We start from the raw sequence: 57,671 nt of genomic DNA on the forward strand, positions 1-57,671 counted from the left end.
TGCTCCCGAATACGATCCATATCCTGTCGCATTTGCTGATCCTGCATCATGGTTTGGTCTTGAAGCATTACCTGGCATCGTTCAGCTGCATTTTTCATATTGCCAAGCATCAAACCCATTTGTTCCCCCATACGATGCATCATCTCATATTGATTTCGATGCTGCTGATCTCTTGCACGCTCCATTAACCCCGCCATCTCTTGATTCATCGCTTGTATTCGCTGATTCATTTTGGTCATGTTTTGAGTCATTTCCTGCATTTGCTGGATGTTTTTCTGCATCTGCTGTTGCATTTGCTGCTGAGTTTGTTGGGCCATACTGCTACTGCTTAATAAGCCAATAACAAAGATCATTATAATAGGGCTTGTTATTATTTTCATATCATCCTCTTTGTTGTTTAGTTGTAATGAATGCATTCAATGTATTCTATGGTTAATTTAAAATTTGTAAGCCATTCATTCATTGCATTGTAATCACCTTGGTAAAGTGGTTGTAGGGTAATAGAGTGCAGACATTGTGTAAGCATTCCCCTTACATGTGTAACTCATGAAAACTTACAGCATCCCTTTTATTCTTTACCGAATTTTGGGCAGTTAAAAAATTATTTCGCTTAAGGAATACGGCTATGAAGTATCAAAAAAGAATCGGAGTCAACAGGAAAAGTATATCCGGGTTGAAATCAGACGATGAGGTTGGTGATGAACTCACAGAACAGAACGTGAATGATATTAATATCACCCCGAGTATAGTATGTTCCAATTGCGGTGCACTGTATGCCAACGGGGAATGGACTTGGAATGCCCTCCCGAATGATCATATAAAAGGGGTTTGTCCCTCCTGCAAGAGAATTGAGGACCATGATCCTGCAGCAAGTGTTATCATAAAAGGAACATATTTTGCCGGGCATAAAGATGAAATTAATCACCTTGTAAAAAATATTTCGAAATCTGAACTTTCAGACCATCCGCTTGAACGACTAATGGATATAAAGGATGGAGCTTCCGAAACAGAATTCACAACTACCGGAATTCATTTGGCAAGAAGGATCGGGTATGCCTTGCAGCTGGCCTACGATGGAGAGTTACGTTCAGTACAAAGTGATAATGATCACATCATTGTTTATTGGGAAAAAGACCTGTGATACACAAGCAAGTAGATAAAATCCCTACATCTATTTGATCACTAATATTACAAACTCTGTGGTGTATTCTGGCTACAATTCTTTTAACCATCAATAATGAGGGAAAATAAAATGAGCCTTACCATAAAAAATATCCTCTATCCAACCGATTTTTCCGACAATGCAAAGAATGCACTACCATTTGCTTTGGAATTAGCCAAAAAAACCGGGGCTATGGTACATATAATGCATTCCATTGAAGAACCCTACGACTTCGCCCCTATGGTTGAGGACATTAAAAAGAATGTGACCCGCAAAGTGAAGCAACTATACGAAGAGATGCTCGCAGACATCAAGAGTAAAAAGGAATATGAGAGCGTTAATATCAAAACCCATATTTTTGAAGGCCGTACAGTACACTCATTATTGTCAGTTATTGAGGATTATAAAATGGATCTGGTTGTAATGGGAACGCAAGGACGCAGTGCCTTGGAACGGCTTTTCTTTGGAAGTACCACCTCTGAAGTTGTACAACAGGCAATGGTGCCGGTACTGACCATTCCGGAAAAAGCCCGGCATTCCGAATTCAAGCATATCCTTTTCACCACAGATTATGGCCCAGAAGACCTAAAGGCACTCAAATTCACAACGGAATATGCAAAGTTGTATGATGCAGATATCAAGGTGATTCATGTAACTAAAAAATTAGACCAAAAAGCAGACTTACTATTCCGAGGCTTCAAAGACCTTGTTAGCAATGAGATCAAATACAAAAAAATGGAGTTTAAGCACATCGAATCTGAGGGGCTCCTGGAAGGAGTAACCAAAGAAGTCGAAAAAAAGGATGTCTCGATGATCGTCATGGTGCGCTATCAGCATATATTCTCCATTATAGGAAAGAAACATTCTAAAGAAATGAGCCAAAGTACAAAGGTGCCTCTGATGGTGCTGCCCGGAAAACCTGAATCATCTAAAGGTAATGTTATTATTTAGATCTTGAACCTGCACGCCATGAACAAAAAGGAAAAACAAATCCCGCATAAATTAACAAAACTGAAAATCGAGTTACCCTCTATGCCATCGCAGGAAACTCCCGGAATTTTGGAAGAGATAAGATGGCAAGATGACGGAGGCAATGTCAGTAACCCTATCCCTTTAAGTATCTATGAATATGACCTGCCCTTACAAACCGGGGATCTTTTCCGGGTTGTGAAGGGGGATCTCATCAGCGAAAACGACAAATACTATTACATTGCTGAAATAGAGATTATTTCATCCGCTCAATGAATCCCCTAATGAAAAGTGGCTCTGATACTATCGTGCGATCGACTCAGCAACTCAAAAGAATCTTACTTTTTGATCACTTTTTGAATAGACTTATAACCACTCTTTAGATCTTTCCAGATCACTTCAATATCTTTTTTAAGAGACTCAAAAACTCCCTCACCGGCATCTTCGAGAAGCTCCACTTTTTCCTCAAGTTTTGATCTCTTGTCCCTTAAATTATTGATCCTTTGATTCAAATTATCTTTTAAAGATGCTACTTTCTCATCTCTTTTCTTTTCCAACTCTTCCAGTTCACGATCCCATTTCTTCAGATTCTTAGTGAACTTGTCGATAAAAGCTTTTCTCTTTGCCGATCTTACTTTAGGGCGTTTAGTTGCTTTTTTCTTTGCTAATACTTGTTTACTCATCTCTTTCTCCATTTAGTATTATCTGATCTTTTAAACATTCATCCCAATATGCACGGATGTCTTTAGGAAGTGTACCCCGAATATCACTTAGCTCTCCTTCACTAACACGTTCGTATAATATCTTAAGAACCGCAGAAAAAGCCTCATTGGCCTGAATGTCTCCAGCCCCTTTCAGTACTTCATTTATTCGCTCCTCTAATTCAGCAACGTGAAACTTCTTTGGAAAACCACTGACGCTATATCCTTCTAAAAACATCCCTCTTATCAAAGTAGGAAGTTGAGCAGATAAGTGATGAACTTCTTCTATGGTGATCCTATCTCTGATGACATGCATTACTTCACGAAGTATATTCCAAGCTACATCTTTTCGCTTCTCCAGGCTCAACTCATTGGCTAGTCTGTTCACCCAATTGCTGGCATCCAATACATAACCATTAAACAAGTTTTTTGGCTGGGAGATTACTTCTGGTCTGGTTGCAGTTTTTTCAGTTTTAATTTCGGGGAGTAACTTCTCAAACCACTTTACTTCCTTTTCCATATAGATTCCCTTTAGGTTTTTCTTACAACAGAAAAAAGGGAATTGGAACATCATTTAAGACAGGCACAACCCTGATAACTATGAAGGATTATTCATTACAGAAGCACTTTTGTGTAAAACGTCAAACTTTTTCCCGAATTCGTGGCTTTTGCTTCTCCACATGGTTTTTGTTGATCATTTCTCCCAACAAACCGGTAGAGAAAAATTGTACCCCCACTACCATCAGCAGAATTCCTAAAAACAGCAATGGCCTGTCGCCTATTCCCCGCCCGTAGAAAAACTTTATAAATGCCATGTAAAAATTAATACCTCCCCCAATCAATAATAACAATACTCCTACAGTCCCAAAAAAGTGCATCGGTTTTTGTAAATAACGCTGTACAAATGTTATAGTGATCAGATCCAGAAAACCATTCATAAAGCGTGAAAAACCAAACTTTGTTTTTCCGTATTTGCGGGGATGATGCTTAACCACTTTCTCAGCAATCCGGGAATATCCTTCCCTTTTAGCAAGCATCGGGATATATCGATGTAACTCCCCGTACAAATAAATGTTCTCAACTACCTCGGCTCGGTAGGCCTTTAGCCCACAATTAAAATCGTGCAGGTTTATTCGGGCTACTTTGCGAGTTACATAATTAAAAAACTTAGACGGAATAGTTTTAGAGAGAGGGTCGTGACGCTCTTTCTTCCATCCGCTCACCAAATCATAACCATTTTGCAACATCTGTATCATTTCCGGAACTTCAGAAGGGTCATCCTGAAGATCGGCATCCATTGTTACCACATACTTTCCTTCTGAGGCTTCAAAACCGGCTTGCAAGGCCACACTTTTACCGTAATTGTGATGAAATGAAATTCCCCGGACAGTATCTTTTTTGTCACTAAGGGAAGTGATCACCCCCCATGAATTGTCTGTAGAACCATCATCCACAAAAATGATCTCGTAGCTGAAGTCAGCATTCAAAGCTTCATGGATCGCTTTTTCCAATTCCGGCAACGACTCTTCTTCATTATAAACCGGTATCACAATGCTTACATCGATATTTGTATGTAATTTTAGTTTTTGCAAAATGTATTCTTTTAAATATGTTCAGAATTGGTTTACTTTCACGGCATTAAAAACGTTCTAAAATACACTTTCTGCTTGCTATGAAAAAATTGTATTACTCAATGGGTGAAGTCAGTAAACTAACAGGACTGGAGCCGCATGTGCTGCGGAATTGGGAAAAAACGTATTCAGAATTAAGTCCCAAGAAAAACAGCGCCGGAAACCGGGTTTACAAAGAGCAGGAATTAGCGCTTATCTTTAGAATAAAGGAACTTTTGCACGAAAGAAAGTATAGTTCTGAAGGTGTTCAGGAAATACTGAGTGAAGGTGAAAAGAAAGCAGCCCCGGAATTAAGTGCTGAAGCCCGCAAAGATCTTTCCGAGATAAAAGTGTTTTTAAATGATCTGCTCGAACGACTATAGGTGAAAAATAAGCGATAGTCTACTGTTTACTTTTTGCTGCTCTCAGTACTAATATCAGTAGAAATTGAGTACACACCATTATCGCCATTCCCACCAAGTGAAGCACCTGAAGCACGCGGGGCATATCCAGATAATACAGGCCTAAGCCAATCATCACTTGCACGAAAACCAGTATTACATTCCACTGACCTAAAGTGAGTACTAACCCTTCAGCTTCATTCTTGATCAGGAGGTAATACAAAAACCCTCCTGCAAAAATAACCAGCCATGAAAAGCTTCGGTGTATTGGGAATATACTTCCTGCACTTTCCAGCCAAATACCTCTCGGCAATACTTCGGACGAATTCTTGATCACATCCACCGCCTCCCGCACTTGAGTTCCAAGTACAAGCTGAATCATAGATAATGCGAATAAAATTAACATTACCCATAATAGCTTCTTTCTGAACTGCTTTTCTATACTGACCTTCAGCAAGTCACTGGTAGCTTCAAAAGTGGCATAAAGCAACGTACTTATAATCACCATGGCCACCAGCATATGCGCAGTGATCATCCCGGCATGAAGACCGGTTTTTACAACTACTCCCCCAAGCCATCCCTGGAAAAGTACGAGCACAAATGCAGCAAATGAACTGTAAAAAACTGTTGGCTTTTCTTTGCGGTATTTGAAAGAAAGTACAAAAGTGGCAGTGATCAGCAATCCAATCAGTACCCCAACCAACCGGTTTACATACTCAATCCAGGTGTTATACACATTAAACTGACTTGCATCAAAACGAGCAGGTAAATCAGCTAAACTTGTGGGTGGTATCCACATACCGAAACATTTGGGCCAATCCGGACACCCCAAGCCGGCCCCGGCTGCTCTAACCAAACCTCCCAGTAAAATTAGAAATAAAGTAGCTGCTACTGTAGTGATTGCGGTTTTTTGGAAAGTGTTTAATTTCATTACAAAAGACTGTCAAATAAGAGGAATAATAATTAAATTTCGGCTTGCTTTAAGCAATGTTTTGACGCATCAAAGTTACATGAATTCAACCGAAGAAAACATACTCATCAAGCGAACTTTTACAGACGTAATAACCGACTATTATCAACTCACTAAACCGGGCATCACTATGTCTGTAGTGGTCAGTATGTTAGTCGGGTTTATATTAGGTAGTGGTGCTAACATCAATCTTTCGGTTCTCATTCACGCTTTGATTGGAACCTATTTAATTGCCGCAGGTACCGGAGCACATAACCAGTTTATGGAGCGCAAACTTGACGGTTTAATGAAGCGAACTTCCAAGCGCCCGTTGGCGGATCGGAGAATTGGTTCCAAAAACGGGATGATTTATTCACTGACGTTGATTTTTTCCGGATTATTTTATCTCATCCTTATGGTCAATCCTGTGGCCGGGACTGTTTCTTTCGTAACAATGTTGATTTACCTTGCCGCTTACACTCCGATGAAGCAGGTTTCTTCTATTAATATTGCCATTGGATCCATTCCGGGGGCATTACCTCCCGTGGGCGGATGGGCCGCCGCAACCGGTAACATTGCCGAACCCGGTATGTGGCTTTTGTTTGGAATTATGTTTTTATGGCAAGTCCCGCATGTGCTCTCCATAGCCTGGCTGTGTAAAGATGACTACTCCAGTGCCGGCTTTAAGATGCTCCCAAAAAATGATGATCAGGGATATAAAACAACCTTTTGGTCACTTCTTTGTGTGATGGGTATTTTCCCCGTAACCTTTGGCCTTTATCAACTCGAAATTTCCGGGATGATCTTTTTAGTGCTAGGAATCATCTTTGCATTGGGGTTTTTAGCTTACACTATTAAATTTGGGCTCGACCGAACCAAAGCCAATGCCAAACAGATGATGTTTGCTTCCATTGCCTATCTCCCGCTGGTTTGGGTTGCCGTGTTTTTAGACCGGTTTATTTCTTTTTAGTGAATGATGGTGGACCGGGGACGGATGACGGGCTTATTCTCATTCCCAACCTCCCGGTCCCTGTTATCTTGAGACAGCATCTATCTATTTATCGAACACAAACTTTATGCCGGCGGCAAAAGAAACCGGGTAGGTATTTTCATAATTGCTGTCCGTGTATTTAACCGATTCAAACTGCAGCCATGGGTATTGGGCGTTATCGATCGTATTAATAAGCTTTGTACATAGGGCCCGGTTGTTACTTGTGGAGAATGAAAAATGCAGTTTTTTATTCGATCTGCTCTTTGAATGCGTTTGATTTTCGATCAGGTTAATTAATGCCCTGGCATATGGACCTGATGGATCGGTAGCGATAAAATTATCAAAGACTGAAGGCTCCTCATCCTCTAGAAACAGAGCCACGAGAACGATGCCTGATTCACTGCCTTTTCCGATAAATGTCCGCGAAGTATGGGCAGTATATGTTTCCCCTACATATGCGGCCATATCTTTGAACAGTTCATAATGCTCCTGGTAGGTGTCCGGTTCCGCATCCACATCAGGAATGCTTTCTAAAGAAACTACAACTGCATCAAAACCTTCAATTTGACGGACGCCGTCAATTACTTTCTCAAATTCATCCATGGCGATCTTGAAATGTTGCTCGGTGTAATCAATTAAAAATATGGCCGGAAGATCTTTATTCGTGTCATATGCTGCCGGTAAGTAGATCTTCCCTTTTTCCATCTTCCCATTTGATGGAAAGGTAAATGTTTCTATCCTTGATGAAGCCTCAGTTTCGAAAGTAGCTGTAATGCTATTAACATCATGAGAAAAAGAAGCATTGAGTACCCCGGCCGCTAACATGATAAAGCCCATCGCATAGTTTAGCTTTGTTTTCATTTCTGTCTCGTTAGAATTGCAAAAACCATTTCAAGAGTCTTTCTCTCAAAATGACGACAGTGCAGGCATATCACCATTACTGTCCTTTTTAACTTTACTTCGAAGGCAAGTTGTTATTCAAATAAAGTAAAATGGATAAAACGGAGTTAATATCAAATTGCTATTCTTTTGAGTGCTTGGTTTAAGGCGGAGCCTCCGGTAGGCATCACGGAGCAGAGCACCGTGACGAGGGGAAACTTTTTTAATCTCATTCCCTCACTTCCCATGAATAGCATTATAATCCTTAATAACCGTTTTCAGGAATTCATCGCCCCGAAGGTCATGGTCTTTCACGCCTAAACGATCTTCTATTTTCTTGCGGGTTTTCTGAAGCATGAGGAACCAGTTGTCGTAGTCGTAGTGAGAGCGGGAATCGAGCACTTCTTTTATGATGCGGATGTCTTTGTCGGCCAGCTCAGCCACTTGTGGAAATACCGGTTTATAGGCATCCGCCACTTCGGCAAAGAGGGTATTATCCAGCTTCACATTCTTGCGCTCTTTGATCACGCAAGTCTTGCCCAGGATATCTCCTATTCGCTGTCCTTTACCGTTCATGATCACTGCTACAAAAGCAAGCACTCCGCTGGTCATGGTGATCTCCACCAGGCGAAACATCCATCGAACCAGATAACCGCTGAGCGTAGCCCGGGTTCCGTCCACCTTCACCACGCGAATACCTACAATCTTCTTACCAAGGCTGTATCCGTTTGAAATCAACTCCGAGATCAGGTGATACAACATCATTGGGAGCACCAGCACGATATATAATATCCATATATTATCCTGAATGGCGCTTTCCGGATTTGCCCCGATATCATTCACATATCCCCAGATCCATATCACCACCAAATAATACACCCCGATGAAAAAGCCATCCAGGAAAAAGGCAAGGATCCGTTCTCCCACCCCTGCCGGTTCATAGCTCAGTTTTACATGCTGACTGGTTTCAATTCCTACCATGTGATTGATGATTGTAAATTTTTGATTGATGAATGCACTCTGCGCCCAACAAATGACGCTCGTCCGACTAACCAATCTTAGATTATTAAATAAGTCATTCTATTTACTATCTTCTTTGCGAACAAAGCGAGCGTGAAGTTATGTCCATGCTCGATAAAACGAAAGTGGATTAATCCATCTGAATGAGAGAAGTAGCCTTTTTAAGAAAAAATGCGGATAAGTGGAAGAAATTCGAGCAGCTGCTGAAGAATAAATCGAATGACGATCCTGATCAACTTGCCGACTTATATATAGAACTCAGTGCCGATTTGGCTTATGCGCAAGCCAATTATCCGGGCAGTAAAACAGAGCAGTACCTAAATCAACTATCGGTAGCCGTTCATGATGAGATCTATCGATCAAAAAAAGAAGAAACGGGCCGCATTATCACCTTTTGGACACAGGAAATTCCCCGTCTTTTTGCTACCAAACAAAAGGAACTGTTGTACAGCTTCATTGTTTTCAGCCTAGCCATCGGTATTGGAATTCTTTCTTCCATAAATGATCCTTCTTTTGTGCGTTTCATCATGGGCGATGCTTACGTCAACATGACCATTAGCAACATTAATGAAGGTGATCCGCTGGCAGTGTATAAAAAAGCAGAAGAGATGGATATGTTCTTTGCTATCACCGTAAATAACGTACGTGTTTCATTTTATGCCTTTGTTAGCGGCTTGCTGACTTCCATCGGTGTGGGCGTGGTGCTGCTTAATAACGGAGTGATGGTTGGCGCATTCCTGCATTTCTTTGCCGAATACGGATTAATTGGTGAAGCCCTTCGGGTTATATTTATTCATGGCAGCTTAGAGCTCTCGGCCATCGTAATTGCCGGTGCTGCCGGATTTGTGGTAGGCAATGGATTTCTGTTTCCCGGCACATATTCCCGAAAAGATTCTTTCATCAAAGCCGGGAGAGAAGGATTAAAAATGATTGTGGGCCTAGTGCCCATCTTCATAGCTGCGGGATTTCTTGAATCCTTTGTAACGCGTTATACTAACATGCCGATTTGGTTGAGCTTATTCATAATTTTCAGTTCCTTAGCGTTTATTCTCTACTATTTTGTTTTACTACCAATGACCTTAAAAGAAAAATAATGAGCGATTTTAAACTTCAAAAATACCGGGATCTGGGTACAATACTAACCGATTCCTTTGTTTATATAAGAGTACACTATAAAAGTCTGGGAAAAGCCCTGTTGCTGTATGTTCTACCCTTTTACCTGATTTCCGGACTACTTGTGGGCAATGCCTACACCTCCTTCTTTTCGGTTATGATGGAGAATCCTGATGTTTCCGGTGAAACGCTTATCGGCGGAGATTTTATCCTGGGGTTTCTGCTGCTCGCACTGTCTTCAGGTGCCTTGCTGACTGTAGCCATGACACATGTGCAACTGGCTCAGAAACACGGGGAAGTATTAAACTCACAACTGATCGAGCATTTTGGACGTAATTTTATCACCCTGTTTGTCCTTTACATTCTCATCATCTTTGCTGTTATCTTCGGGTTCATCTTTTTTATCATTCCGGGCATTTATATAGCCATCAAATTCTTTGTGGCTCCGGCAATAGCTATTATTGAAGAAAAAAATCCCATTGAAGCTCTTCAGCGTTCCTGGGACCTTGTACAGGGCCATTGGTGGTTTACGTTTGCAACCTACCTGGTTATGAATCTTGTTACCTCCTTTATGTCTTATGTACTCATTATCCCGCTTACCATTATTTTTGGGTTTATCTCAGCTGCCGGAGCTGATTCCAATGAAATGATCGGGACCGGGATGGGTGTCTTCTATGGGCTATTGGTAGTGGTTGCATCACTTTTTTCCGTATTGATGTTGATTGCAATGTGCCTGCAATATTTCAACCTTATTGAAAGAAAAGAAGGCGTGAGCTTGCGCGCCCAAATTGAGGAATTGGGTTGAATTTAGCTGCCAATTATAAAATTATTTGTCAAACAGAGAGTATGTCAGCTGTTTAATATGAGATTATCCTGCAAAATATATCTTTCATTGAGCTTATTGCTGATTCTGGCACTGCCCATATCCTCCTTGGCACAGGATAACACTGCCCCTGAATTACCTGCAGACAGCAGTGATATCAACGTTCGGACGGTAGATACTGAAACCCTAAAAAACATAACGGATGAGCAGGTTTTTGAATACAATGAAGAATTAGCCCAGAACCCGGAATCGCTAATGAGCCGGGTTTATCAGTGGATTATTCAGGTTATTCGATACATTATGGACAATCGATGGGCTTCGGCATTACTCAGGTTTATCTTCTTTGGTATTTTCGCATTGGTACTGATTGCATTAATCAATCAAATACTGGGTGGAAATATGACCACGGCTTTTTCAAAAAAGAAGGCCAAAGAATCCGTATCACTGAATATTCAACAGTCGGAACTCAAAACAACGAATTATAACGAGCTATTAAACTCCGCCTTGTCTGAAAACCGTTTCCGGGATGCCGTTCGTATTCTATACCTAAAAGCCCTGCAAGAGCTCAATGAAACCGAATTGATCGTATGGAAACAGGACAAAACAAATCATGATTATCTCAGAGAATTAGGTACCCACCCTGTGAAATCCCCCTTTAACCGGCTCACTTATTATTATGAATATGTGGAATATGGGGATTTTCGTATTGATAAAAAGGGCTTTGAAAATATTCGGGACATTTATCGCCAATTTCAGGAACAAGCTGCTCAATCATGATCAAAAAAGAGCGCACATACTATATCATTCTTGGAGTTTTAGTCTCCGCATTTGTCCTGGTTCAAATATTAAAGCCCAAACCTTTAGACTGGACTGAGAGTTTTTCTGCCGAAGATAAAATTCCATATGGCGGGTATATCCTTCATGAACTGCTGCCTTATACCTTTCCCGGTCAGGATATTATTACCAATCAATCCCCGGTTTTTGAGTATGCGGATACTGCCAATCCCAAAAAAAACTGGATTTTCATAAACAGAACATTCAACATCGATCAATGGGAAACAGAAATCTTGCTATCTCAGGTAAAAAAAGGGGCGGATGTTTTTATAGCGGCCAGAAGTTTTGGGCAGGCATTAAGCGATAGCCTGAATCTTACTACCTCACTTAATAGTCCCTTTTTGGGGGGTGGAAATATTTTAGAAGATGATACTGTACACGTCAATTTCACAAACCCCCGTCTTAAAAGAGACACCGGATACCCTTATTACCGAAGTACCACCGAAACTTTTTTCTCAAATATTGACTCTACGCTTAAAGTCAGCACCCTTGGAATCAATGAACAGAAAAATAATAATTTTCTGCGCGTTCAATTGGGGGAAGGAAATCTTTATCTTCACTCCAATCCTACCCTGTTCACTAATTATTTTGTGCGGGATGAAACCGGTTCGGATTACGCCCTGACGGCCCTTTCCTACCTTCCAAATCAAACTACCATTTGGGATGAATATTACAAAGATGTGCGCTCTTCCGGAGGAAGCGTAGTTAAATATGTGGTTTCGGAAGAACATCTGAGCTGGGCTTGGTTCCTGGGTTTAAGCGGTGTGCTGTTGTTTATGATTTTCAGAGCCAAACGTTCTCAAAGGATTATTCCTGTTATTAAGCCTCCAAAAAATTCCAGCATTGAGTTTGCCAAAACTATTGGCAGCCTGTATCTGGAAAAAGGGGATCACAAGCTAATAGCTGACAAAAAAATCCGGTTTTTCTTTGACTATATTCGTACGAACCTGGGACTTGATACAGATAAAATTGATGGTCATTTGAAGAAAGATGTTTCCCTCAGGTCCGGGATTGAGGAAAGTGAAATCCATACCCTGTTTGATTTGATTGATATGGTATCAAGCCAGGAGAACATAAGCCGGAATGAGCTAAAATTATTAACTGAACGAATTGATCAATTCTATAACCTAAGTCAACGATGAGTACTGAAGAAAAAGATACAACGAATACGTCCTCTGAAAACGAAAACAAAGATGCGACTCCTTTTGAAAGCAGAACCGATCTTTCCGGAGTGGAAAGCCTGGTAAATAACATCCGCACAGAACTCGGAAAAATCATTGTGGGGCAGCACCGCATGGTAGATTTGCTGATTGCAGCCCTCCTCGCTGATGGACATGTCCTGATTGAAGGCGTTCCGGGAGTTGCCAAAACTTTGACCACCAAATTGCTGGCTCAAACCATAGATTCTGATTTTTCGCGTATCCAGTTCACTCCCGATTTGATGCCTGCGGATGTAATCGGCACCTCTGTCTTCAATCCAAAAACCACCGATTTTGAATTCAAGGAAGGGCCGGTTTTTTCTAATATTGTTCTCATCGATGAAATCAATCGCTCACCGGCAAAAACCCAGGCTGCATTGTTTGAAGTAATGGAAGAACGTCAAATCACCGTAGACGGAAAAACTTATTTTATGGATGCTCCCTTTATGGTTGTGGCTACTCAAAACCCCATTGAACATGAAGGCACCTACCGGCTTCCCGAAGCTCAATTAGACCGGTTCTTGTTCCGAATTGATGTACCCTATCCTTCGCTCGATGAAGAAATCGAAATTCTGGCGGGCAGTTATTCCCGCAAAAACAAGCTGGATATCAGTACGCTGGCAAAAGTGATCTCAGCTGAAGAGATAGCCAAACAACGGGATATTGTAGCTTCCATACACGTGGAGCCTGAGCTTATGAAATACATTGCAGAAGTCATTCAAAATACTCGGAACAGCAGCTCAGTTTCCATCGGAGCTTCACCGAGGGCTTCAGTATTTGTAATGAAAGCCGCACAAGCCTGGGCAGCCATGAACGGCCGTGATTTTATAACTCCGGAAGATGTGAAAGAAGTTATCAACCCTGTGCTGCGACACCGAATTACTCTCACCCCTGAAAAAGAAATGGAAGGGATGAAACCAGACCAGGTAATCCAGATTATTCTGGAAAAAGTGGAGGTGCCGCGGTAATTACCCGTTCAAAAATTTCCCCTCCCGGGAGGGGATTAAGTGGAGGGTCGAGGTTTAAAAAAGCAATTGATTTGAATCATACCTAACCCTCCCCTTTGTTTCCTCTCCCCGGAGAGGAAGACTCCTTAGATAATTTCTCAAAAACTATGAATCCAATCATCATTTTCAAACAAACATATCTCAGCAACCTGTTTTTTCAGGTATTATCGGGAGTGGTTCTCACTTTTTTGGTTGGGTATTTTGTACCTGTTGCAGGGGCTCTGGCTGAGATTCTTTTTTTTGGATTTGTGATTCTTTTTGGGATTGACCTTATTTTGCTCTTCAGTAAAAAGGATCCTCTCACCGGAAACCGCCTGGCTCCAAAACGGCTTTCCAACGGAGACAATAACACTATCCGGCTGCAAATTTCCAACCGCTATAATTTCCGGGTTGATACCGAAATTATTGATGAAATCCCCCATCAGTTTCAGATTAGGAATTTCAATATTTCTTCCGATTTTGATGCCAATGCCGATCAGGAGTTTACTTACGAATTGCGCCCCACTGAACGGGGTGAATATAACTTTGGAAATATCAATGTGTTCGTGGGCACCAAAATTGGATTCGTAAGAAGGAAAGTAAGTCTTCCTGCTGAAGAAACAGTTCCTGTTTATCCTTCTTTCATCCAAATGCGTAAATTTGAGATGTACGCCATTTCAAACCGCTTGACAGATGTTGGCATTAAAAAGATACGTCGCGTCGGCCACACCATGGAATTCGACCAAATTAAGGAATATGTGCGTGGAGATGATGTACGTTCCATAAACTGGAAAGCTACGGCCAGAACAAATGACCTGATGGTCAATCAATATCAGGATGAGCGATCCCAAAACGTAATTAACGTTATTGATATGGGGCGTGTAATGAAAATGCCTTTTGAGGGACTGCATCTTTTGGATTATGCCATTAATACCAGCCTGGTAATCTCAAATATTGCCTTAATTAAAGACGACAAAGCCGGATTGGTTACTTTTTCCAATGATGATTCTGTAGTCGTGAAACCGGAGAAAAAGCGCACACATATTCAGCGTATTCAAGAGGCATTGTATAACCTGAATACCAATTTTTTAGAATCAGATTATGAGCGACTGGTCATTTCTTTACGGAAACATGTGAATCAGCGCAGTTTGGTTTTACTCTATACTAATTTTGAGACTTTCTCCTCTATGGAACGGCAACTGCCTTATTTGCAGCGCATTGCTAAAGATCACCTGCTCGTCACTATCTTTTTTGAGAATACTGAAATGACCAAGCTCCTCCATGAAGAATCTAAAACCATTGGTCAGATCTACACCAAAACCATCGCCGAAAAGTTCACTTTTGAGAAAAAACAGATCGTGAAAGCACTAAACCAGCGGGGTATTCAAACCATTCTTACCCCACCTAAAGAGCTCTCCGTGAATGCCATTAACAAGTATTTGGAGCTGAAAGCACGAGGGTTGATTTAGAAGAAGCTTTCAACCGTCAGCTAATGACTAATAAATTGCCGGAAAACGCTCCGGATCTGCTTCTCTCATGATTTCATAAATCGCCTCAAAAATATCCTCGGCATTGGGCTTACTGAAGTAATCACCATCAGAGGCATAAGCCGGACGATGATCATGAGCCGTAACACATTTCGGCTCAGAATCCAGATGGAAGTATCCGTCTTGCTCTTCGAGTACTTTTTGCATGATATAAGCCGATGCCCCTCCGGGTACATCTTCGTCAACCACTAACAAACGATTTGTCTTCTCAAGTGATTTTCCAATTACATGATCCAGATCAAATGGAAGCAGTGTGCGAACGTCTATCAACTCCATAGAAATCCCTGCTTCGTTAAGTTGCGGAATAAGGCTTTCAATGATATTAAAAGTGGAACCGTATGAAACTACGGTAATATCGGTACCCTCTTCCACCACTTCGGGTTTACCAAGCGGCATAGTGAATTCACCAAGGTTAGTCGGAAGATTTTCTTTGAGCCGGTAACCGTTTAAAGGCTCAACAACTATAGCGGGGTCATCCCCCTGAAGCAAGGTATTATAGAAACCGGCCGCTTCTGTAAGATTTCGCGGTACACATAAATGCACCCCTCTCGCCCCGTTTATGATCATTCCCATCGGTGATCCAGAGTGCCAAATTCCTTCCAGTCGGTGTCCTCGCGTTCTAATAATCAAAGGGGCAGCCTGACCGCCTTTAGTTCTATATCTAAGGGTGGCCAAATCGTCAGAAATACCCTGGAAACAATAGAGCAGATAATCCAGATACTGGATTTCAGTAATTGGCCTTAAGCCGCGAATGGCCATCCCAATTCCCTGCCCTAAGATGGTTGCTTCCCGGATACCCGTGTCACTTACACGAATTTCACCGAATTTCTCTTGCATGCCTTCAAGGCCTTTGTTTACACCGCCCAGTTTACCTGAATCTTCACCAAAGACCAGTGTATTTGGATATTTTTCAAAAATAGAATCAAAATTTTCACGAATCACCAATCGACCATCTACCCTTTCCGGTTTGTCAGGATATTCCGGTTTTACTTCTTCTACTTTTAATGGGGATTTTGGAGTTTCACTGTACAAATGAGAATTATATCGCTCTTTATTTTCTTCCCGGGATTTTTTAACCCATTCAGCAAGTTTTTCCCTTGCATCTCCATTTTTCCCGGCTGTAACAGCTAAGGCACTTCGGGCTGCAGACAAAATATCTTTACGTATTGCGTTCGGATAGTTTTTCAATTTCCTGGCAAACTCACCTGCTTTTTCAACACCTGACTCATCCTTAAGCTTGTTAATCAGATCGATAACAGTAGCCTTTTCCTCTTTGATAGGATCCATGAATGCTTTCCATGCTGCTGTTTTGGCTTCAGTTACTTCATCCTGAGCCTCCTGTTCCAGCTCGTCAAGCTTTTTAGCCTTCGCAATATCGTTATCAATAATCCAGTGGCGAAGTTTTTCAAGGCAACAATATTCTTCTTCCCACTTCAGGCGCTCTTCCGATTTGTAGCGTTCATGAGATCCGGAAGTTGAATGTCCTTGAGGCTGGGTAACTTCCATTACATGAACCAATACGGGTACATGTTTCTCGCGAGCTATTTTAGCAGCCTTTTCATAGGTTTCAATGAGCCCTTGATAATCCCAGGCTTTTGCAGTCAAAATCTCATAGCCCGGTTTATCTTCCGTGCGTTGAAAACCGCTAAGCACTTCAGAAATACTCTCTTTAGTAGTTTGATATTTTTTTGAAACTGAAATCCCAAAACCGTCGTCCCATACTGACACTACCATGGGTATCTGTAAAACACCACCGGCATTTATAGATTCCCAAAATACCCCTTCCGAAGTACTGGCATCACCGATGGTTCCAAAAGCAATCTCATTTCCTTTATTAGAAAACTTCTTCCATTCTTTCCCTTTCAGTGCTTTTTCATTTCTGTACACTTTAGAGGCCTGAGCAAGCCCTAAAAGACGCGCCATTTGTCCGGCTGTCGGTGATATATCAGAAGCTGTATTCTTGGATTTTGTTTGATCGATCCAGTTTCCTTCTTCATCTATCAATCGAGTGCCAAAATGAGAATTCATTTGTCGACCGGCTGAACTTGGATCAGCTTCCACATCGGCGTGAGCATAAAGTTGAGCAAAAAGTTGCTGTGGAGTTACCTGCCCCAAAGCCAACATTAATGTTTGATCTCTATAATAGCCGGAGCGGAAATCTCCTTCCTGAAATTGTTTTGACAGTGCAATCTGTGGAATCTCCTTTCCATCTCCAAAAATTCCGAACTTGGCTTTTCCGGTCAGCACTTCTTTTCTGCCAATCAACGACATATGCCGGCTTACCCAACCCAACTTAAAATCTGCAAGGATTTCTTTCTTCTGAGCAGCGGTAAACTTGGTTTTTTTCGTCTTATTTTTTACTTGGGCCATTTTTTAAATTGTTGTTCTGAAATTTCAGGAAAGCGCCCTTACAAACGGGGCGATATAATACGGAAAAGCGCTTTTTTATGAAACAGTCTCCATCGCGCCTATCGTTCTTTTTCCTTTAAAAAGCGGAGGCCTTTGTGTTACCAAAAGCTTGGTTATTCAGTAAAACCACCTTTCGTCATTTTAATCGGATCCAGGGCTTTATCTAATTCTTTGTCAGATAAATCAGTCATCTCTTTGGCCACATCTTTAAGCGGTCGCCCATCGGCAAAGGCTTTTTTGGCAATTTTAGCAGCTAAATCATATCCAATAATTGGGTTTAAAGCTGTAACTAAAATTGGATTTCTGCCCACCATATCAGCAATGCGTTCTTTTTTTACACTTAATTTTGAAACAGAACGATCGGCTAGATTGCGGGCTGAATTGGCTAAAATATTGATAGATTCCAATAGATTGTGAGCTACTACAGGCAACATCACATTGAGTTCAAAATTACCGGCCTGCCCACCGATGGTTACCGTTGCATCGTTTCCGATCACCTGCGCACAAACCATAGTCAAAGATTCTTCTATCACCGGATTCACTTTTCCAGGCATAATAGAAGAGCCGGGTTGAAGTGCGGCTAACTCTACCTCTCCAATACCACTGTTAGGACCTGAATTCATCCACCTTAAGTCATTTCCTATTTTCATTAAGCCAACCGCAATAGTTTTAAGCTGTCCGCTTAGTTCAACGGGAGCATCCACGGTGGCTTGCGCTTCAAAATGATTTTCAGCTTCAGTAAATGATTGGCCCGTCAATTCAGATATTTTTGCGGCGAATTTTTTACCAAAATCTTTATGCGTATTAATTCCGGTTCCAACAGCCGTCCCTCCTTGTGGAAGCTCACTCACCCGCTCAAGAGCAGACTCAACCCGTTTAATTCCCAGTTCAACCTGGCGGGCATATCCGCCAAACTCTTGTTCTATGGTAACCGGCATGGCATCCATGAGATGCGTACGTCCCGTTTTTACCACATCTGAATATTCTTTTCCTTTTTCCAGGAAGGTTTTGTTGAGATGCTCAAGCGCCGGGATCAGGTCATTTTTTACGCCTTTAACAGCAGCTACGCGAATAGCAGTCGGGATTACATCATTTGAACTTTGTCCGTAATTGATGTGATCGTTCGGATGTATATCTACCTTCAGGTTTTTCTTAAGTTCATTGGCCCGATGAGCAATAACTTCATTGGCATTCATATTGGTGGAAGTACCCGATCCGGTCTGAAAAATATCTATCACAAATTCTTTGTCATGAAGTCCGTCTGCTACTTCCTGTGCTGCGGCTTGAATAGCTAAAGAGACCCCTTCATCCAAGAGCCCTAATTCTGTGTTTACAATAGCAGCCGTTTTCTTCACATATCCCAAAGCTTCAATAAACTCACGGCTGAATTTAATACCGCTTACCGGAAAGTTATCATGTGCACGTTGTGTTTGAGCTCCATATAAAGCATCTTTTGGAACCTTTACTTCACCCATAGAGTCTTTCTCGATACGAAATTCGCTCATCTTTTGTCGTTTAGTTTTTTTGTTGATAATTAATTAGCCCGTAAGTAACAGCAAACCTGTGCTGACCTTTAGGAGTAAGCCAATATTTTACTTCCAAGCCTTAAAAAGATAAGGAAAAACTATGTAGATGTTGTGAAATGAGTGTTAAAAATGGAGAGGTGAAATTAAAGCTCTTTAGAGTACATGCGATAGGTTTTATCGAGCTTTCCCCCGATTCGTTCAGCAACACGAATCATTTCAGTATTGGTTTCTAAAATCCAGCTTAACTCAGATATAGTTTTACCTTCATTTTCCAAGCCATTCTTTATCGATCGCTGATGCAGCAATGCATCTACTCCCTTTCCTTGATATTTCGGAATAACGCCCATTAAAGCTGTCCTGAGGCTTTTTAGTTTTCGCTTACCCCAAAGCAGCTTAAAAATCCCAAATGGAAATAATCTCCCATTCATGGTTTTTAGAATCTCATTAATATTTGGCAAACCAATAGAAAACCCAATCGGTTCTCCCTTAACTTCAGCCACATGGGCAAAGTCTGTGTCTATAATCATTTTCAGGTCTTTACCGGCGGCTTCAAATTCTTTTTCGGAAAGCGGTATGAATCCCCAGTTATCTTTCCATGCCTGATTAAATATCTCTCGAACAATCTTAATTTCAGAATCCATGTCGTTGAGATTGATCGGGCGTATTTCCAGATCCGGTATGCGGCGCTTTACAATCTTCTTGGCCATTTCCATCCTCTCTACCGCAACTGATTCCGTATCCACGATATAGGCATACATATCCATCTCTTTGGAAAAACCGGAATTTAATATCAGCTCATCATAATAAGGATAATTATAAGGCATCAATATATAAGGGTCTTTATCATACCCCTCAATTAAAACACCTATGGTATCCATCATGCTTGGGCTGGCCGGCCCTAAAACCTTGGTCATCCCCTTATCTTTTAACCAATCAGAAGCTACACGAAATAATAAGTTTGCCGTATGCTGATCATTTATACATTCAAAAAAACCAAAGTGACCGGTTTTAGTACCATGAAACTCGTTAAACCGATGATCTACAATTGCAGCAATGCGACCTACGTCCTTGCCGTCTTTTTCTGCCAAAAAAAGAGCTATTTCGGCGTTCTCAAAAAATGGATTTTTATCGGTGTTGATCAGCTTTTTCTGATCCATCCGCAACGGCGGCACCCAGTGTTCTTCTCCCTCATAAAACGAATATATGAAATTTACAAAGCGCTTCGTTTCTTCTTTTGTTGAAACGATGGTTACACTTGAACTATTCATATAACCTTGATGAAATTGGTTTTCATTCTATTTCAGAGTGACCGTTTCTGTCTATAACACCATGTTTCAGACCTACTTTTCGGAAAGCTTCCAAAATTTGATCCAAGTGCTCATCAGTGTGACTGGCCATATAGCTGGTTCTCAATAGCGACTGCCCCTGAGGTACCGCCGGAGGTACCACAGCATTTGCATACACTCCTTCTTCAAAAAGATCTTTCCAGAATTTAAAACAATCCATCATTTCACCAATCACTACCGGAATGATAGGGCTTTGGCTGCTCCAAACATTGAATCCTAACCCGCGTAATTCTTTACGCATGTAATTAGCAATTTCTTCCAATCTTTCCAGTCTCCACGGCTCTTCCTGCAAAATCTCGAGCGCCTTTAATACTGTTGCTACATTTGCAGGAGGCATGGAAGCACTAAAAATGTGGGCCGGAGAATTGTGACGGATGTATTCAATGACGGGTTTTTCCCCAACTAAAAATCCACCGAGAGAAGCGAATGATTTGGAAAAAGTTCCGCTGATTAAGTCAACTTCATCAGTTAATCCAAATACTGAAGCAGACCCTCGCCCCCCTTTACCCACTACTCCAACAGCATGAGCATCATCTAGGTAAAGACGAGCATTAAATTCTTTAGCTAATTTTACCAGTTCGGGCACATTTGCAAGCGTACCCGACATGGAGAAGACCCCATCCGTGATAATGATTTTACCGGCATCAGGATCAGCCCTTTCTAAAAGTTTGCGCAACTGATCCATATCGTTATGATGATATCGAACTGTTTTGGCATTTGAAACCAATGTACCTACTACTATACAAGCATGATTATCCTTATCAGAAAAAATAATATCATTTCTGCCGGCTATGGTTTGAATTGAACCTTCATTAGTTTGATAACCAGTGCTAAAAAGAACGCATCCTTCTTTACCCATGAATTTTGCGAGCTTGTCTTCGAGCTCCAGATGGCTGTCGAGGGTACCATTTAAATACCGGGAACCGGTACATCCCGTCCCATATTTAGTAAGTGCTTCTTGGGCAGCTTTTATTGTCCGTTGATCGTTGGTAAGTCCCAAATAATTATTGGAACCTGCCATAATAACTCTTTTCCCTTCAATTTCTACAACTGTTCCATCCGTTGCTTCAAGAGGCTTAAAGTACGGATATAGCCCCATAGCTTTGACTTCATCCGCTTTTGTAAAATTAAAAGCTTTGGAAAAAATGTCTGATTTTGTGGCGCTGGATTTTTGATCGGCCATTCGGTGATTCCTTAACAAAGATTCTAAATAAACATCAAAATATAGCCAGTATTAATTTTCAATCACATCCTGGGAAAGACAGTGTTAACTACCGGCTGTTGACATAGGTTCAAATTATCGTGTCAAAGATAATAAATATATTGGTCTGCTACTGAATTACATATCAATTTAATTCGCGTATTTGAGCATGCTCTTTAAGTACTTCAGACTTTACTGTGCTTATTTTCCAATAATCTGGCATAAGTTTCAAATAACATTTCAAAATGACCTTCCATTGTAACAATATCATTTCGAGCCGCAATTTTAGTAGCTTCAACCAATTTCTTTCTATCCCTGTGGACCAGTTTTAATACCGCTTTCTTAAATGATTCTGCATCTCCCGTATCATACGTTTCACCTATCTCCGGATTTGCGATATCAGCTGCACCACCCCTGCGTGGTACTACTACCGGCAAACCGCTGCATACTGCTTCAGCTACTACAATCCCATATGTTTCTGCTGCTGAACCATGCACAAAATAATCGGATGAAGCTATTAAATCGGCCAGTTGTTCGCGATTTTCCGTAAACCCCATCACTTTAACATTCTCAGATTTACCGGCTTTAAAATTCACATATTTATTGATGGGGCCATCTCCAAAAATCATCAAGCCCATAGGTTTTTCTTTTGCCGCTTCCCGAAAGCCATCAATCACTGTACCTAATCTTTTTTCCGGATGATGACGGCTGATAGCAATCATCAAATGTGCTTCTTCAGGGAGTCCAAAATCAGCTAAAAGTTTTGCCCGGAGTTTTTCGTCTCGTCTCTCAGGTGAAAAAAAATCCTTTTCAATTCCGAAAGGAACCGGTATTGGATTATTCACTCCATATTTTTCAATTCGCTCAGCCAGCCAGCTTCCGCTTACAATAGTGGCATCAAATCTACTGCTTAATCGCTGCAAATATTTCCAGTAGAAGCCGAAAAAATTGTCTACACGGTCGAATCCAAATGCATTTCCAAAGAAAGTGTGTGGATAGGCCGCTACAGGATCCTGATGAAAAATAAAGGTTTTAACAGCATCTCCCTTCCACCGGCCGGCAAACCAGCCCCCTGTCCAGGGAGAAGAACCCTCCACAATATCCGGCTTTTCATGGTCCAAAATCTGGTGGACTGCTTTTTCTCTCCATAAAATATGATATCGCCAATCAACCGGAAGCCTGGGCCCTTTAACCCAGATCACCCGGCCACCATGTCGTTCTTCTTCTCCCCAATCTTTTCCAGGTGCCACAATTACCACTTCATGTCCCAGTTGAGAACCGAATTTCAGCTTTTGGTTAATATAGGTTTTTACCCCTCCGCCCTGATCCGTATAAAATTCAGCTATGTCAATTATTTTCATTCAGTTATTATAGTATTTTATAAATAATTCTTTGGAGAAGGTAAGCTCAATGCTTCTTTATAATTTTCCACCAGCTTCCCGTTTATTTCATCCCACTCATATTTCAGCGCTTTGTTTCGAGATTCTTTTTTCATCTGCTCTCGAAGCTCTTTCTCAGAAACTATCAGGGACAATTTTTTGGCAAAATCAGCTTTATTCCCGGGCTCTGCCAGGCAACCGTTCACTCCATGTTCTACGAGTGATTTACTGCCGGTAGCATCCGCAACCAGGCAGGGTAAACCACTGCTCATCGCTTCTAAAGTTACATTTCCAAAAGTTTCGGTATGAGATGGAAACAAAAACACATCACTGCTGGCATAAGCTCTTGCCAAATCTTCACCTTCCAAAAAACCTGTGTAGCAAGCTTCCGGCATCAATTCTTGCAATTCTTGTTTTGCAGGGCCGTCTCCTACAACCAATGCTTTTACATTTTTATTATTGGAAGCCAATTGCTGCACACTATATCTAAAAGTATTTAATTCCTTTTCCCATACTAAACGTGAAACAAAACTAACTACAATATCATCCTTTTTAAAACCCATCTCTGCCCGCCATTGTTCATCCCTTTTATCCGGAGAAAACAACTTTGTATTTACCCCCCGAGCCCAGATTTTCATTTTTGTATCAAAACCCTGGGTGATCAATTCGTCTATCATAGACTGTGAGGGTACATAAACATGGGCACAAGAACTATAAAACCAGCTCAAATACCTCCAGGCTATGAATTCAATAAAGTTCAATCCATAGTATTTCAGATAGCTTGTAAAGTGGGTATGATATGAACCTACTACCTGTACATTATTTTTTTGAGCCCATTTAAGTGCCTTATAACCTCCCCGGTCAGGAGTAGCAATATGCACAAGAGTAGGATTAAATTCTTCCAGTTCTTGCTCCGCTTTAACAGACAATCCCGTTGTTACCCTATATTCACCCCGATTTGAGACCGGCATGCGTATAGACGGTAAAGGAACCAATCTGCCATTATGATTAAGCGCAGGCTCCTTTATTGTCGGCCCAAACACCAATACAGGTATTCCCTGATCCTCTAAAAATTTAACCAACCGATTTAAAGTGAGAGAAACTCCATCCTTAATGTGATTATAATTGCCTGTAAAAAGGGCGACTCTTAATTCTTTCATAAAAATTTAAAAGCAGATGGCATATTTGTATCTTAATTGCCCTGCGATGATTCTTGCTATTATCTCTTTTTCAGTCTAAATAATCTTCAAATATAAGGAAATTAATGAAAGCCTTTGTAACCGGAGGAACAGGTTTTATTGGAAGTCATTTGGTGGAAGCACTCATAAACTCTCCGGAATATAATGAGGTGCGATGCCTGGTCCGAAGCAGCGAAAAATGGTTGCGTGGAATGACTTTTAAAACCATAGGAGGAGATCTTAATGATTTAAAAGCATTGGGTAAGGGCTTAGAAAATGTTGATGTGCTTTTTCATATTGCCGCTATTGTTAAAGCGCCTTCAAAGAAAGAATTTACTCAGGCCAATGTTGATGCCACAGAAAATCTCGTGCGTTTAGCTCAAAAAAAAGGAGTAAAAAATATTGTAGTTCTTTCTTCTCTTGCGGCCGCAGGCCCCAGCAACGGAACTCCCAAAAGGGAAAATGAACCGATGAATCCGGTAAGTATGTATGGGGAATCCAAAAAAGAGATGGAAGCACGTATAAAAGCAGCAGCTAAAAAAAACGACAGTATTAAAATTATCCGGCCCCCGGCTGTATATGGTCCACGGGAAGACCAAATTTATTCCTTCTTTAAAGCATGTGCTAAAGGAATTTGCCCTATTGTCGGAGATGGGAACAATCCGCGGGTTTCGATGGTGTATGTGAGCGATTTAGTGGATGGAATATTACGGGCAGCAAATAAAACAGATGAAGGTGTTCATACTTATTTTATTTCAGGTGAAGGAACTCATTCCTGGAATGATATCAGGGCTATTACTTCCAAAGTATTAGGCAAGAAAACGATACCTCTCAAGATAAAACCAAAGTTAGTGAAAAAAGCAGCCGGCTTGATTGAAAATGTTGCATCATTATTTGGCATCTATCCCGTTATTAACAAAGAAAAAGCAAATGAGCTTATCCTGGAATGGACCTGTAGCTCCAAAAAAGCTGAAAAAGAATTAGATTACCAGTCAAAAGTTTCTTTGTCTGAAGGAATTTCACGAACTATACACTGGTATAAAATGCATAATTGGTTATAGAAATATGAATTTTACATCGAAAATTGCTCTCTTTTTATTCTCGATTATTTTATTTGGAACCCAAACCAACGCCCAACAAAAGTTAGTTCAGGATTACAGCCAGCTCATGGAAATCCCGGATGTAGTGACTATGGAAGCCTCTCCAACTCACCTTTATGTGCTTTCTGAAGAAGAAGGAATGGCTGTTTTCAGAGCTTATCCTGATTCCCTCCAATGGCTTTATACCTCCACTGGAATGCAACGCCGGGGAAATAGAATTATGGCTGACATCCGGTTTGCCTATTTATTCGGTGATTCGCGAAGATTAACCGTGCTTGAACCTACTTCTCCTCTTGGAGTTTATTCTTCCACTTTTCTTCCGGAACGGCCAAGAGCTGCCGCCCGTATTGATAACAACCTTTACATTGCTTTAGGGGATGGTGGATTAGGTATGGTTTCCCTGGAAACTCCTGAATCAGTTGATACTAAGGTTCAAAGAATGGCTGCAAGTGATCTTTCAGGTGCTTCCGTTCTGGATATTCGAACCACCGACTTCAGCAATCAACTTTTTGTACTTACTGATGCTCCTTCACTAATCGTTTTTAAGCAAAAAGAATCAAATTTAGAGCGGTCTCAAAATATTTCGCTCAGATCACCCCTCTCACATATTTTCATTGATGAGGAAGAAGTTTGGGGAAGTACCGGTAATGGAGAGATTTTTGAAATCAGATCAACCGGCATTGGAAAACGCATTGGTATCACAAATGAGCCTGTTCAAAAAATTGTGAGATGGAATAATCGAATTTTAGTAAGAACCAACTCAGGGCGGGTTTGGACAACAGACAATTCAGGCTTGCTAAGTTTGTGGAAAGAAGATACAAAATCAGGAAATTTTATCGCTAACAGTTCCAGCCGCCTATGGATTGCCGAAAACGATAAAATTACTACAGTCCTATTAAAAGAGAAATCAGCTGAGGTTGTACAAGGCTCAGATTCTGACTTTAAAATTAAAGCTATCCCAAATCAAGTAATCACTTATCCGAGCCCTCTGATTATGCCATTAGAAATGCAGGGAAACTATCCGGTCAGTGAAGTCGAGTTTTCATACCGCTCCAATGCTGACAATGCCAAAATTCGCAAACAAGGATTTTTCTGGCAGCCTTCGGTCAACCAAATCGGAAATTATTGGTTTAATATTGTTGCTACTAACGCTGAAGGAGAATCGGACAGTACGCGTTTTATAGTGGATGTCAGGTCTTTTAATTCCCCACCCCGATTCACCCCGGTACGCAATACAAGTATCGCCGTAAACGAAGAATATGTTGTTGAATTCAATGCAACTGATCCTGACAGCCCTCAAAATTCATTAGTACGCTACATTGGAGTCGACTTGCCTGATGGTGCTTCCATCAATGAAAAAACCGGAGAATTCAAATGGACTCCAACAGAGCGGCAAGTGGGAGAATCAACTTTCAAAATCATAGCTACTGATCGTTTGGGAGCCGCTGCTTCTATTGATGTCACCCTGAACGTAATGGATATTTCACGCGACAGCGAAGATTAAAATTCATTCCAAAAACCTCTAAAAGCTTTATTATTCTTGCAACCTGCAGATTTTTCTTCTCACCTGTTAGCTTGGTATAAAGGTCATAAAAGACCCATGCCCTGGCGGGATGAACTCGACCCCTATAAAATCTGGGTTTCAGAAATTATGCTTCAGCAAACCCGGGTTGACCAAGCCACTCCATATTTCCGGAATTTCATTTCACTTTTCCCCACGGTTTATGATTTAGCAAAAGCCGATCAACAGGAAGTTTTAAAAGCCTGGGAGGGGCTGGGCTATTATAGCCGGGCCCGTAATTTACATTCAGCCGCCAAGGATTTAATTGAGAATTGTGGTGGAAAACTACCTGAAAAGTACGATGAGATCATCAAGCTAAAAGGGATTGGACCTTATACTGCAGCCGCAATCACAAGTATTGCTTTCAATAAACCTAATGCTGTAGTTGACGGAAATGTTATTAGGGTATTAACCCGGTATTTTGGGATTGAGCAAGATACACGAAGCTCAAAAACCCGCAATAAAGTGCAGGAGTTTGCTAATGAATTAATCGATGAAAAACAGCCCGGGGATTTTAATCAAGCACTTATGGAGCTCGGTTCTATTGTTTGTACTCCCTCAAATCCGGACTGTACAAATTGCCCGGTTCAACCGGGTTGCATTGCCTCAAAAATGGCTAAAACCGATACTATTCCTTACAAATCTCCGGCCAAAAAAAAGCCACATCACATTATAGGAGTAGGAATTTTAGAGCGTGAGGACGGAAAATTACTTATCGCACTTCGCCCCGAAGATGCTATGCTCGGCGGTTTATGGGAATTCCCCGGCGGCAAGAAAAAAGACGAGGAGAAAATTCAGCAAACGGTTGAGCGTGAATTAAAAGAAGAGCTTGATGTTGAAACAAAAGCTTTTGAAGAATTCATGACTCTTAAACACACCTATTCTCATTTTTCCATCACTTTACATGCTTGGTTCTGTAAGCTGATCTCAGGGACACCGAAACCAAAATCCAGTCAGGAAATAAGATGGGTTCACCGAAATGAGCTGGAGCAATATCCTTTTCCAAAAGCAAATAAAGTGCTTACCGAACGTCTCACGAAGGATAACTAAAATAACTCAGCGTCCTGGCTTTTACTTAACAGCAACCCCGCTTATATGAGGTATAATCGGTACGAATATGGTACGACTGTTAAAAGCTTGCTGATCAACATTCTTAAATCCGGAGTTTTGAATCAGCTTACCGGTATCACGTGTTACATGGCATCCATCAAAAAAACACTTCCACGGTTTTCTGACCATTCGTTGGATACCATACACCCAACTTCCTTCCCGAGCTTTTACATGTTCCAGATAAGCAAACCTGCCTCCCGCTTTCAACACTCTCTTGATTTCAGAAACAACTTGGATCGGATCATTTACAGAACACAATACCAAGCTGCCTAATACCATCTCTACATGGTTATCGGGTATGAGCAACTCCTCAGCACCTCCGTGATGAATTTCTAAAATAATTCCAAAGCGCTCCGCTCTCTTTTTGAGTATATCACGCAGTGATGAATTTGGCTCAACTGCAATTACCCTAGTCCCCGATTTCAAGTATCTGAAATTAGCTCCGTATCCGGCTCCTATTTCAATCACTTCTTTAGGGTGATCTTTAAACAGCACGCTTTTCCGTTTCCCGTACCGGGCATGCATATAGTCATCTACTAAAGCAAAAAACCAATTTTTAATATTCTGAATCAATTAGACTAAAATTTGTTTGTAGAATAACAGGGCTTAATATTGCAATATAAGACGTATTTTAGCCATTCTGTTGTTAATTTATAGTTTTTAAATCACCTTGCCGATCCTTGCCTCAAAAAAGAAAAAAATATAAAACCATATCCCAAAAGGAACTAATAAGGCTCAAACCATTTCTTGATGAACTAGTAAATAAAATTGAACAACCGGAATACATCAATGATGATCCTGTTCAGTTTATGCATGCTTTTGAAAATAAAAACGACAAAGAACTGGCCGGTTTTTTTGCCGCCACTATGGCTTGGGGGCGCAGGGATATTGTAAATGCCAAAGTAGAAGATTTGCTTCGACGCATGAATTACCGGCCGGCTGAATTCATTAAAAATTATTCTGAAAGTAATGCTCCAAGCTTTGAAGGTTTTAAACACCGAACATTTAAATCTATAGATTTGCATTGGCTTACAAAAACCTTGCAAACCATTCTTCTAAAATTTAAAACATTTGAAAATTTTTGGGCTTATTGCTTAGAAAAAGCAACAAGGGAACGCCGTGAATTAATTGCCGTTTTTCACGAGCAATTCTTCACTTTTCACCCTCAAATTCCTCAGCGCACCAAAAAACATGTTTCCAATCCTGAAAAAAACAGTTCCGCTAAGCGATTATATATGTACTTAAGATGGTGTATCCGAAAAAACAGCCCTGTTGATCCAGGCACTATGGCTTTCATGCCTCCCAGTGAGCTCAAAATTCCTTTAGATGTCCATGTAGCACGACAAGCTCGCAAGCTTGGGCTCCTTTCCAGAAAGCAAAATGACTGGAAAGCGGTTCAGGAACTGACTGAAAGGATGAAGATACTATTACCGGAAGACCCTGCCAGGTACGACTATGCCCTATTTGGAATCGGGGTATTAGAATCGGCGATACCTGATGAGCTGATCATTAATAATAGAGTGGAGTGATTCCGTGACCTTATTTCATCGGTTTTATAAGATTAATTTGTAGCTGCACTCATTTATTTCAAAACAGCAAAAGAGTTTGTATATTGAGTGTTCCCAATCATGGGACAAAATTAAAAGAAAGGATGTGATACTTCATGTTAGGAGTCGAAGTAAAAGACAACGAAAGTGTTGATCGTGCAATAAATCGCTTTAAGAAACTGGTAACCCGTTCACGTGTTCTCAATGAATACAAAGATCGGCAGCAGTATACGAAGCCTTCTGTTGAGCGACGTGAAGCTTTGAAAAAAGCGAAACGTGAACAACGACGTCGCGAACGCGACAACTTCTAAACGAAGTGTAACGAATTCGAGCCCTCCGGTTTTACCTGAGGGCTTTTTTTATGGCTTCATGTAAGTAACGAATACCGCTTTTCTGCTTAGAGCCGGGCATCACCAATTCTTTATATCCTAATTTTTTGGCTTCTTTTTCACGTTGCTCCAAATGAGGAACCGTTCGCACTTCACCACCCAACCCTACTTCTCCGATAAACGCCATATGAGATGTAATTGGCTCATCCATGAGGCTCGATACCAAAGCACAGCATACACCTAAATCTCCCGCAGGGTCATTGAGCTTAAATCCTCCGGCAATGTTTAAGTACACATCATGATTGGAAAAATTTTTACCTACTCTTTTTTCTAAAACAGCAAGTAACAACGCCAACCGATTTCTGTCAAAACCATTGGCAGTACGCTGGGGCGATCCGTACGAAGATGGCGTAACTAAGGCCTGAACTTCAATCAACAGTGGCCGGGTCCCCTCCATGGTACAAACAACTGCATTTCCACTTACTCCGCTTGTTTTATCCGAAATAAATAATTCTGAGGGGTTAGAAACCTCAATGAGTCCATCTGACTTCATCTCAAAAACTCCTACTTCCTGCGCAGCGCCAAATCGGTTTTTCAAGCTTCTGAGTAATCGATACGTGTATTGCTTATCCCCTTCAAATTGAAGTACTGTATCAACCATGTGCTCCAAAACCCGGGGGCCTGCAATATCTCCTTCCTTTGTTACATGACCGATAACCAGTGTGGTTATATTTTTCTTTTTGGCCAGTTGCTGAAATAAAGCCGCGCATTCTTTTACCTGTTGAATGCTTCCAGGCATACTTGATAACTCGGTTCTGTATACCGTTTGAATGGAATCTACAATCAGTAAATCCGGTTGCATTTTTTGAGCTTCCGCAATAATGGAATCTACCTGAGTTTCATTATATATAAACAGTTTATCTGACTCCACGCCCAATCGGGCAGCGCGTTGTTTAATTTGTCCCGCAGACTCTTCACCTGCACAATACAGAATGGTTAGATCAGTATTTGCCTTGGCGATTTGAAGCGTAAGTGTACTTTTTCCTACCCCGGGCTCTCCGCCAATAAGCACATACGATCCCGGAAGAAATCCACCTCCCAACACCCTATCCAGTTCAGTAATATTACTTTTAAACCGGCTTTTTTCTGAGGTTTCAACCTCTTCTAATTTTTGGGGTGAAGCTGAGGCCTCCAGCCCTTCAACTTTAGCTTTATGGGCCGAAGATGATTTTTTGGAAATCGTTTTTTCAGTAAAGGTATTCCACTCGCCACAAGATGGGCAACTTCCATTCCATTTAGGAGAAATATATCCGCAATTTGAACACTCGTATTGAGTTTTCACTTTAGCCATATTAATTCTGATGTTGAATTTCTACAACTTTTTGATTGATATACCAGGTAGTTGCCATCATTCCCAGGCCAATACTAATATAGTAGCTTATAATCCTCCAAAGGAAAACAGCTAAGCCTATAAAACCTTCCCGGGTAATAAGTGGTCCTTGAAAAAGTACAAATAAGCCCTCTACTCCTCCACTTCCGCCCGGCGTTGGCACCACCAAAAAGGCAAGATTCATGGCCAAACTTCTGAGCACGGAAAGCACTTCAGGTGCGGGAAGTAAACTAAGTACAACTATTGTCGGAAGAGCAATTCGCGCCAGCCAGGACATAGTTGACAAACAAAATGCTTTCAATAAAAAACTTAGAGGTTTTTTTCTAAGCTGATGAGCATATTCTTCAAGGTTCTCCGCTTCAACTTCAATCTTATCACTCATTCTTCGCAATACGGGGAGTTTAAATACTATTTTCACCACCTTTTTAATTGCGGCCGGATTCACTAACACACCATATGCCAATACCCCGGCATAACTCAATAGCCCCATGTAAAGTAATCCCATTGAAACATCCCCAACCAAGCCAATTTCCGGGGGCACAACCTCATAAAATATTCCCGCAAATAGTAAGATAGGTATCGCCAGGGCAAACCAGATTTGATCAAGCAATACTCCGTATAAAATAATCGCCCCTGAATCTCCAAGCTTCAATCCCTCTTTGGTCATTGCATAAGTTGCCAATGGAGCCCCCCCAATGGTTGATGGGGTAACTGCCGATGTGAAATCCCATGCCAGCACCACTCGGATAGAAGCAAACCAGCTTAATTTTTTTTCCGAAAGGAAGCGGATTTTAGCTGCTGAAAACCAAACCCTAAGTAAAGATACAATTACCGCTATTACTAAACCCGGTAATCGTTTTGGAGCTAAATGTGTTAAAACACCGGGGGTATAAGTCCAATAAATAACTGCTGCCATTGTGGCTAAACTTAGCCCAATAGAAATGATCAGATACTTTTTGGAAAAAAGAGATTGAGGTTGCTTAATATGTGGGTTTTGGCTACTCAAATAATAAAGGTCAGGATGGATTTAATAAAAGAGCCTTACAGGTAATCCCTGTAAGGCTCCATATGATTTACGCTTTTATGCAAGCGTGATTTCGTCATTTAAGTACACATCCTGTATCATATTCAAAAGCTTAACGCCTTCTTTCAAAGGTCGCTGAAATGCCTTGCGGCCACTGATAAGCCCCATGCCGCCGGCACGTTTATTGATAATTGCAGTTTTTACCGCATCTGCAAAATCATTTTTACCGGATGCACCGCCTGAGTTAATTAAACCGGCACGTCCCATAAAGCAGTTTGCTACTTGATATCGAGTTAAGTCGATTGGATGATCAGAAGTTAATTCAGAGTAGATACGTTCATCCAGTTTTCCATAGCTGGAGTCGCCGGAATTGAGTGCCTTATAGCCACCGTTATTGGTAGGTTGCTTCTGTTTGATAATGTCTGCACCCAAGGTTGTTCCAATATGATTTGCCTGTCCCGTTAAATCTGCTGATGAATGGTAATCTACACCCTCAACTTTAAACGCACTGTTTCGGGTATAACACCAAAGAATGGTAGCCATGCCAAGTTCATGTGCATAAGCAAAAGCCTGGGCTACCTCTTGAATTTGTCGGTTTGATTCTTCAGATCCGAAATAGATCGTAGCACCAACTGCGGCAGCTCCCATATCATAGGCCTGATCTATAGTTCCAAACATAATCTGGTCATAATTATTTGGGTAAGTCAATAATTCATTGTGGTTAATTTTAACTACAAATGGAATCTTATGCGCATATTTTCTGGATACAGAAGCAAGAGCACCAAAGGTAGAAGCAACCGCATTACAGCCGGCCTCCATTGCTAAATTTACAATATGATCCGGGTCAAAGTAATCCGGATTCTTTGCAAACGATGCCCCGGCTGAGTGCTCAATCCCTTGATCCACAGGCAGAATTGAAAGAAAACCGGTACCACCCAAACGACCATTGTTCAATAATCTTTGTAGATTTTGAAGTACGCGATTGTTTCGGTCAGAATGATACCAAACATCATCAACGTAGTTCGCAGAAGGCTTAATCAAGCGATCTGTACTTATGGTTTTACATTTGTGATTAAGAAGATCAGAAGCTTCATCTCCCAGAAGTTCTTCGATGCTATTAATTCCAAGTGACATAATAAATTCCCTTTTTAAAATTTGTTTTTATGAGTGAGTAAGTGGGTAGAAAATATAAGCCTAAAACAGGGAAATGGCTAAAGAGAAGTTTGGAGATTTATCTTAAGCATGAATTGGTTTCTTTAATAAATGTATAACCTGTTTACACCCATACAAACATGCCACTAAATGATAGTTTCAGCTTAAAGAGATCTTTACAACATCAAAATTGTAGCCATCGAAAAATTAATCCATAGTGAGTCCGTCAACATAAATACTATGAGATATAACTAAAAAGGTTATTGACTCTCCAAGGCGTTTTGCATTTGATCCCATCCCCAAAGTATTTCTTGAAGCCTATTATTAAGTTCATCAAATCTTTCATAGGCATCATCTCCCGGTCGTTGATCAGCAGAAGTAGTCATGCGATATAGATACTCCATCTGATCTATAAGTACCGGCTTCTGGTAGCTTCCCACCTCAGAAGTGACAAGGCGACTGAATAGCTCATTGACCTTATCTAGCGATACTGAGTGATCAACATTTTCCTGTATAAGTAGTTCGTTGCGAAGAGTATCAATCTGAGCAGCTACTTTTTTTGCCTGCCCAATTGCATCACGAATTTTAAGATTCAATTCCTCCTGCGCCAGCAGGTCTTCCTCAGATATACCAATGAATGAAAGCCGAGGATCCATCATTAGTTTAAAGTCTTTTACCTCCTTCCAATCACCGGCCGACAAACGAATCTGATAATCTCCCGGGGGAACCATTGGCCCTCTATAGGGACCAAAATAAGTAGTCCCGTCTGATGAAAGTGTGGTGCTTCCGGGGTGACGCATATCCCAGATAAACCGGTTATGCCCTTGCTCTACATTAATAGAATCCGGCTCTCCGATTTTAGCCACACTTTCTGTTATGGGTTTATCATTGGCTAGTTGCGTTAGATTAGTATCTGCCGCGGAAGTTCCTATAAAACGACGGATAACAGTTCCATCTTCTTTCATGATATCCATCGTAATTTCTTCTTTGGAAATATCTGAAAGATAGAAATCAATCATAACTCCAGCCTCAGGAAATTGAGGAACATCAGATCCCCCACCACCGCGGTAGCGCATACGGTAAGTGTCACGGGGCTCAAAAAGATGTTGGTCAACACGAGCCATATCGATATCATATTGATACAATGGAGTTAGATTATCGAGGATCCAAAAGCTACGCCCCATAGTAGACACCACAAGATCTTCATTTTTTATCTTGATATCCGTTATGGTTGTTTGCGGGAGGCCCTGTTTCAATTGCTGCCATTGCTTGCCATCATCGAGAGAAAAATACAATCCCCAATCCGTCCCGGCATATAGCATTCCCTTACGATTTGGATCCTCTCGAACTACCCGTACGGGGTTGTCTTCGGGTATGCCATTTCCATCTGTAAGGAGAGTCCAGTTTTTCCCAAAATCAGTAGTACGATAGATATATGGTTTAAAGTCATCAAGCAGGCGACGCTGCACGGCTACATAGGCAGTTCCCGGAGTATGTGGCGATGGATCAATTCCATCCACACGTCCATTGGGCGGCAGTCCCTCCGGTGTTACATCCGTCCAGTTTTCACCACCATCTGTTGTTACATGTACCGGACCATCATTGGCACCGGTCCAAATTACATCCTTGTTGTGTGGAGATACCTGTACTACATATAACGTGCTATAATGCTCTTCTCCGGTAATATCTCTAGTTATGGGGGTACCCGATGCTACCTGGAACTGATCTTTGAAGGCCGTTAGGTCCGGGCTGATCTGTTCCCAGCTTTGCCCGCCGTTGGTAGTACGGTGAATATATTGTGATGCATTATAGACAACACTTGAGTCATGTGGAGAAATCTCAATAGGAACTACCCGCTGGAATCTATATTTAAGATTTTTAGGGTTCTGCCCGTACATATTTTGTGCCCCCACATAGTAATTTCTTTGCTGGCCGGTAATAGTACTGTATTGTCCAAACCGACCTTTACAATTAGAAAATACAATCGAGGGATTGTTAGGTTGCGGCACGGCCGGACCTGTCTCACAGCCACCAGCCATATTCCAAAGCCCCTGAGCATTTTCAGCACTTTCTGCCGGAGGCAAGCTAGGTACGGAGATGGTCGTATTGTCTTGCTGTCCCGCATACAACCAGTAGGGCAACTGATTGTCCACATGAATCTGATATAGTTCAGCAGTAGGTTGATTTAGCTGAGTGGACCATGTTTTTCCTCCATCAAGGGTTACCGTAGCACCTCCATCATTTCCCTGAACCTGTATTTTGGGATTATCAGGGTTAATCCACAGATCATGAACATCTGCATGAGTTACCGGGCGTCGTTCAAATGTTTCGCCGCCATCGGTAGATACCCAGTAACGCACGTTCCCCACATACACCATATCGGGGTTTTTCGGATGGGCTGTGATGTTAGTGAAATAAAATGGCCGGCTCATAATTTCTTCCTTATTGGAGGTTTGTTCCCAGCTTTCTCCACGATCATTGGAGCGATATAAGCCTTGCTCATCACCGGGAGCTTCCACCAACAGGTAGATCCTGTCCGGATCAGCAGGAGTAACGGCCAGATCCATTTTACCAGTCAGCCCACCTGGGAGTCCGTTTTCAAGCTTAGTCCAGCTGTCACCGCCATTGGTGGATTTGTAGAGTCCATTTTCTTTATCAGCCCCACTGATGATGGTCCATGGCTTACGTTCAGCGCGCCACATAACCGCATAAATTTCATCCGGGTTCTCGGGATTTAGCTCCAGATCAATAGCGCCCGTCGAATCGGACACAAAAAGTACGTTTTCCCATGTCTCACCCCCGTTTTGGGAACGGAAGACACCCCGTTGCTCATTTTTACCAAAGGGATGCCCGAGCGCAGCAACGTACACCAAGTCAGGTTTTTCCGGATGGACTTTGACGGCCCCAATCTGTCCACCTTCCTCGAGTCCCAGGTTTTTCCATGTTTCTCCTGCATCGGTAGTTTTATAAATTCCGCGTCCGATTGTCACATTTGCACGAATACCATCACTGCCTGTACCTACATAAATAACGTTTGTATCAGATTCTGCTATTTCTATAGCTCCGATGGATGTACTTTTGAAATCAGCATCATCCGTAATATTAGTCCAATCTGATCCATAGTTGGTAGTACGCCAAACTCCGCCGGCACCGGCAGCTCCCATATAAAATGTATAGGGATGTGCTTGATGGCCTTCTACGGCAGTTACTCGTCCGCCCCGGGTAGGTCCAACTGGCCGAAACTGCATATTATTAAAAAGGGTTGTATCAATTTGAGTAGCAGAGGAAGTATTTTGAGCTTTCAGATCATCGGGTATCAAAAAAAGAGAGAGCAGAACAACTGCAAATATCGCAAAGAGAGTTTGAAAGTGTTTCATAAGGTTTATAACTAAAAATTATTATTCAAGCCCCGCTACTTCGGTGACTATTAAAAGTATTCGCTGGATTAATTTTATTTTTCAACAACACTGCAATAAATAAAAACCAGGCTTGGTACCAAGCCCATTTAATAAAACAATTTATTGCAACCATACTATCTTATATCGTTTTTTTTTAATCACTTTTACATTTAGTTAGGCTTCCTAAAATACTCAATATATCATAGCCGGTGGGCTGACCATTGTATCTTATATTTTTGATTATCAAGGACAATTAAAATCACCAAAGATGTTTTATGAGGTTATGGCAATAATTAATCAACCTGTCAAAAGCATAAAAATGAAGCAGACAGGATATTTTTTCTCCATATGTCGCTTTTACAAACTCGTTTGTCATTTTGTAATTCACTGACTTAAAAATTGTCAGTTTCTCTTTTTGAAATCCTGAATTGGCACAAGATTTGTGATTATTAAAGTGTCGCACATAAGTGTCGACAATGGGTAGAACCCTATGATCTTTAAATTAAAACTATTTAAAAGGAGGATAAACCTATGTTGATGCGAACAAACACAAATACACCAACACTTTGGAACGACAATACAAGTACTTCACCTCTAAAAATATCTAATTGGATTGATGAAGTCTTTGAAGATGCACTGAATTGGCCGCGAACAAGTTCTTCAACCTTTGTCCCTGAGTTAAATGTTTATGAAACGGACAAAGAATTTGAAGTATCTGCTGCATTGCCCGGTATGAATAAAGATGATATCGAAATCAGCTTTAATGCCGGTATGCTGACTATAAGCGGCGAGAGAAAGATGGAACAAGAAGAAAATGGACGTCGGTACCATCGTATCGAAAGCCGGTTCGGTAAATTTAACCGATCACTGCCGTTACCAAGTGATGTGATCGATCAAGAGAAAATCTCAGCCAAGTACGAAAATGGCGTGCTTAATGTAACTATACCTAAAGTGAAGGAAAAAGCCGCCAAAAAAATCAAAGTGACATAGACATTATTGACTTATTCAAAAATTGAAAACCATTCTAGGCCGTGGAGTAACTGTCTTCACGGCTTTTTTATTCCAATATTCAAAATACCTGAACGTCTATAAGTGGTTACTCTGTTAACGAATCTGAATTTTATATCTTTATTTAGCATCTTGTCATTTACTGTTTATCCAGAAACACCATTGATGAAAATGATATGCAAAATACAGCCGTTATTATAAAATTTCGGCTAACCTTGCGACTATTTACCTTAAAAACTATGACAAATAAATCAACTGCCGGTGATTTTGATCTCGCTGAATTAGAGGCCTTAACTCATGGTGATAAAAGTTTGCTAAATGAATTGATCGAGCTTTTTATTGAACAGACTTCAATTCAATTAAATAATTTGGACAATGCAGTACAGAATGGAAATTATGAGCTAATCCGAACCATTACCCATAGTCTAAAGTCAAGTTATCTTCTCATAGGATTTGGGAAGAAAGAATTAATTTTAAACCTTGAACAAATAGCTAAAAATCCAAAACAGCAATCAAAAAAGGAAATCCAAAAAATACTGCTTCAGCTAAAAAAAGAAACGGTTAAAGTCATAAAACAAATGGAAAAGAGCCTGTAAAAGCCTCGCTATACTATTTATTATATTAAAAATTTTTAATGTAAATTGTAATCAATGGAAATTTCAATTTCTATAAAGAGGATCCCTGGTGAATAAAAAAATGAAAGTTTTGATAGCTGAGGATAATGACTTGATGAGAAAATCGCTGGCATTTTACCTGAAAGATGAGGGATTTCAGGTACTGGAGGTTACAAATGGGAAAGAAGCTTTACAGGCGGTTGAATCACATCAGATTGAATTAGTAATTACCGATCTAAATATGCCTGAATCCGGTGGATTGGAGCTCATCCATACTATCAGGGATGTACTGAAAAAGGATATGCCGATCATTGTGTTAACAGCGTCCGGAGTTGAAAAGTCGGAGTTGGAAGCATTCGAACTCGGAGCCAGCGAGTTTATCTCAAAACCATTCAGTCCACACGTATTAAAGGCGAGAATAAAAAAACTACTTAATGTATAAATCACTTTTGCTTCTATGTTTTTTTCTTTTCGCCGGACTTTTATCTCCGCTTATCTATGCTCAACAAACACCAAACGAGCGCTTTAATAACGTTCAATTACTTAGCAGTGAAGGCAAATATCAGGAAGCCATCAAAGAGATAAAATCACTGATCTCGGATTATCCTGAAAACCTGGATTATAAAATTCAATTGGGGCGCATTTTCTCTTGGGCAGAACAGTATGAAAATTCTAAATCAATCCTTTTACCAATAATTGAGAATTACCCCGAAAATGAAGCCGCTTTCTCAAGTTTATTAAATACCCTTCTATGGTCCGGCGAATACAAAGAGACTATCAAATATGCCAAAACCGGGATTCAACGATTTCCTGATAAAGAGTTTGAATACCAACTTATAATGCTCAAAGCCTATGAACAGACCGGGGCTGTAAAAAAAGGCCTGGCATTAGTTGAAAGCCTAAAAAAAGATAGTCCAAATAAGTCAGGTTTAGAAGCAACTGAAACTATTTTACTGAAAAAACAAAAAAACAAAATCAACCTTTCTTATTCCAATACGTTCTTCCCTTCTGATGATTTTGATCCATGGCATTTGGGCAGCATTTCATACACAAGAAACTGGGAGAAGATACCAACTGAATACCGTCTCAGTTATGCCAATATTTTTGGGCGTAATGATATACAATTTGATATGGATTTATATCCTGTAATCAATCGTTCTTCCTATTTATATGCGAATCTTGGCTTTGCACCAAATCATACAATATTTCCTTCTTTTCGGGGTGGTTTAGAATATTTTTACGAGTTTGGTAATGGTCTAAGCCTTTCTTCCGGTGGCCGTATTTTGAAGTTCTCCGAAGAAACCATTCCCATTTTAACTACCCACCTCGGGAAAACCTTTGGCGACTATAAGGTGCAGTACAGGCCCTTTTTCGTATCCCAAAACAAAGACTTATTCACTACTCATACTTTAGCTCTCCGAAAAAAATGGCATATTAAGGAAGCTTTTCTTCAGCTTGACTTGCAATACGGAACAGCTCCTTATTTCTTGTTCTTTAATGATGATTTTGACCGAATTTCATCAAAACGTATTGGCCTGCAATCCCAGTTCAGAGCTTCCAGACATCTTCTCGTTAAGTTTAATATAATGTATGAACATGAAGAATATACCCCTAAAAACTTCCGAAACCGATTGAATTCCCAAGTAATATTCGTTAAACGGTTTTGATTTAAGTAAACCATGGATTTATTTAAATATTACATTGAGGAAGGCTTGCAGATTGAACTGTTTCTTTTAAGCAGTATCGCTCTTTTTGTGTTTTTGACTTTAGTTTTTCTCATAGCACTATTTCTCAGCCGGTTTATGACTAATCGCCGCTTAAAGCTGGAGGAAAGATTCGAGCCTATTGTTGAGGAGCTATTATTTGATGTGATGTTTAATGATACCCCAATTAATGAACTTCTCAATCACAGGATGTATACCCGTTATCATAAAAAAAATATTTTTATGAAAATGCTTATCAGGTCCTCCTTTAGCATGCATCAACAGTTTAGTGGCGATATTGCAGAAAGACTGAAAAAATTCTATCAAACATCAGCTCTTAAAAAGTATTCGATACAGAAGCTGAATTCGAATGCATGGTATAAAAAATGCCAGGGAATCAGAGAACTCAGTGAAATGAATCAAGATGATGCTGTCCCGGATATTGTATCGCTTTGCTTCTCAAAACATCAGCTTGTGAAACAGGCTGCATTTGTAGGAATTATAAAACTGAAAGGGATTGAAGGCCTAAAAAGCCTCCAAAAATTTACCGAGTTTATAGATGACTGGACGCTGTCACATATCCTTATGGCCATTGAAGAAACCGATTCCACTAATTTCACAGATCTCAACTTTCTGTTACAGCACAAAAACCCATCTATGGTGTTGTTAGGGCTCCGACTTATACGCTACTTTAGTTTGCCCGGATACCAAAAAGCTATCAGCAATGTACAGGAACCCCTTTCATCAGATAGAATACAGCAGGAAATTCAAAAACACTTACAATTACTTGAAACACGAATTAAAGAATAGTTAACGAAATGGACTTCATGGAACTTTTTAACCTGTTCGTGCTGATTTTTGTGGTGCTGATAATGAGTTCTTATGTACTGTTGGCAAGCATTTCGATCAGTGCTCTGAGAAACTACCTGAAGGAGAACAAGTCCATCAATTATGAAGTGCTTATGTCTTCAGCTATTTCACCGAAAATATCTGTCATAGCCCCGGCTTATAACGAGGCTAACACCATTAAAGAAAATATACAGTCTCTGCTTTCGCTGAACTATCCAAATTTTGAAGTTATTGTTGTAAATGACGGCAGCACAGATGACACTATGAAGCTATTAAATGAAGCTTACAAGTTGAAGAAAACTGAAGCTGATTATCAGCATGTAATTCCTACAGAAAAAATCAGAGAAGTATATCATTCTTCCAACCCGGCTTTTTCATCTCTTGTCATCATTAACAAAGAAAATGGAGGCAAAGCCGATGCCCTTAATGCAGGGCTAAATGCTGCAAAAAATGATTATGTAGTTTGTATAGATGTGGATTGCATAATGGATAAAGATGCATTGCTGAAAATGGCCAAACCGTTTATGCAACAAGAAGAAAATCGGGTAATCGCAGCCGGCGGGGTAGTCCGCATCGCAAACTCCTGTATTGTAAAAGGCGGCAGACTCGTGGAAATAAAAGCACCAAAAAAATTCTTGCCCAGAACACAAGTTTTAGAATACCTAAGAGCCTTTTTATTAGGGCGTATGGGTTGGTCTAAAATGGATGGCCTCCTTTTGATAAGCGGTGCAGTGGGTATGTTCGATAAAAAAATCGCCCTTGAAGCAGGTGGGTATGATCCGAATACTGTTGGTGAGGATATGGAACTGATCGTTCGAATGAGACGGTATATGATAGAAACGAAAAGAGCTTATACCGTAAAACTGATTCCCGATCCATTATGCTGGACAGAAGCACCGGAAACCATCCCAGTACTCCGAAGGCAAAGAAGTCGATGGACACGAGGTACCATGGAGACGCTGTGGAAACATCGAAAAATGTTTTTCAATCCCAAATATAAACTGTTGGGGATGGTAAGTATCCCATACTGGTTTTTATTTGAATACCTGGCTCCCATTATTGAAGTAACCGGGATAATCATCACTATATATTTAATCGTTATGGGGATGATCTCCTGGAATATATTTTTCCTTCTTTTGTTGTTTGTTTACACTTTTGCCGTGATGATTTCTTCCCTCGCTTTATTGACCGAAGAATTTACTTTTCATAAATACTCCAGGCTTGCAGATTTTTCAAAGCTTTTTTTAGCAGCCTTATTGGAACCTTTTTTCTTTCACCCCTTTACAGTATATGCGGCATTAAAAGGAAATTGGGAAAAGTTCCGTAAAAAAACTGCTTGGGGAGAAATGGTAAGAACAGGTTTTAACAAATCAAACTAGGCCAGGAAACTTCAGAGGTGTTTTTAAACTTTGATTCAGTACTCACTCTCCCGGCACCACATACTCTTTCGCATAAATCCAATCTCCAAACTCAGATTGATCTCCGTTTGCAGCATTGGCAGCAATATTAAAATAAATAGAATCTTCAATAAATTCGGGTGCATGCCATTTAACTACCCAACGGTTTTTACCGGTTTCCGTCGGTACAGTTCCCGAAGTAGAATGCTGTACATATTGAAGTGAATCCGGAACCTGTTCAGTAAACATAAGCCGTTCATTTTCCGAAATCTCAAACACTCCTGCTTGCCTTCCATCCCGGACTCTTGATGAGAGCTGGAATCCGGCTTTCCCCAAATCTTCCCTTTCTACTATAATTTCAAATTTATAAGCTTTGCCGGGTTGAATTTTATTCGGAATTCCCGAGACAGAGAAACGCCCCTCCCCCTTGTTCAAATCATAATCAAAATGGCAACTTTGGCACGTTTGTTCGTTAAACCCACCGGTAAATGCACCTGCCAAGTGTTCAGGATAATCATCAGAATTATAAGCTCTTTGATGTTCGCTCTGAGCGAATAAATAACCGACGCTAAAAGCAAGCGCCGGTATTAATATCAATTTTTGAATGGCGCTAAACATGCTACCCATTAATCAAGTTGGGCTCTTCCAAGGTAGTTTGTGTCGGTTCCGAACCAAATTGAATTGGTTGCTTCATCAAAAACCATATGCCTTACCGTTCCTCCGCCACTTGGCACAGCTTCAGATGCAACAAATTCTTTGGAATTAGTATCAAAACCAACAAACATATTGGGGTCTACTCCGGTCTCTACCAACCAAACACGATCCTTGTCGTCTACCGTCACAGCGTAAGGCCGTGATGATTCTCCTGAAGGAAGTTCCCATTCATTGGTTTCTCCGTTATTAGGGTTATAACTACCGATATAACCTCTGGAATAATCTCCGTACCAAATCATACCGTCAGATGTTTGAGCCAACCGGCGAGGGCGGGTTTCTTCATTCGGAAGTTCAATCTCACGGAGTTTCATGGTTTGAGGATTCACCGTGGCCAATTTATTCGTTCCAAAAAGAACAATCCACGGCGTAACCATATCTTTATCCATAATGATTCCATACGGCCGGGCACGAGGAGTAGGAACCTCAAGAATTTTCTCCTGCTCGGTTTCCACATCAAAATAACCGATGGAATTTGCCCCCTGGCTGGTAAACCAAATATTGCCAATTTCATCAAAAGTCATAGTATGAGGATCCCGGGCACTGTTATCCTCCGGCATCATATATTTGGTGATTTCCCCGGTCTCCGGATTTATTTTTCCAATATGATTAGCTCTGTTTCCGGCATACCACGGATTACCCATATCATCCACTACAACAGTATGCGGGCCGGCTCCATCTTCAAGATCAATTTTCCTGAATTCTTCTGTCTCAGGGATGAATTCAGCTACATAATGTGAGCGTTGTCCCACAAACCATATATCCCCATCCGGTGCTACGTATGGATCCCTGGGACGACTCTCTTCCCACGGCACTTCCCATTCCTGAATTTGGATATCGGCTTTATTTAGAATTTCATCACTGCCAATAAAAAAAGTAGTTGCTAACAAAACCGACAGTAAAACAGCTATCAATTTTCCCATAGTTCTAATTCTCCCATTTAGTTAAGGATTCACTGCAATAAACACAGAATAATGGAAAAAAATCTACTGCTCACAAAATTTTACACAACCAGAAATCTGAGAATTTCACAACATGACTAATTGTAAAGATTAAATTTTGAGAACAATGGGAACATTCGCATCCAAATTATTTTATAAAGAATGCTTACGCATTATAATAGCGCAAAATATCAAGAGTAAAACAGTTTATAACCCCCCAATCAAAAAAGTAATACTATGAATAATAAGTCAAGACTCTTCAAACTATTCTACAGTGGATTTAAGAACGTGCTGGCATTTGGACTTATAGCTGTCCTTATAGCTTCGTGCAGCGATCTAAATTTTAGTGGTTCAAAAGCCGATAAAGGGCATATGGATTTTCATCTTACCGATGCACCGGCAAGCTATGATGAAGTAAACGTGGATGTACAGGGCCTTCGGATCCATTATACTCCACAAAGCTCTGATACAGTTACTTCCGATACAACAAACTCAGACGGAAAGTGGATTGACCTTCCATTGGATCCAATACGTTTGAACTTGCTGGAACTCACTAACGGTATTGACTCACTAATAGCATCAGCAGATTTAGACCCTGGTCATTATAAAGAACTAAGACTAATTCTGGGTGATGATAACGACGTTGTGATTAATGGCGAAACACATCACCTTAAAGTTCCAAGTGGACAAGAGTCAGGTTATAAGATAAAATTTAAAACTGACCTGGAATCCGGTGATGACTTAGATGTAACCATTGATTTTGACGCTGCCAGATCTGTTCACAAAGCCGGTAAAAGCGGCAAATATATCTTAAAACCTGTACTAAAAGCGTTTATCTCCGGTGGTGAAGATATGGAAACCGGTAGTATTGCTGGTAATGTGGAACCATTGGATGCTGAGGCAACCGTTTATGCCATTATGGGAACTGATACTTCCTCCACCCAGCCAGATAGTGAAGGTGCTTTCACCCTTGTCGGGCTTAATGTGGGTAGTTATGATTTAAATATCCAGCCTGCCAATGATGCTTATAATGATACCACTCTTGCAGATATTCAAGTGAATGCAGGTGAAGAAAATAATCTCGGAACCATAACCTTATCCGAGAACTAACCCCAAAGCTAACAAACAAGTCCAAGACCTAACTTAAAAGCCCGGTTGAAAAACCGGGCTTTTTTCTTTTAGGCTGACACAAATACCAACAAATAATTTACCGAAGTGACCCAAGCCGATAACGAATTGAGATATTGATACCAAGATGGGTTTGGTCATTTTTATATAAATAATCATCATTTAATTCTTTTCGTAACGTCATGTCAAGACCAGCCTCAAATTTTTTATAGAAATAGGTTACTCCACTGCCAAACCTCATTTCAATATTGTGTAACCAGTATTTATGAATCCGATTATTTAAAGTACCAATCTCCTCATGATTTCTGTACAAAAAATCATTATTTAGGGCCACTCGTTGTCCCCAAAGCTCTACCCTCCCATTTTTAAAATAAAGTGAGCCTCCCATATAAAGGCTGTTGGAGCCCGGACCTATTGCTGCACCCAGTATTTGCCCGCGGTTTGTATATCCCTGAATATTTTTGTGATGGTAGTAATAAGATGACTGGCCTCTGAATTCAGTGGTATTACTGGCTTCAAGCTGTGTAGCCTCTACATTCAGGCTTAACAGTTGTTGGTTTCTCAATGAAAACACCTTTTGCAGCCCAAGGGTATAGGCTCTGGTGTGTTCGGGTTCTGTGATGAAATCACGCCAGTTCCAGCTATGATCATTCCTCGCCCATTCACCATAAACTTCTAAACCGCTTTTGGGAAAACTCCATTGAGTAAAAATTGAAAGAAGCTGATCGGACTCATCATTCCCACCGGGATTAGTGTTTTCTGTGAGTTTAATTTTGGTAAACGCTTCAAATATTTTCAGCAAGTTTACTGCAGGAATTCCCTCAGGAGGGATTGTTTCATAAAATACTCTGTTGATGCCAACTTTTAGTCCCGGAATCGGTTTTGGACTAAAAGCGATTCTACCCCCGGTGATATACCTTTTATTATTCTCAGAATTAGCATCAAAATAATCTGATTCCCATAATCTACCCCAGAAAAGTTTGGCTTCTATATCGCCAATATAAATATCCTTGGGCTCGGTAATACTTATAAAATAGTGCGGAAAACCCGGAGCATTGTTGCTTAGTATAATAGGATTCTGTCGTGCCGGTTCCCACCACATATTTTGAGTAGAAAGCCCGGCCGCCCAACCATTATAATCTACTCTCAGGTAAGATTGTCCCGGATATAATTGCCAAAATGGATTATCACCAAATCGTTGAGGCTGATCAATGTTTCCATAAGGAGAAGCATATGAAGAGCGAGACACCGGCGGGTCAAATTGCGATAGCTCAAAACTTCGGTTCTGATTATATATAACAGTTGGCCGAATCGAAGCTGAGATAATTCCATATTTCACAAAAAAACCACCGGCTAAAGAATTTGTAAATCCTCTGCCCTGCCAAATAGCCCCGTCATTAACTCCTCCAGGCTCCAAAGATTGCCAATAGTTCTTCATTTCCAAATCATGAAGAGCCAGAGACAAGTGCTTATAAGAATTGGTTCCAAAATAAGAAGTATTTCGGTCCTTCCATGGATGAACAGAGAGGGTATCCATAAGCTGATTGTAATTTAGGGAGTAATGCCTGATGGAATCAGGTGAAATAGCCCCGTTTATCTTAAGTACTTGCAAATAATCATCTATTAAATCTCTTTCAGGAATCTCTTGAGCCACTCCTGTTTTCGTTAAGCAAATAGTAATAATAAAGCACACTATTAATACCGATCTGTATCGTTTAGTCATTTCCTGACCTCTTATTTATTAATAATAATTTAGGTTTATTTAGTCTGACCGAAACCCTTTGTTCCATTAAAATCTGCTTTCTATCAATCTGTAAGGCGAAACTAAAAACATGTTAATCCTTCCAAAAAAACCTTAACTTTTAAGTTTCAGATAAACATTTAAATTTATTTCACTGATGAACATCGGTTCCATTCAATTACCAAATCAGCCTCTCTTTCTTGCTCCAATGGAAGACGTAACTGATTCTCCATTCCGGCAAATTTGTCGTGCTAAAGGTGCAGATATTGTTTTTACGGAATTTATCAGCTCCGAGGCTTTGATTAGGGACTCTGATATAGCCATGCACAAAATGGATTTTGATGAAATGGAACGCCCTTTTGGTATTCAAATCTTTGGAGGGCGGGAAGAAGCAATGGAAGGAGCTGCAAAAGTAGCCGAAAACAACAATCCCGATTTAGTGGATATCAATTTCGGCTGCCCGGTTTACAAAGTGGTCAAAAAAGGAGCCGGGGCAGGATGCCTTAAGGATTTGAGCATGATGGAGCGAATGGCAGGTACAGTAGTTGACGCCGTTAAGAATAAACCTGTGACTGTAAAAACCCGACTTGGCTGGGATGATAATACCATCAAAATTCAGGAAGTTGCTTTGATGCTTCAAAAACTTGGGGTAAAAGCCTTAACCGTACATGCCCGAACAAGAGCCCAAAAATATAAAGGAGATGCTCGATGGGAATGGCTAAAAAAACTTAAAAATACACCCGGCCTTGAAATTCCCATTATCGGGAATGGAGATGTTACCTCACCTGAATTAGCTAAAAAAATGTTTGAAGAAACCGGTGTAGACGGGGTAATGATTGGCCGCGGCGCCATTGGAAATCCATGGATATTTGAGCGAAGCCGGCACTATCTTGAAACCGGCGAACTGCTACCCGACCCTACAGTACAAGAACGGATTGAATTGTGTGCAGAACAGCTTCGCCTTTCAGTAAAGCATCAGGGAGAACGATACGGAGTTATTATTATGAAAAAGCATTACGGGCAGTATTTAAAAGGTATACGAAATGGTAAAAAGCTCCGAATGCAGTTAATGGAACACGATGAAATGGATCCAATCCTGGAAATACTGCTTAATTTTGATGAAACAGAAATTCATGCAGTAGCGTGAGCCGTTTAAGTACCAGTAATGGTGCATCTTTTGTCAGCTTTACTCGTAGCCATATCTAAATCAACAAAATCATTTGTTATGTTAGCACGACTATCCCGAGTTTTTAAATCATTCCTCAGTGTTTCAGCTATTGCAGCTTCTCCCTTAAAAGCCATTACCGGAATTGTAATCAGTGTGATGGTTCCCTACCTGCTTTATGCATTCTTAGGTGGTTTTGGAATTGCCCTTGCCTTGGTAGGATTAATTTGGGGAATCATTTGGCTTTCGAAACGTAACAATTGATGTACGTGTAAAACTCAGGAACGCAAAATCTTGCGTCCCTGCTACGTTTTACACGGTGTCGTTGCTATAAATAATCCCGCCCAAAAAACGGTTTCAGTACTTCCGGGACCCTAACTTTGCCATTTTCTTCTTGATATGCTTCCAAAATTGCCGATACAATACGAGGAAGTGCAAGGCCGGAACCATTTAATGTGTGAAGAATCTCAATTTCTTTCTCTCTTTTTCTATAGCGAAGCTGCATTCTGCGAGCCTGAAAACTTTCAAAATTCGAACATGAGCTAACTTCCAGCCATCGTTGTTGTCCGGGGCTCCATACTTCAAGGTCATATTTTTTACTTTGAGTAAAACCCATATCACCGGTACACATCAGCAGTGTTCGATAGGGAAGTTCAAGAGCTTCAAGTAATCCCTCAGAATGTTCACGCAAGCTTTCCAATTCATCGTAAGAATCTTCCGGCTTTACAATTTTAACCAATTCAACCTTATCAAATTGATGCAGCCGGTTGAGACCCCTTACATCTTTTCCATACGAACCCGCTTCCCTTCTCCAACAAGGAGTATAACACACATATTTTTTAGGAACCTCTTTGTCCTCAAGAATTTCATCCCGGTGAAAATTAGTCACAGGGACTTCTGCGGTCGGAATTACAAAAAATTCATCCCGTGGAATTACATACATCATGTCTTCCTTATCCGGAATTTGCCCCGTACCTCTGGCAGAATTTTCATTCACAAAATAAGGGGCCTGCAGTTCGGTATAACCCGCATTTGCAGCCTCATTTATAAAGTAGTTGATCAGGGAACGTTGTAGCTGGGCTACCGGTCCTACATAAAAAGGAAACCCTGCCCCGGTAACTTTTACTCCTCGTTCAAAGTCAATCCAGCCATGGCGTTCAGTCAGCTCCCAGTGAGGTTTTCTCCATTCACTTTCATCCGGCTCACCCCAGGTTTTAAAGGTTTCATTTTCATCTTCAGTTGCTCCAACAGGTACACTTGGATGAGGAATATTAGGAATCCTCAAGAGTAAATTTTCTCGATCATCCCGTAACTTTTTCACCTCTTCTTCTATTTCCTTAATCTGCTCTTTCATGGCAGAGGTTTCTTTGATAATAGCCTGAGCTTCTTCTTTTTGTCCTTTGCCCATCAGCTCACCTATCTTGCTCGACTTAGTGTTACTTTCACTTCGAAGAAGATCGCCTTCATGAACTTTAGTTCTCCAGGTTTCATCTACAGAGATTACTTTTTCAACTACAGAGATATCTTTCTCGCCTTTATCTCTTATCGCTTTTTCTACCTGTTCACGGTTTTCCCTGATGAAGTTAATATCGAGCATGCTATTCAGTATTCTGTTAGGTATGATTTGAAGCCCAAAGATAAGAGGTATTACTGTTTTTGTTATACCTTTTTTAATCAAAAAACCATTAACCAAACAAATTTGATGGAAGCGCTTTTTTAATTGACTACCTAAATAATTAAGGTTATCATCCTTCCTTCAAAGAATTTTTAGGCAATTAAGTAACTATCATGAGTCAATTATTAGATGAAACCGATCTCGCTATTTTAAATCACCTGCAGGAACATGGGCGTGCTCAGCGGAATACCATTGCTGAAATCGTCAATCTTTCAGTACCCTCGGTATCAGAGCGAATGAAGAAATTGGAAGAGCGTGGATTGATAGAGGGTTACAAAGCTATTTTAAACAGCAAGAAATTTCATTTTGATATCACTGCCTTTATTTTTGTACAAGTTGATGGTTCTGAAAACTATCAGAATTTTGTAGAGAAAGCTGCCGAAGAAGTTGAGATATTGGAATGTCACTCTATAACCGGAGACGGCTCTCATTTTTTAAAGGTTCGAACAAAGAACACAGGATCTTTCGAGAGCCTGCTATCCCGCATTCAAGCTTGGGAAGGAGTCAGTAAAACCCGGTCGAATCTTGTACTGTCCAGCTTTAAAGAAACCCGGGCAATTCCTGTTGAGCATGCTGTTGAGCTTATAAAGCAATAGAGAAAAAATCATTTCCTCATACTTTACGTTTACTTACTAAGGTCAGAATCATTAACTTACGTCATTCTGACAGTAAGAATAATAAACGCTTGTATTCCCTTTTCTGCATAATGGCGGAATACTATGCTTTAACTTTGGATTTTTAAACTTTATGGACCGCGAAGTATTTCAGGAACAATTTGGATTGTTAGGCACCTCTGAGGCCATGCGTCAAGTGATTGATAAAATCATGCAGGTGGCAAAAACTGACATTACGGTAACACTTCAGGGAGAAAGCGGTGTTGGTAAGGATGTAACTGCACGAGCTATCCATGCCATGAGTGAACGAAGCCGGAATAACTTGGTGATTGTAAATTGCGGAGCTATTCCTGAAGGCATCATCGAAAGTGAACTTTTTGGACATGAAAAAGGAGCTTTTACCGGTGCCGAAGTATCCCGTGAAGGATATTTTGAGAAAGCGAATGGCGGAACCATCTTTTTAGATGAAATTGGCGATACTCCAAAAAACGTTCAGGTAAAACTATTACGGGTACTTGAAAACGGTGAATTCTTTCGTGTAGGGTCAAGCAAAGTTCAAACAACGGATGTACGTGTTATTGCCGCCACCAATCAGGATTTGTGGAAAATGGTGAAGGACGGTTCTTTTCGTGAGGACCTTTATTACAGATTAGACACCGTTCAGATTAAACTCCCTCCATTACGAGACCGGGAGGAAGACATTATCCCAATATTCAAAAAATTTGTTGAAGAATACTCTTCGAAATATGATTCTGTCTTTAAGGGTTTTTCAGATGAAGCGCGAGAATTATTGGTTTCCTATCGATGGCCGGGCAATATTCGAGAGCTTAGAAATGTAGCAGAGCAGCTGGTTGTTTTGGAAAAATCTCAATTCATCGATAAAGAGAAACTTCAAAAATACTTAAAAGGAAGGCAACATGAAGGAAGTGCCGACAACCTTCCAATGGTTTCTGAAGAAGCAAGGCGACAACAAAATTCTTTTGATTCAAATACTGAATTTGACCGTAAAGACAGGGAATTAATCTATCGTGCTTTAGTTGAATTGAGAAATGATATTGCTGATGTAAAGAAAATGTTCGCCAATTTCCTGTATTCAACCTTTTCTACGAAAAACTTAAAAGCATTACCGGCTTCAGTGCGAGATGAAGTTGATAAAACGGAAGTTCCGGGCGTTAATGTAAACCTTGGAGACCATACTACTTTAGGAATGCAATCTATGCCGGATGAACCGGAGGTTGATGATTCAGAAGAATCAGATTTAAGCGACTTCCTCCAAAACAATGAAATTCCTTCGATCGAAGAGGCTGAAAAGTTTTTAATACAACAAGCGCTTAAGCGTTTTGACGGGAACAGAAGAAAAGCCTCCGAAACCCTCGGGGTAAGTGAACGAACTTTATATAGAAAACTGGATCAATATGGCCTGGAATAGAGCATGGGTTGTTATCATTTTGTGCGTTGGTTTTTTGTTTGGCGGATGTCTCCGTTACAGTTTTACCGGTGCATCCATCCCACCCGGAGTGAACACCATTTATATTCCTTTTTTCCCGGATCAATCCAATAGTGGTTTGGGGGATTTAAGTAATCGCTTAAATAAAGTGCTTATTGACCGGTTTGTGAATCAAAGTAAACTGCAGTTGGCTAATAACGAAGCTGATGCCGATGCCATTCTTAACGGGGTCATTACATCATATTCCAATCGTCCTTTTAGTATCGGAGGAGATGAACAAGCTAACCAGAATGAGGTCTCTATTTCAGTTCGTGCAACATTCCGGTACACAGCCAAGGATGAAGCCGAATGGAGTTCTTCTTTTAATGGAAGAGCAACTTACGATCCTTCTGTAGATCCAATAGAAGGTGAAAATGTTGCGGCCACCGGGGCTTTAGAACAAGTAGCCAATAATATGTTTAACGATGCGGTAAGTAATTGGTAATTTGCTTTGATTGTCACCCCGCTTCACTTTATCATTGTTGAGCTTTAATAAATTTTATGCAAGAACTTCCTTTCAACATACCTAAATCTCTTTCTTCCTTTGTAGAGAAGTTTGATGAAGACCCTGAGAAGGCTACTCTTAAACTTCAAAACCATTTGAAGAAACGTGGTCCCGATGCCGTAGGACATTTTCTGCTTTCTTGGTTTTATCATCTTCAAAACAAGAATAATGAAGCTATTAAGGAAGCCTTGAAGGCTAAAACCTATGCCCCGGGCAGCCCATTAATGGAGCATCTTCATTATTACCTGGTGCATCCTGAAAAATTTAAAGCTGCTATACCCGATCACTCTTATACTTCTTCAACTATAAAATTACAACAGGGCTCAAGAACCTCTCCTGTCCTCGATCTTGATCGCCTGATTGAAATGCTGGAACAGGTAGAATCTAAACGAATTAAAATTCCTGAAGATGACGAACCCTTTGACGAATCGGACTTAAGCAAGGAAGCTGAAAATGTAGATGATGTGGTATCAGAGACGCTTGCTAAAATTCATAGTAAGCAGGGCCGAAAAAAAGAGGCTGTTAAAATGTATGAAAGACTTATGGACAAAAACAGCGACAAGGCAGATCACTATCAGAAGATGATCGATAAACTAAAAAAAACCTAAGCAGGCGGGCTTATTTAACAAAGGGATTGTGCTTTTTCTCGTGTTTGATAGTTGTTACAGGCCCGTGTCCCGGGTAAACGATTGTACCTTCGGGAAGGCTGTACAGCTTTTCTTTTATGCTTTTCTCAAGTACCTCAAAACTTCCTTTGTAAAGATCGGTGCGACCTATGCTTTCCTTAAAAAGTGCATCTCCCGCTATAACCAATTCATCTATCTCAAAGTATAAAGAAACATGATCAGGAGCATGCCCTGGAGTATATAAACAGGTAAAAGTGAAATTCCCAATGTTAAAATCACCTTCACTCGGAAGAGTTTCAGGCTCAAAGTCAAAACCGCCTTGGTTGATACCAAACATTTGTGCCTGACTTCCAAAGTTATCCCATAAAAAACGATCTTCATTACACAGATATACAGGCACTTCAAAATCACGAAGAACACGGCTCAGGCCTAATACATGATCTACATGGGCATGAGTTAGCACTATTGCGCGTAATTCTCCACTTAATGTGTTCTTGAACTTCTGGTATTCCGGCTCAGTAGAAAAGCCGGGATCTATTAATAGATGCTGTTCTCCCTCACTTAGCAGATAGGTGTTTTCCAAAAACGGACCAACTTCAAATGTGTTTACTTCCATATCCGAAAATAAAAAAAGGATGCATCAATAAAGATACATCCTTTGATAAAATGTTTGCTAAACTTACTTGTCTTCGCTTTTACCGTATCGGCGCTTAAAGCGGTCAACACGTCCGGCAGTGGAAGTAAAAGTATTGCTTTTGGTATAGAACGGATGGTTTTTAGAATCAACCTCGCTGCGATAAACGCCATCTTTAGCATCCATGGTGCTGCGGGTTTTAATTTCGGTACCATCGCTCATCAATACCGTAATTTCTTTATAATCTGGATGAATTCCTTTTTTCATAATCGTATGCTTGCTTGAAAATTTGCCAAGGCTTTAAATATAAGGTTAACTGAAGCTGAATTCAATGAAATAATTATTCAAATTCATCAAAGCCTCCTTCCCCAAAGTCACCTAAAGACGAAAACATGGAACCAAGCATATCAGAATATAATGTTTGGTCATCAAGGTCTTGTTTACTGAGCATAGAATTTTGATGCAAAGCTTCTAATGCAAAATCCATCCACAGGTATTTTTCGGCTTTAGATGTATCTTTGACGTATTTTTTAACTAAACTTTCCAGCCCTTCTACCTGGTTTAAAGTTTTTTCATACTCCTTATTTGAGAGTGTGTCTGAAATATTTATTTCATTCCCATCTGCAAACCAGTCTGTAATATTTTTATAAACGGATTTTTGATTTTCTGATTTAGCCTGGGGATCGGGGAAATGAATTTTGAATGTCTTGCTAATTGCTTTACCCAGTATATGTTTAGCTACACTTGCAGCCCCTTCCTGTTCTCCCTCGTATACCAGTTCAATTTTACCGGTCAGCGCGGGAACCATGTGATATAAATCAGCAATTCGGACAGAAGTTTCTTTTTCACCATTAACAATAGCTCTGCGTTCAGCAGAAGAGATAACCTGCTCCAAAGCTGTAATTGTCATTCTTGTTGAAACTCCGCTTTGCTGATCTACATATTCAGACTCCCGTGCTTCAAAAGCAGCCGTTTCAATAGTTTGCCTGAATAAATCAGGAATATGAATTTTAATTCCGTTACCTCGCTCCTGCCATGCTTCCTGTTTGGTGATTTCAACTCCAATTCCCAGTTCTTTAGGATAATGAGTAATAATCTGAGAGTCTATTCTGTCTTTTAGGGGAGTAATTATATTACCCCGGTTGGTATAATCTTCCGGATTGGCTGAGAAAGCCATAGCTACATCAAGAGGAATGCGAACATTGAATCCGCGAATCTGTATATCCCGTTCCTGCATAATATTCAGAAGGGCAACCTGTATTCTTGGCTGAAGGTCGGGAAGTTCGTTAATTACAAAGATTCCCCGGTTTGTTCTGGGTATGAGTCCGAAGTTAATTACATTTTGATCAGCCAGGGTCAGTTTTTTCGTTGCTGCTTTAATCGGGTCAATATCCCCGATTAAATCAGCCACCGTTGTATCCGGAGTAGCCAGCTTCTCACCATAACGGAAAGAACGATGCAACCACTCAATGGGGGTTTCATCTCCTTTCTCTTCAATCAGTTCCTTCGCATATTTAGAAAGTGGATTCAGCGGATCATCATTTATTTCGGAACCCTTTACAATGGGGATATATTCATCCATGAAATTGACCAAAAGACGAAGAATACGTGATTTGGCCTGCCCTCGTAACCCTAAAAGAATCATATCATGCTTAGACAGCAAGGCATGTTGAATTTGAGGCAATACTGTTTTGTCGTATCCTAAAATACCCGGGAAAAGCTCTTCTTTGGCCTCAATTTTTTTTATCAGGTTTTTCCGTATCTCTTCTTTTACTGAAACCGATTCCCAACCACTTTTTTTAAGTTCGCCTAATGTACTCGCTTTCATTACTTCTCTTTTCTGATATAGTGTGATATTTCCCGTGTGTGTTTATAACCCTTATTCCAAAATCTTCATTCAGGCTTTTTTGCAATCTCAAGTATATTTGTAATTGCCCGGGCTTTCAAAAGGGTTTCTTCCCATTCGGCGTTAGCGTCAGAGTCGCTCGTAATAGCTCCTCCCACAGGATTAACCAAATTATTTCCATCTATAATGGCCGTTCTTATGATTACATTAAAATCAAAATCTCCCTCGGGTGATATATACCCCAAGGCTCCGGAATAAACCCCTCTCTTATAATTTTCATACTCATCTATAGCCTTCATCGCGGCAATTTTAGGAGCTCCGGTCATAGATCCCATTGGGAAACAAGCTTTGATGAGGTCGATACTTTCGGCACTCTTTTCAACCTCACATTCTACTGTTGAAACCATTTGATGTACTGTTTCAAAGCTTTGAATTTCGAACAGCTTTGAGACTTTTACACTCTTTTTTAGAGCAATCCGGCTCAAGTCATTTCTGACCAAATCGACAATCATTAAATTTTCGGCCCGCTCTTTTTCCGAGTTTTTCAATCTTTCGATATCAAGTGAAGGATTTTGCCCCGGCAACCGTGCAGCTGTACCTTTGATAGGCTGAGACCAAACTCTGCTTCCCTTTTTAGCTAAAAACCGCTCCGGTGATGCACAACATATTGCCAGCCCATCAACCTCTACATAACTTCCAAAGGGCACTCTGCCGGCTTCTTTCATTCTTTCATATAGATCCAGGGGATCCCCGTAAAAAGAAAATTGAAGCGGATGGGACAGGTTAATCTCATAGTAATCACCTTCAAAAATATCCTTTTGAGCCATTTCTACCCGTTTCAGGTACTCAGTCTCCTCAATCCGGCTTTCGAGCTGAACGCTGAATTTATCAAACATTCTGATCTCTGACGGCTCTATCCCCTCGGGGAGTTCACCCTTTATTACTTGAATATTGTGTTGGGAGTCTATTTCCAGAAGCAATTCCGGTACCATAAAAAACAAATCAGGAGCATCATTAAGAGCTTGATTTTCTGAGCTGACTTCCTCCACATAATTCTTCAAATCGTATCCTAAATATCCAAAAAGCCAATCCTCCGTTTTTGACCGAAATTTTTGAAGTGCATCCCATGGATTTCCCTTAGTAATACGTTCCTCACCATCCTCAATCACCCGGATCTCATTTCCATATGCCTTGATCCACGCCTTAGGCTGAGCAGCCAGGAAACTTTTGGTACTTGCCGGATGATTTTTCATCTGTGACTCAAGCAAAATTATCGCACCCTGCTCACGCAATCGAGTAATTAATTGTGATATGTAGTTCTGTTTTTTGGACATAAATACAGGCGATCGAGTATAAGGCTTCTTTCACTCTTTTTGAACGTTTTTTCGTATCATTGTCACAATGATATATAAGAAACTGATAAAACCATTATTATTTAGAAAAGAGGCTGAAGTAGCGCACGAGCTTGGACTTAAAATTGCGTCTAAAACACATCGTTCAACTTTCCTTCAAGCATTAGCCTCCATCGCCTATAATTCTAATGATACAGGTCTGGAACAGGAGTTGTTTGGCTGCATATTCCCAAATCCTATTGGCCTCGCAGCCGGTTTTGATAAAAACGGAACTACCCCGTTAGCGATGAAAGCCTTGGGTTTTGGTTTTGTGGAGATCGGAAGTATAACAGCCAGGCCATCACCCGGAAATCCTAAACCACGGGCTTTTCGAATTCCGGAAGATCATTCCCTTATAAACCGAATGGGGCTGAATAATGAGGGCGCAGATGTTATTACAGAGCGTCTTTCCAACTTGAATTTAGATATCCCTTTGGGAGTCAATATTGCAAAAACAAATGATACTTCCATTGAAGGAGATGCAGCCCTTCAAGACTATTTATACAGCTACGAAAAAGCACAGGCCGTTGCTGATTATATCACCATCAATATATCGTGCCCAAACACCGGCGAAGGGAAAACCTTTGAAGATCCCCAAGCCTTGCGAGACCTTTTAGCTGTTCTTCAACCAGCGAAAAAAGGCCGCAAACCATCGCTTGTTAAGTTTACTGTTGATATTGAAAAACCGGATTTAGAAAAACTCATCCGAATTTGTGAAGAATTCGAAGTAGCAGGTTATGTTGCTACAAATACCTCTTCTGACCGGCAAGGTCTGAAAACAGATTCTTCAACCTTAAACCGGA

Annotated in this window: 56 protein-coding genes (2 of these 56 only partly in view); 30 read left to right on the plus strand and 26 right to left on the minus strand. The window is 40.7% G+C overall.

Annotated elements, in window-relative coordinates; genetic code table 11:
- A protein-coding gene (locus HUJ22_RS07110; protein ID WP_290875649.1) for a hypothetical protein crosses the window boundary here: on the minus strand, positions 1-380 show its 5' portion. 82 nt of this gene lie to the left of the window's left edge; the window shows 380 of its 462 coding nt (coding positions 1-380); the start codon lies at positions 378-380; its stop codon lies off the left edge, out of view.
- A gap of 245 nt (positions 381-625) precedes the next feature.
- Between HUJ22_RS07110 and HUJ22_RS07115 the strand changes: the two genes are divergently transcribed.
- From HUJ22_RS07115 to HUJ22_RS07125, 3 genes are all read left to right on the plus strand, one after another.
- Entirely contained in the window at positions 626-1,141 is a 516-nt protein-coding gene (locus tag HUJ22_RS07115) for a BCAM0308 family protein (RefSeq protein WP_290875650.1), read from the plus strand.
- Between the two features lie 111 nt (positions 1,142-1,252).
- Complete coding sequence (locus tag HUJ22_RS07120; protein WP_290875651.1) at positions 1,253-2,113, plus strand: universal stress protein; 861 nt, start codon at positions 1,253-1,255, stop codon at positions 2,111-2,113.
- A gap of 18 nt (positions 2,114-2,131) precedes the next feature.
- A complete protein-coding gene (locus tag HUJ22_RS07125; RefSeq protein WP_290875652.1) occupies positions 2,132-2,407 on the plus strand; it encodes a hypothetical protein in 276 nt (91 codons plus the stop codon).
- Positions 2,408-2,469: 62 nt separating this feature from the next.
- On the opposite strand, the gene HUJ22_RS07130 is transcribed toward HUJ22_RS07125, so the two are convergent.
- From HUJ22_RS07130 to HUJ22_RS07140, 3 genes are all read right to left on the minus strand, one after another.
- Positions 2,470-2,814: a hypothetical protein gene (locus tag HUJ22_RS07130; RefSeq protein ID WP_290875653.1), complete on the minus strand. Its 345-nt coding sequence runs from the start codon at positions 2,812-2,814 to the stop codon at positions 2,470-2,472.
- Positions 2,807-3,352: a DUF2267 domain-containing protein gene (locus tag HUJ22_RS07135; protein WP_290875654.1), complete on the minus strand. Its 546-nt coding sequence runs from the start codon at positions 3,350-3,352 to the stop codon at positions 2,807-2,809. The genes HUJ22_RS07130 and HUJ22_RS07135 overlap by 8 nt, the downstream gene beginning before the upstream one ends.
- A gap of 121 nt (positions 3,353-3,473) precedes the next feature.
- Positions 3,474-4,397 (minus strand): glycosyltransferase family 2 protein, encoded by a 924-nt coding sequence (locus HUJ22_RS07140; protein ID WP_366871017.1) that lies wholly within the window; start codon positions 4,395-4,397, stop codon positions 3,474-3,476.
- Between the two features lie 107 nt (positions 4,398-4,504).
- Here HUJ22_RS07140 and HUJ22_RS07145 point away from each other — a divergent pair, with 107 nt between their 5' ends.
- Positions 4,505-4,825: a MerR family transcriptional regulator gene (locus HUJ22_RS07145; protein ID WP_290875657.1), complete on the plus strand. Its 321-nt coding sequence runs from the start codon at positions 4,505-4,507 to the stop codon at positions 4,823-4,825.
- Positions 4,826-4,844: 19 nt separating this feature from the next.
- Here HUJ22_RS07145 and HUJ22_RS07150 read toward each other — a convergent pair whose 3' ends face one another.
- Positions 4,845-5,774 (minus strand): COX15/CtaA family protein, encoded by a 930-nt coding sequence (locus HUJ22_RS07150; RefSeq protein ID WP_290875659.1) that lies wholly within the window; start codon positions 5,772-5,774, stop codon positions 4,845-4,847.
- 79 nt (positions 5,775-5,853) lie between these two features.
- Between HUJ22_RS07150 and cyoE the strand changes: the two genes are divergently transcribed.
- On the plus strand, positions 5,854-6,762 hold the full coding sequence (gene cyoE, locus HUJ22_RS07155) for a heme o synthase (protein WP_290875661.1): 909 nt from the start codon (positions 5,854-5,856) through the stop codon (positions 6,760-6,762).
- A gap of 84 nt (positions 6,763-6,846) precedes the next feature.
- On the opposite strand, the gene HUJ22_RS07160 is transcribed toward cyoE, so the two are convergent.
- Together HUJ22_RS07160 and HUJ22_RS07165 are read right to left on the minus strand one after the other, a co-directional pair.
- Complete coding sequence (locus tag HUJ22_RS07160) at positions 6,847-7,644, minus strand: hypothetical protein (RefSeq protein ID WP_290875663.1); 798 nt, start codon at positions 7,642-7,644, stop codon at positions 6,847-6,849.
- A gap of 255 nt (positions 7,645-7,899) precedes the next feature.
- Positions 7,900-8,643 (minus strand): RDD family protein, encoded by a 744-nt coding sequence (locus tag HUJ22_RS07165; RefSeq protein WP_290875665.1) that lies wholly within the window; start codon positions 8,641-8,643, stop codon positions 7,900-7,902.
- A 182-nt stretch (positions 8,644-8,825) separates the two neighbouring features.
- Here HUJ22_RS07165 and HUJ22_RS07170 point away from each other — a divergent pair, with 182 nt between their 5' ends.
- The 6 genes from HUJ22_RS07170 (at position 8,826) to HUJ22_RS07195 (ending at position 15,106) form a co-directional block, all read left to right on the plus strand.
- Positions 8,826-9,776, plus strand: a complete 951-nt coding sequence (locus tag HUJ22_RS07170; protein ID WP_290875667.1) for a stage II sporulation protein M — start codon at positions 8,826-8,828, stop codon at positions 9,774-9,776.
- Entirely contained in the window at positions 9,776-10,600 is an 825-nt protein-coding gene (locus HUJ22_RS07175; RefSeq protein WP_290875669.1) for a hypothetical protein, read from the plus strand. Before HUJ22_RS07170 ends, HUJ22_RS07175 begins: the two co-directional genes overlap by 1 nt.
- Positions 10,601-10,657: 57 nt before the next feature.
- A complete protein-coding gene (locus tag HUJ22_RS07180) occupies positions 10,658-11,395 on the plus strand; it encodes a DUF4129 domain-containing protein (protein WP_290875671.1) in 738 nt (245 codons plus the stop codon).
- The gene (locus tag HUJ22_RS07185; RefSeq protein ID WP_290875673.1) at positions 11,392-12,594 is read left to right on the plus strand and encodes a DUF4350 domain-containing protein; all 1,203 of its coding nucleotides are present in this window, start codon (positions 11,392-11,394) and stop codon (positions 12,592-12,594) included. The genes HUJ22_RS07180 and HUJ22_RS07185 overlap by 4 nt, the downstream gene beginning before the upstream one ends.
- A complete protein-coding gene (locus HUJ22_RS07190; protein ID WP_290875675.1) occupies positions 12,591-13,619 on the plus strand; it encodes a MoxR family ATPase in 1,029 nt (342 codons plus the stop codon). Before HUJ22_RS07185 ends, HUJ22_RS07190 begins: the two co-directional genes overlap by 4 nt.
- Positions 13,620-13,765: 146 nt before the next feature.
- A complete protein-coding gene (locus HUJ22_RS07195) occupies positions 13,766-15,106 on the plus strand; it encodes a DUF58 domain-containing protein (protein WP_290875677.1) in 1,341 nt (446 codons plus the stop codon).
- Positions 15,107-15,133: 27 nt separating this feature from the next.
- On the opposite strand, the gene HUJ22_RS07200 is transcribed toward HUJ22_RS07195, so the two are convergent.
- From HUJ22_RS07200 to HUJ22_RS07225, 6 genes are all read right to left on the minus strand, one after another.
- Positions 15,134-17,554, minus strand: a complete 2,421-nt coding sequence (locus tag HUJ22_RS07200) for a thiamine pyrophosphate-dependent enzyme (RefSeq protein WP_290875679.1) — start codon at positions 17,552-17,554, stop codon at positions 15,134-15,136.
- Positions 17,555-17,706: 152 nt separating this feature from the next.
- Positions 17,707-19,098, minus strand: coding sequence for a class II fumarate hydratase (locus tag HUJ22_RS07205; RefSeq protein ID WP_290875681.1), 1,392 nt, complete (start codon positions 19,096-19,098; stop codon positions 17,707-17,709).
- A 164-nt stretch (positions 19,099-19,262) separates the two neighbouring features.
- A complete protein-coding gene (locus HUJ22_RS07210) occupies positions 19,263-20,387 on the minus strand; it encodes a GNAT family N-acetyltransferase (RefSeq protein ID WP_290875683.1) in 1,125 nt (374 codons plus the stop codon).
- Positions 20,388-20,409: 22 nt separating this feature from the next.
- Positions 20,410-21,648 carry an aminotransferase class I/II-fold pyridoxal phosphate-dependent enzyme gene (locus HUJ22_RS07215; RefSeq protein WP_290875685.1) on the minus strand — a complete coding sequence of 413 codons (1,239 nt, stop codon included), beginning with the start codon at positions 21,646-21,648 and terminating at the stop codon, positions 20,410-20,412.
- Positions 21,649-21,851: 203 nt separating this feature from the next.
- Positions 21,852-23,027, minus strand: coding sequence for a glycosyltransferase (locus HUJ22_RS07220; protein ID WP_290875687.1), 1,176 nt, complete (start codon positions 23,025-23,027; stop codon positions 21,852-21,854).
- Positions 23,028-23,044: 17 nt separating this feature from the next.
- The gene (locus tag HUJ22_RS07225) at positions 23,045-24,205 is read right to left on the minus strand and encodes a glycosyltransferase family 1 protein (RefSeq protein WP_290875689.1); all 1,161 of its coding nucleotides are present in this window, start codon (positions 24,203-24,205) and stop codon (positions 23,045-23,047) included.
- A gap of 104 nt (positions 24,206-24,309) precedes the next feature.
- Between HUJ22_RS07225 and HUJ22_RS07230 the strand changes: the two genes are divergently transcribed.
- The 3 genes from HUJ22_RS07230 to mutY are packed head-to-tail and all read left to right on the plus strand — an operon-like array spanning position 24,310 to position 27,934.
- Positions 24,310-25,284 carry an NAD(P)-dependent oxidoreductase gene (locus tag HUJ22_RS07230; RefSeq protein WP_290875691.1) on the plus strand — a complete coding sequence of 325 codons (975 nt, stop codon included), beginning with the start codon at positions 24,310-24,312 and terminating at the stop codon, positions 25,282-25,284.
- 4 nt (positions 25,285-25,288) lie between these two features.
- Complete coding sequence (locus HUJ22_RS07235; RefSeq protein ID WP_290875693.1) at positions 25,289-26,827, plus strand: Ig domain-containing protein; 1,539 nt, start codon at positions 25,289-25,291, stop codon at positions 26,825-26,827.
- Positions 26,828-26,863: 36 nt separating this feature from the next.
- Positions 26,864-27,934, plus strand: coding sequence for an A/G-specific adenine glycosylase (gene mutY, locus HUJ22_RS07240; RefSeq protein WP_290875695.1), 1,071 nt, complete (start codon positions 26,864-26,866; stop codon positions 27,932-27,934).
- 21 nt (positions 27,935-27,955) lie between these two features.
- On the opposite strand, the gene HUJ22_RS07245 is transcribed toward mutY, so the two are convergent.
- A complete protein-coding gene (locus HUJ22_RS07245; protein ID WP_290875697.1) occupies positions 27,956-28,567 on the minus strand; it encodes a class I SAM-dependent methyltransferase in 612 nt (203 codons plus the stop codon).
- A 107-nt stretch (positions 28,568-28,674) separates the two neighbouring features.
- Between HUJ22_RS07245 and HUJ22_RS07250 the strand changes: the two genes are divergently transcribed.
- Both HUJ22_RS07250 and rpsU read left to right on the plus strand, forming a co-directional pair.
- Positions 28,675-29,523: a TIGR02757 family protein gene (locus HUJ22_RS07250; RefSeq protein WP_290875699.1), complete on the plus strand. Its 849-nt coding sequence runs from the start codon at positions 28,675-28,677 to the stop codon at positions 29,521-29,523.
- 134 nt (positions 29,524-29,657) lie between these two features.
- Complete coding sequence (rpsU, locus tag HUJ22_RS07255) at positions 29,658-29,852, plus strand: 30S ribosomal protein S21 (RefSeq protein WP_290875701.1); 195 nt, start codon at positions 29,658-29,660, stop codon at positions 29,850-29,852.
- A gap of 31 nt (positions 29,853-29,883) precedes the next feature.
- Here the strand turns inward: rpsU and radA are convergent, their stop codons facing one another.
- From radA to HUJ22_RS07275, 4 genes are all read right to left on the minus strand, one after another.
- Positions 29,884-31,221, minus strand: coding sequence for a DNA repair protein RadA (gene radA, locus HUJ22_RS07260; RefSeq protein WP_290875703.1), 1,338 nt, complete (start codon positions 31,219-31,221; stop codon positions 29,884-29,886).
- A gap of 1 nt (position 31,222) precedes the next feature.
- Positions 31,223-32,266, minus strand: coding sequence for a lysylphosphatidylglycerol synthase transmembrane domain-containing protein (locus tag HUJ22_RS07265; RefSeq protein ID WP_290875705.1), 1,044 nt, complete (start codon positions 32,264-32,266; stop codon positions 31,223-31,225).
- A gap of 75 nt (positions 32,267-32,341) precedes the next feature.
- Entirely contained in the window at positions 32,342-33,418 is a 1,077-nt protein-coding gene (locus HUJ22_RS07270) for a class I fructose-bisphosphate aldolase (protein WP_290875707.1), read from the minus strand.
- A gap of 278 nt (positions 33,419-33,696) precedes the next feature.
- The gene (locus HUJ22_RS07275) at positions 33,697-36,813 is read right to left on the minus strand and encodes a hypothetical protein (protein ID WP_290875709.1); all 3,117 of its coding nucleotides are present in this window, start codon (positions 36,811-36,813) and stop codon (positions 33,697-33,699) included.
- A gap of 558 nt (positions 36,814-37,371) precedes the next feature.
- On the opposite strand from HUJ22_RS07275, the gene HUJ22_RS07280 reads away from it, so the two are divergent.
- From HUJ22_RS07280 to HUJ22_RS07305, 6 genes are all read left to right on the plus strand, one after another.
- Positions 37,372-37,824: an Hsp20/alpha crystallin family protein gene (locus HUJ22_RS07280; RefSeq protein WP_290875711.1), complete on the plus strand. Its 453-nt coding sequence runs from the start codon at positions 37,372-37,374 to the stop codon at positions 37,822-37,824.
- A gap of 257 nt (positions 37,825-38,081) precedes the next feature.
- Entirely contained in the window at positions 38,082-38,438 is a 357-nt protein-coding gene (locus tag HUJ22_RS07285; protein ID WP_290875713.1) for a hypothetical protein, read from the plus strand.
- A 100-nt stretch (positions 38,439-38,538) separates the two neighbouring features.
- Positions 38,539-38,898 (plus strand): response regulator transcription factor, encoded by a 360-nt coding sequence (locus tag HUJ22_RS07290; RefSeq protein WP_290875715.1) that lies wholly within the window; start codon positions 38,539-38,541, stop codon positions 38,896-38,898.
- Complete coding sequence (locus HUJ22_RS07295; RefSeq protein WP_290875717.1) at positions 38,891-40,123, plus strand: YaiO family outer membrane beta-barrel protein; 1,233 nt, start codon at positions 38,891-38,893, stop codon at positions 40,121-40,123. The genes HUJ22_RS07290 and HUJ22_RS07295 overlap by 8 nt, the downstream gene beginning before the upstream one ends.
- Before the next feature lie 12 nt (positions 40,124-40,135).
- The gene (locus HUJ22_RS07300; protein WP_290875719.1) at positions 40,136-40,969 is read left to right on the plus strand and encodes a hypothetical protein; all 834 of its coding nucleotides are present in this window, start codon (positions 40,136-40,138) and stop codon (positions 40,967-40,969) included.
- Between the two features lie 17 nt (positions 40,970-40,986).
- The gene (locus tag HUJ22_RS07305) at positions 40,987-42,387 is read left to right on the plus strand and encodes a glycosyltransferase (protein ID WP_290875721.1); all 1,401 of its coding nucleotides are present in this window, start codon (positions 40,987-40,989) and stop codon (positions 42,385-42,387) included.
- Between the two features lie 42 nt (positions 42,388-42,429).
- Here HUJ22_RS07305 and HUJ22_RS07310 read toward each other — a convergent pair whose 3' ends face one another.
- Entirely contained in the window at positions 42,430-43,023 is a 594-nt protein-coding gene (locus tag HUJ22_RS07310) for a choice-of-anchor V domain-containing protein (RefSeq protein WP_290875723.1), read from the minus strand.
- A gap of 8 nt (positions 43,024-43,031) precedes the next feature.
- Positions 43,032-44,039: a hypothetical protein gene (locus HUJ22_RS07315; protein ID WP_290875725.1), complete on the minus strand. Its 1,008-nt coding sequence runs from the start codon at positions 44,037-44,039 to the stop codon at positions 43,032-43,034.
- Between the two features lie 255 nt (positions 44,040-44,294).
- Here HUJ22_RS07315 and HUJ22_RS07320 point away from each other — a divergent pair, with 255 nt between their 5' ends.
- Positions 44,295-45,167, plus strand: coding sequence for a DUF4382 domain-containing protein (locus HUJ22_RS07320; protein ID WP_290875727.1), 873 nt, complete (start codon positions 44,295-44,297; stop codon positions 45,165-45,167).
- A 97-nt stretch (positions 45,168-45,264) separates the two neighbouring features.
- On the opposite strand, the gene HUJ22_RS07325 is transcribed toward HUJ22_RS07320, so the two are convergent.
- Positions 45,265-46,908 (minus strand): capsule assembly Wzi family protein, encoded by a 1,644-nt coding sequence (locus HUJ22_RS07325; RefSeq protein WP_290875729.1) that lies wholly within the window; start codon positions 46,906-46,908, stop codon positions 45,265-45,267.
- A 175-nt stretch (positions 46,909-47,083) separates the two neighbouring features.
- Here HUJ22_RS07325 and dusB point away from each other — a divergent pair, with 175 nt between their 5' ends.
- A complete protein-coding gene (dusB, locus tag HUJ22_RS07330; RefSeq protein ID WP_290875731.1) occupies positions 47,084-48,073 on the plus strand; it encodes a tRNA dihydrouridine synthase DusB in 990 nt (329 codons plus the stop codon).
- A 78-nt stretch (positions 48,074-48,151) separates the two neighbouring features.
- Complete coding sequence (locus HUJ22_RS07335; RefSeq protein WP_290875734.1) at positions 48,152-48,355, plus strand: hypothetical protein; 204 nt, start codon at positions 48,152-48,154, stop codon at positions 48,353-48,355.
- 64 nt (positions 48,356-48,419) lie between these two features.
- On the opposite strand, the gene serS is transcribed toward HUJ22_RS07335, so the two are convergent.
- Complete coding sequence (gene serS, locus HUJ22_RS07340) at positions 48,420-49,688, minus strand: serine--tRNA ligase (RefSeq protein WP_290875736.1); 1,269 nt, start codon at positions 49,686-49,688, stop codon at positions 48,420-48,422.
- A gap of 191 nt (positions 49,689-49,879) precedes the next feature.
- On the opposite strand from serS, the gene HUJ22_RS07345 reads away from it, so the two are divergent.
- The 4 genes from HUJ22_RS07345 (at position 49,880) to HUJ22_RS07360 (ending at position 52,979) form a co-directional block, all read left to right on the plus strand.
- Positions 49,880-50,362, plus strand: coding sequence for an Lrp/AsnC family transcriptional regulator (locus HUJ22_RS07345; RefSeq protein WP_290875739.1), 483 nt, complete (start codon positions 49,880-49,882; stop codon positions 50,360-50,362).
- A 151-nt stretch (positions 50,363-50,513) separates the two neighbouring features.
- Positions 50,514-51,809, plus strand: a complete 1,296-nt coding sequence (locus HUJ22_RS07350; protein WP_290875741.1) for a sigma-54 dependent transcriptional regulator — start codon at positions 50,514-50,516, stop codon at positions 51,807-51,809.
- Positions 51,796-52,311: an LptE family protein gene (locus HUJ22_RS07355; protein WP_290875744.1), complete on the plus strand. Its 516-nt coding sequence runs from the start codon at positions 51,796-51,798 to the stop codon at positions 52,309-52,311. The genes HUJ22_RS07350 and HUJ22_RS07355 overlap by 14 nt, the downstream gene beginning before the upstream one ends.
- A gap of 56 nt (positions 52,312-52,367) precedes the next feature.
- Positions 52,368-52,979, plus strand: a complete 612-nt coding sequence (locus tag HUJ22_RS07360) for a tetratricopeptide repeat protein (RefSeq protein WP_290875747.1) — start codon at positions 52,368-52,370, stop codon at positions 52,977-52,979.
- A gap of 10 nt (positions 52,980-52,989) precedes the next feature.
- Here HUJ22_RS07360 and HUJ22_RS07365 read toward each other — a convergent pair whose 3' ends face one another.
- The 4 genes from HUJ22_RS07365 to HUJ22_RS07380 form a co-directional block, all read right to left on the minus strand.
- The gene (locus HUJ22_RS07365; protein WP_290875750.1) at positions 52,990-53,613 is read right to left on the minus strand and encodes an MBL fold metallo-hydrolase; all 624 of its coding nucleotides are present in this window, start codon (positions 53,611-53,613) and stop codon (positions 52,990-52,992) included.
- A 63-nt stretch (positions 53,614-53,676) separates the two neighbouring features.
- On the minus strand, positions 53,677-53,898 hold the full coding sequence (gene rpmE, locus HUJ22_RS07370) for a 50S ribosomal protein L31 (RefSeq protein ID WP_290875752.1): 222 nt from the start codon (positions 53,896-53,898) through the stop codon (positions 53,677-53,679).
- A gap of 73 nt (positions 53,899-53,971) precedes the next feature.
- Positions 53,972-55,459, minus strand: a complete 1,488-nt coding sequence (locus HUJ22_RS07375) for a sigma 54-interacting transcriptional regulator (protein WP_290875754.1) — start codon at positions 55,457-55,459, stop codon at positions 53,972-53,974.
- Positions 55,460-55,524: 65 nt separating this feature from the next.
- Complete coding sequence (locus tag HUJ22_RS07380; protein WP_290875757.1) at positions 55,525-56,811, minus strand: anthranilate synthase component I family protein; 1,287 nt, start codon at positions 56,809-56,811, stop codon at positions 55,525-55,527.
- A 67-nt stretch (positions 56,812-56,878) separates the two neighbouring features.
- Between HUJ22_RS07380 and HUJ22_RS07385 the strand changes: the two genes are divergently transcribed.
- Positions 56,879-57,671, plus strand: partial view of a quinone-dependent dihydroorotate dehydrogenase gene (locus tag HUJ22_RS07385; RefSeq protein ID WP_290875759.1) — the 5' portion only. The gene runs 245 nt beyond the window's last position; the window shows 793 of its 1,038 coding nt (coding positions 1-793); its start codon is at positions 56,879-56,881; the stop codon falls past the right edge of the window.

The organism is Gracilimonas sp. (genome assembly GCF_014762685.1).
In the GTDB taxonomy this organism is placed as follows: Bacteria; Bacteroidota; Rhodothermia; order Balneolales; family Balneolaceae; genus Gracilimonas.

Coding starts and splice junctions, on each gene's coding strand:
- HUJ22_RS07300 (WP_290875719.1), top strand. CDS start 40,136: ATGGATTTATTTAAATATTACATTGAGGAAGGCTTGCAGATTGAACTG.
- HUJ22_RS07220 (WP_290875687.1), bottom strand. CDS start 23,027: ATGAAAATAATTGACATAGCTGAATTTTATACGGATCAGGGCGGAGGG.
- HUJ22_RS07230 (WP_290875691.1), top strand. CDS start 24,310: ATGAAAGCCTTTGTAACCGGAGGAACAGGTTTTATTGGAAGTCATTTG.
- HUJ22_RS07170 (WP_290875667.1), top strand. CDS start 8,826: ATGAGAGAAGTAGCCTTTTTAAGAAAAAATGCGGATAAGTGGAAGAAA.
- HUJ22_RS07345 (WP_290875739.1), top strand. CDS start 49,880: ATGAGTCAATTATTAGATGAAACCGATCTCGCTATTTTAAATCACCTG.
- HUJ22_RS07235 (WP_290875693.1), top strand. CDS start 25,289: ATGAATTTTACATCGAAAATTGCTCTCTTTTTATTCTCGATTATTTTA.
- HUJ22_RS07350 (WP_290875741.1), top strand. CDS start 50,514: ATGGACCGCGAAGTATTTCAGGAACAATTTGGATTGTTAGGCACCTCT.
- HUJ22_RS07160 (WP_290875663.1), bottom strand. CDS start 7,644: ATGAAAACAAAGCTAAACTATGCGATGGGCTTTATCATGTTAGCGGCC.
- HUJ22_RS07280 (WP_290875711.1), top strand. CDS start 37,372: ATGCGAACAAACACAAATACACCAACACTTTGGAACGACAATACAAGT.
- HUJ22_RS07310 (WP_290875723.1), bottom strand. CDS start 43,023: ATGTTTAGCGCCATTCAAAAATTGATATTAATACCGGCGCTTGCTTTT.
- HUJ22_RS07180 (WP_290875671.1), top strand. CDS start 10,658: ATGAGATTATCCTGCAAAATATATCTTTCATTGAGCTTATTGCTGATT.
- rpsU (WP_290875701.1), top strand. CDS start 29,658: ATGTTAGGAGTCGAAGTAAAAGACAACGAAAGTGTTGATCGTGCAATA.
- cyoE (WP_290875661.1), top strand. CDS start 5,854: ATGAATTCAACCGAAGAAAACATACTCATCAAGCGAACTTTTACAGAC.
- HUJ22_RS07315 (WP_290875725.1), bottom strand. CDS start 44,039: ATGGGAAAATTGATAGCTGTTTTACTGTCGGTTTTGTTAGCAACTACT.
- HUJ22_RS07195 (WP_290875677.1), top strand. CDS start 13,766: ATGAATCCAATCATCATTTTCAAACAAACATATCTCAGCAACCTGTTT.
- HUJ22_RS07380 (WP_290875757.1), bottom strand. CDS start 56,811: ATGTCCAAAAAACAGAACTACATATCACAATTAATTACTCGATTGCGT.
- HUJ22_RS07205 (WP_290875681.1), bottom strand. CDS start 19,098: ATGAGCGAATTTCGTATCGAGAAAGACTCTATGGGTGAAGTAAAGGTT.
- HUJ22_RS07285 (WP_290875713.1), top strand. CDS start 38,082: ATGACAAATAAATCAACTGCCGGTGATTTTGATCTCGCTGAATTAGAG.
- HUJ22_RS07225 (WP_290875689.1), bottom strand. CDS start 24,205: ATGAAAGAATTAAGAGTCGCCCTTTTTACAGGCAATTATAATCACATT.
- HUJ22_RS07190 (WP_290875675.1), top strand. CDS start 12,591: ATGAGTACTGAAGAAAAAGATACAACGAATACGTCCTCTGAAAACGAA.
- HUJ22_RS07295 (WP_290875717.1), top strand. CDS start 38,891: ATGTATAAATCACTTTTGCTTCTATGTTTTTTTCTTTTCGCCGGACTT.
- HUJ22_RS07375 (WP_290875754.1), bottom strand. CDS start 55,459: ATGAAAGCGAGTACATTAGGCGAACTTAAAAAAAGTGGTTGGGAATCG.
- HUJ22_RS07165 (WP_290875665.1), bottom strand. CDS start 8,643: ATGGTAGGAATTGAAACCAGTCAGCATGTAAAACTGAGCTATGAACCG.
- HUJ22_RS07115 (WP_290875650.1), top strand. CDS start 626: ATGAAGTATCAAAAAAGAATCGGAGTCAACAGGAAAAGTATATCCGGG.
- HUJ22_RS07145 (WP_290875657.1), top strand. CDS start 4,505: ATGAAAAAATTGTATTACTCAATGGGTGAAGTCAGTAAACTAACAGGA.
- serS (WP_290875736.1), bottom strand. CDS start 49,688: ATGCTCGATATTAACTTCATCAGGGAAAACCGTGAACAGGTAGAAAAA.
- rpmE (WP_290875752.1), bottom strand. CDS start 53,898: ATGAAAAAAGGAATTCATCCAGATTATAAAGAAATTACGGTATTGATG.
- HUJ22_RS07130 (WP_290875653.1), bottom strand. CDS start 2,814: ATGAGTAAACAAGTATTAGCAAAGAAAAAAGCAACTAAACGCCCTAAA.
- HUJ22_RS07320 (WP_290875727.1), top strand. CDS start 44,295: ATGAATAATAAGTCAAGACTCTTCAAACTATTCTACAGTGGATTTAAG.
- HUJ22_RS07175 (WP_290875669.1), top strand. CDS start 9,776: ATGAGCGATTTTAAACTTCAAAAATACCGGGATCTGGGTACAATACTA.
- HUJ22_RS07120 (WP_290875651.1), top strand. CDS start 1,253: ATGAGCCTTACCATAAAAAATATCCTCTATCCAACCGATTTTTCCGAC.
- HUJ22_RS07305 (WP_290875721.1), top strand. CDS start 40,987: ATGGAACTTTTTAACCTGTTCGTGCTGATTTTTGTGGTGCTGATAATG.
- HUJ22_RS07270 (WP_290875707.1), bottom strand. CDS start 33,418: ATGTCACTTGGAATTAATAGCATCGAAGAACTTCTGGGAGATGAAGCT.
- dusB (WP_290875731.1), top strand. CDS start 47,084: ATGAACATCGGTTCCATTCAATTACCAAATCAGCCTCTCTTTCTTGCT.
- HUJ22_RS07200 (WP_290875679.1), bottom strand. CDS start 17,554: ATGGCCCAAGTAAAAAATAAGACGAAAAAAACCAAGTTTACCGCTGCT.
- HUJ22_RS07125 (WP_290875652.1), top strand. CDS start 2,132: ATGAACAAAAAGGAAAAACAAATCCCGCATAAATTAACAAAACTGAAA.
- HUJ22_RS07335 (WP_290875734.1), top strand. CDS start 48,152: ATGTTAGCACGACTATCCCGAGTTTTTAAATCATTCCTCAGTGTTTCA.
- HUJ22_RS07290 (WP_290875715.1), top strand. CDS start 38,539: ATGAAAGTTTTGATAGCTGAGGATAATGACTTGATGAGAAAATCGCTG.
- HUJ22_RS07150 (WP_290875659.1), bottom strand. CDS start 5,774: ATGAAATTAAACACTTTCCAAAAAACCGCAATCACTACAGTAGCAGCT.
- HUJ22_RS07185 (WP_290875673.1), top strand. CDS start 11,392: ATGATCAAAAAAGAGCGCACATACTATATCATTCTTGGAGTTTTAGTC.
- HUJ22_RS07275 (WP_290875709.1), bottom strand. CDS start 36,813: ATGAAACACTTTCAAACTCTCTTTGCGATATTTGCAGTTGTTCTGCTC.
- radA (WP_290875703.1), bottom strand. CDS start 31,221: ATGGCTAAAGTGAAAACTCAATACGAGTGTTCAAATTGCGGATATATT.
- HUJ22_RS07365 (WP_290875750.1), bottom strand. CDS start 53,613: ATGGAAGTAAACACATTTGAAGTTGGTCCGTTTTTGGAAAACACCTAT.
- HUJ22_RS07360 (WP_290875747.1), top strand. CDS start 52,368: ATGCAAGAACTTCCTTTCAACATACCTAAATCTCTTTCTTCCTTTGTA.
- HUJ22_RS07215 (WP_290875685.1), bottom strand. CDS start 21,648: ATGGCCGATCAAAAATCCAGCGCCACAAAATCAGACATTTTTTCCAAA.
- HUJ22_RS07355 (WP_290875744.1), top strand. CDS start 51,796: ATGGCCTGGAATAGAGCATGGGTTGTTATCATTTTGTGCGTTGGTTTT.
- HUJ22_RS07325 (WP_290875729.1), bottom strand. CDS start 46,908: ATGACTAAACGATACAGATCGGTATTAATAGTGTGCTTTATTATTACT.
- HUJ22_RS07135 (WP_290875654.1), bottom strand. CDS start 3,352: ATGGAAAAGGAAGTAAAGTGGTTTGAGAAGTTACTCCCCGAAATTAAA.
- HUJ22_RS07210 (WP_290875683.1), bottom strand. CDS start 20,387: ATGAATAGTTCAAGTGTAACCATCGTTTCAACAAAAGAAGAAACGAAG.